Source organism: Paraglaciecola algarum, assembly GCF_021532655.1.
In the GTDB taxonomy this organism is placed as follows: domain Bacteria; phylum Pseudomonadota; class Gammaproteobacteria; order Enterobacterales; family Alteromonadaceae; genus Paraglaciecola; species Paraglaciecola algarum.
The window spans coordinates 1-57,671 of record NZ_JAKGAS010000012.1; the positions used below are offsets into that span (position 1 = coordinate 1).

Sequence of the window (57,671 nt, forward strand, 5' to 3'; positions counted from 1 at the left end):
GGAGTGTGCACATCCATGATGAAGCTCACCCAATCTTGGCATCCATGCCAAGCTGTTAACCTAGCTGGAGCGGTGCTCCAGAAAACCCTAGGTTAACCCCAGATGAAGCTCACCCAAATATGACATCCTTGTCATATTGCAAATGCCTAGCCGAGCAGTGCTCGTCTCAAGACTGCATTTCCCCATGATGAGATGCACCCAGGTCTCGCCATCCTTGGCAAATAGCTCCCGCATTGCTCTACCTTCCACCATCCTTGGTGGTCGCATGCAAGCCATTCAGGCAGACGGCGCATGCGCCTAAAGAAACTGCCTTCATCCTTCACGAAGTGGATTATCCGGACGGTTGCAGAGTGAGTATCACGTAAAGTACGTCAATCACTGTAGTGGACTATAAGATTCCTATTCAAAGAAAGACGTTTCAGTAAGGGGCCTCCATTTGTAGTGTGATTTGTCTGATTCAAAACTTATCGAGTTGTCTCACAAATATTCTTTATTCAATTATCATTAATTTGCTTTAAATCATTTAGTTATATTACTGGTTTCGGTTTTGAGCATAAATTTATTTCGTTGAATATTCACCATAAGGGCAAACTTATAATAAAAACGTTTCATGAGAAATCTTCTATTATTCTAGAAATCATTTAGTCGCTTTAACGGTCTTCATTGTATTGGTAATTTATCGGATCTTTTGTTTTGTATAAAAGGGGGTAAATTTCTTGAGAATTTGTAATCTACAATTTGCATCTTTTACCACTAAGTTTAAAACATGCAAGTTTTAATAGGCTGACAAAATGAATGATCTAATACGCTATATTTGCAATCCAGCAAAAAACCTAATGTCCCAATTTTCTTACTCAGTAAAATTCACGATAGTTAGTATTATAATTATTAGTCCTCTAATTGTAAGTTTGATATTTCTTCAATATGAATATGGCGAGGATATCCGATTTACAAAAAAGGAGCAGAGTGGCCTGAGATTTATTGAAATAGCCCAGAATGATTTACTTGATCTAGCCTCTGAAATAATAAGTGGAAAAGATAAGTCTGTCCTTACTAGTAGGTTGAATGACCAGAAAATTCCTATTTCGCAACAGTTAGCCCCCACTGTTTCTAAAACATTAGGTGTTTACTTGAATGGCGGCTCATCACAAAACCCTGCAGTTAATTACTTGCGATTATCGGAATTGATGCAGACGATAGCTGATTATAGTAATTTGGAATTGGATTTGGCCCTGGATACTAGCTACTTAGTGACTACGTTAGTTAAGCGCCTTCCTGCTTTACAGTTTCAAATAGCAGAGACTATTAACCTCGCGAGGCAAGTGACTAAGGAAGGTAGTTTTACGCCAGAAACCTATATTGCGCTATCTAATGCTAATGAAAAGTTACCACTAATTATAAAACAGACCTCAGCAAGTTTAGCCGTTAGTACGAACGCAAACAAAGTTATCGATAAAAAATTGATGGTGTTGTGGAGCAATCTTGAAAGAGACTTAAATAAGCTTAAACAACTAATAAAAAATAAAATTCTTGAACCCGATGACATTTTGGTGGAGGAGAGTGAAATTTTGTCACAAGGTAATTCGTTAAATAAGGCTATTACAGCTTTTTCATCTGCCGTCACGCCAGTATTAAGTGATTTATTACAGATGAGGATTGACGATGCAAACTTTAAGAATAAAATCATATCAAGTGTTTCAGTTCTGGCTGTTTTAATTGCTATTTATTTGTTTATAGGCATGTACCAATCTGTTATTCAAAATATTCAACGCGTTACCATGGGGGTGCATTGTGTGGCTGATGGCGACTTAACATCAAGAGTTGAGGTCATAGGTAAAGACGAAATGCGCACTATTGCTGACGATATGAATTTTATGACCGCTAATTTGCAAAAATTAGTTGAAAGAATTGATCAAGCAACAGATACATTATCTCATTCAGCTCATAGCTTAAAGAAGGTTACCGAAACAACAATTATTGGCGTAGATGAACAGAAGTCTGGTACTCAAGGTATTGTCTCCTCAATGGGGGAAATGACAACAGCAGCTGCAGCTGTGGATCAAAACTCTGAACTAGCTTCTAACGCCGCTGTCGATGCAGATGAAGAAGCACAGCAAGGCATAGTATTAGTAACAGAGCTACAGTCTGTGATGCGAGAGATGCAAGATGAATCAAGTCGCTCCCAAGAGGCTCTGGAAAGATTAGTTAAAGATAGTAAAGATATTGGTCAGGTTTCTTCAGCAATTAACGATATTGCAGAACAAACGAATTTGCTTGCATTGAATGCTGCGATTGAGGCGGCTCGCGCAGGTGAGCAAGGTAGAGGTTTTGCTGTAGTGGCAGACGAGGTACGAACATTAGCAAAACGAACGCAGGATCAAACCAGCCAAATTCATGAAATTATTACCAATATTCAGCAGGCTACTCAAGATACAAAGAATAGTATGGAGCAAAGTAGAGAGCAAATGAACTTAAGCGTACAAGAAGCGTCAACTGTTGGCGATGCGTTACAAAGAATCTCCCAGGTTATTACCACTATTAACGATATGAGTTCAGAGATTTCGAAATCAGCATCTGAACAGTCGAACGTTACTAATCAAGTTGCTAAAAGAGTGGAAGATATAGCGTTAATATCTGAGTCTACATTAATAGGTGCAAAAAATACCGGTGACTCAGCTGATAGTTTACTTACTGTGGTGCAAACTCTGCGGGCCGAACTAGCTTATCTGCAAAAAGGACGCAGTTAAGCTAGGTACAAAATTGAATTCAACCTTATGTTTTTGATTTAACTATTTGGTTTTTCTAATTCAGATATTCTAGCTTCTAGAGCTTGTAATTTTTCTCGAGTTCGAATTAATACTTGATTTTGAATGTCAAATTCCTCTCTACTTACAAAATCCAAACGACTAAGCTGTGATTGTAAAACCTGTTTAACTTTTGCCTCTGCCCCTTCTGCTAGGTTTTTTACCTCTGGTGGTACTGCGTCTGTTATTTGTTTTGCTATCTCTTCGAGTTTTTTAGGGTCTAACATTAGTTAATACTCTGTTTATTTAGTTGGCTTGACAGGCATAATTTCTTACAATCCATGCCCCTTAACTTTAGGCTGTTAAATTTAACAATCGGTTGGCTTTCTCTGTGCAGCGCTCTGTGAACTCAGTGGTAAATAGCTCTTAGTCTTTCGCTCTATCATTCCGGTAGTGTTTTAAGCCGGAATCGGATTGAAAGTAGGAAGGCAAAAGAAAAAAATTGAACCACAGAGGGCACAGGGAACACAGAGGTAAAGAAAAAATATTGTTAAGAAAGTAACTGGAAATAATGACATTGAGTCACGTTTGGCTCAGACATTGGTCGTTTAGTCAGTCTTAACATTCAATTGCTTTTCTCTGTGCAGCGTAGCGCTCTGTGGCCTCTGTGGTGAAAAGTTTTTTGTTCTTGCGCTCTGTCATTCCGGTAGTGTTTTAAGCCGGAATCGGTTTGGTTTAGATGTTTAACTCAAGTTTTACTAACTTGGGGCTAGAAAAAAAGCCGTTCTCTTGGGTAAACCAAATTTCGCCATTGGGTGTAACACATAACCCTTCGACTTGATCAAAACCAGGTACATAAAAAGATTTAACTAAGTCTAATTGTGCATTTAAAATTGTGATGAAAGGGTAAAAACTGCCTAATCCTTTCAATTCATAACCAACTAAAATGAATCTGTTGTTTTGTTTGTCGTAATCGCCACCGGTAATTATGCCAGGTAAGTCTTCAATAGATGAAATGGGCGCTACATTTTGTTTAGGCTGATCTTTATTTAATTTGTAAATATGTAACACACCTGTTTGCCAGCTTTTTGAAAACAAGAACAAGTTATCACCTTGATTCACTAAAGCCTCAGCATCAAAGTCATGATTAAGGTTTTCGTTTTTCTTTACAGAGTTATGTTGGTAAGAAATCATGGACGTCGTGACTTTACTCGAGCCTTGTTCTTTCGGCAAAGCATGTATTTGTACTGCTTTGCGTTTACCGTTATTGTTGCCCACATCACCTATAAAAAAATGAGTTTGATCGCCTGTTAAAGCCTCCCAGTCTCTCATTTTAGTGTCGACTTTTCTTTGGGAAACAATTTGTCCATTTTGATCTAGGGTATAGATAATAGGTTTGTTACCAGAGTCATTAATGGTAAATGCTTGATTTGTTTGGGGGCAATATAAACCAGAAGTTTCAAGTATCTCTTGAGGTAGAGGAAGTACCTCTAATACTTTATAGTTGGGAGTCGTTTTAACTTTAGCATGGGAGTTAAATGTAATTAGTAAACTTACCGTCAGGCTCCCTAAAACTCTAAAAATCATTGTTCATCCTTTAAAAAATTGCGCCGGAGGATTATGTCATAGTTTAAGTTGCCGTTTCTATTGTTAAAAATGGATTCCTGCTAACAACATGCAGGAATGACGTATTAGATGGTATGCAGGAAAGACGAAATGAGGCTGAACCACAGAGGTCACTGAGAACACGGAGGGAATCGTTGTTAGTAAAAGAAAAAAATGGATTCCTGCTAACAACATGCAGGAAAGACGTATTGGATGGTATGCAGGTATGACTAGATTTTACGGTATTCCGTTAGTGTTTTAAGCTGGAATCGCTTTAGTCTTAACAATCGGTTAGCTTTTCTCTGTGCAGCGCTCTGTGTTCTCTGTGGTAAATAGCTCTTAGTCTTTCGCTCTGTCATTCCGTTAGTGTTTTGAGCCGGAATCGGTTAAAAGCATTTGTAACAAAAATTTAACTTTCGGTACTTAATTTATTCAATTAGTTCATGTGGTTAAAAAAATAAAATGCGATTTTTGACGAATTCAAGGTGTTTTTATGGTTAATGTCACTTTTTTGCATTATGTGGATGTTAGATTGATTTCAATTGAGGTAGTATTTGTTCCAAATACAATATATGTATTAATAAGGGAAGTGACATTGAGAGCCAGAGATATTCGCTATGCCAATTGAAGCTCAACACATTAAAAAAGATCCGGCCATACAAAAGCTGTTAACCAAAATGCCTAGCCATATGGCAGACAGCTTTACTGATGAGCAGCTGGTCCAATTAAAGTCGGCTATTGGCTCTCGTGAATGGGGCAAACACAAAATAGATGTTAGGGGCACTTTTCCTGTGCCCTTCTTTAAAAGTCGAATTTATTACGTGTTTTTAATGGGCCGAAACTACCGAAACTTGTCACGACAAGAAAAGGTGATTTCAGCATTTACCATAGCGGCTTTTACCTTCTTGTTTATTGTGTTCTCTGTGTTGTTCGGTTTACTGGTTTTATACCTAATTAAATCGGCATTAGGTATCGATTTATTTAAAGGGTTTTCCTTAGGAATTTGGAGTTGGTTTAAAACATTATGGACATAAAGAAGATGAAAAAAACACTATTAACCACAGCTATTATCAGCGGTTTGTGGGTCAATGCGGTTACCGCACAAGAAGCAGGTTTTTTAGCTGAAATAAATTCACGCTTAACCTACGACGACAATATTTTACGTACTTCTAAAGCGTTCGAACAAAGTGATACCAGCTTAGTAGTTACACCTAAGTTAGAGTTGGCCGGTATCCTAGGTAAACAACGCTTTGCTGTTACCTATAATGGTGAATACGCCAATTATTTTGATAACAGTGATGTGAATTATGCCGATCATGAATTTCGTATTGGTGCTAATTTCGATCATTCTAATCGTTTAACTTCTGCTTTTAGTGTGCTGTATAGAGATGAACACCAAAGTTTAAGTCAATCGAATGCTATTTCTAATACCTTTACCGAATTTAGCCGCTTGTCAGAAAAACAAATTAATGGGCAGGTAGCTTACGGAAGGCAAGACAGTTTTGGACAATTAGTTTTAAAACTAGGCCATAGCGAACTTGAGTTTGATGAAATTGAAGATGCATTTAGAAATTACGATCGTGATTTAGTTTCTTTAGCCTTTTATTACCGTATCGCCCCTCGCACCCGTTTATTAACCCAAGTTGAATATCAAGATTATAGTTATAGCCCAGGAGCAGGTTTTATCGATTTAGACAATGAATATATTCGTTATTTAGTTGGGGTGGAGTGGGCGCTAACTAATCAGCTTGATGGCACCATTAAAGTGGGTTACCAAGACCGTGATTATAAGTTAGCGGGCTTACAGGATTCTGATGGCTTGTCTTACGAGGCTGATTTAGTGTGGCAACCAAACACCTACACAGCAGTTAGTTTAGCTGCTAATAGAATGAGTACAGAATCAGATATTGCAAATACAGGTGCAGTATTACGTACAGGTTATGCACTTTCACTAACTCATGAATTGACTAAGCTGACCAAACTTGATGCGGCAGTGCGTTATTCAAAAGATGACCTTTCATTCAACTCTACACGCCAAGACAAACGTCACTTTGTTAAATTAGGTGTATTACATGATTTATTAACGTGGGTAGAACTCGGGGCGAACATTAGTTACGAAGACAGAAAGTCTAACGTTGCCTTGGCGGAATATAAGGTCAACAGTGTTAACCTAACGGCTAAAATATCATTTGATTAAGGACTAAGGATGAATATGTTATCACCTAAGTTAAGCCAGCAATATCATATTAACTATCCGACTTGTTGGGTTGTACTAGTCTGTTTGTTGGCATTATTTGCTAGCAGTCAGACTGTGGCACAAGATGGTACAAGCGGCGCAGAAAACCATTACCGCCTAGGAGCCGATGACGAAATATCAGTCAAGGTATTTAACGAGCCAGATTTAAGCCTGCCTAAAACCCGAGTTTCGGCCAATGGCAATATATCCATGCCATTAATTGGTCAGGTACAAGTCAAAGGCTTAACCATAGACGAGGTAGAGCTAAAAATTACTAAGCTGTATTTAGGGGATTATTTAAAAAAACCGGATGTGTCTGTGTCTGTCGTTGAATACCGCCAGTTTTATGTAAATGGCGAAGTCGACAAACCCGGTGGTTATAGTTATCGCGAAGGGATGACCATACAAAGAGCCATATCCTTAGCTGGTGGATTTACCGAACGGGCCGCCCGCAATAAAATACAATTAATGCGCGAGAATGACCCAAACAACATCAGTCGAGTCGACCTAAACTCACCTGTTAAACCAGGTGATGTAATAACAGTAGAAGAAAGCTTTTTTTAGAGAGCAGTGGATAGATGCTAGTAAAAGATAAAAGCAAAAGAAATTGAACCACAGAGGACACAGGGAACACAGAGGTAAAGAAAAAATATTGTTAAGAAAGTAACTGAAAATAATGACATTGAGTCACGTTTGGCTCAGACATTAGTCGTTTAGTCAGTCTTAACATTCAATTGCTTTTCTCTGTGTAGCGAAGCGCTCTGTGAACTCGGTGGTGAATCGCTTTTGCATTGGCCTTTGCTGTGACATTCCGGTAGTGTTTTGAGCCGGAATCGGTTTTTGCTTTTCTCTGTGTTGCGTGGCGTTCTGTGAACTCTGTGGTGAGAAGATTTTAGCTTTATAAAAAATAAAATTTAGTTGGCTACCCCAAGGGGTAAAGGATAAAGGGATAATTCAAACGTGGTAAATCATTCGAACACAGCTCAAGTTTCTAATATCAGTCATACCGATGACGATACAATTGACTTAACTCAGTATTGGCGCATTATTAAAAGGCGCAAATGGAGCATAGTATTAGTCACTTTGTTATTTGCAATTTTAGGTTTATTTATTGCCATTAAGTCAACGCCTATTTACCAAGCCAGTGCCAAAATTCAAGCCGATCCTATTCAGCCCAATGCTACAGGTAGTGACGCTTATATAATGAACTCTATGGTGTTTTTGTTTTACGAAACACAGTACGAAATTATTCAGTCACGTAAAATTGCCGAAACCGTGGTGGACAAACTCGACTTAGTTAACCGTTATAAACAAGAGCAAGCAGAAGCCAAGTTACGAGGCAAAGACAGTAGCTTAGTAAGCGACCTAAAAAAACAAATCAAAGCTTGGTTCGTCAGCGATGAAGAGCTAGCTGACTCTGCCAAACCAGCGCAGCTAAGCGATGAACAAATCCGTATTATGTTATCTTATGGTATAAAAGGCATGTTGTCGGTTGATGGCGGCATGCAAAGCCAAATTATTAATATTAGTTATCAGTCAGACGACCCAGCAGAAGCGGCAGAAATCATTAACGCCGTAGCCGATGCTTATATTGAGTTTGGCCTTGAAGCCCGTTTAAGTACCTTAAAAGATACAGCCCAATGGTTAGGGGAACAATTAGACGAGCTAAAGATTACTCTACAAAAATCAGAGGACAAACTGGCAGCAGTGCGCACTCAATCGGGTTTGATGGACTCTGAACAACAAGCCAGTATTGCGAATACTCAGTTATCTAATTTAAATATTGAATTATTAAGAGCGCAAACAAAGCTATCGCAAGCCCAAGAAATGTACACACAAGTTCAAAAGTTAGACCGTAGTAAGGGGGATTATTTATCTTTAGGCCCAGTATTACAAAACCCTACCATACGTGATTTAGTGCGTGAAGAGTCGAATCAGTCTCGCCAAGTAGAAGAGCTGGCCGAACGTTATGGCGAAAAGCACCCTAAAATGATTGCCGCTAGGTCTGATTTAATGGGCGCACAAAGTAACCTAAACCGCGAAGTGGACAAAATAGTCGAGAACATAGCCAAAGAATATCGTTTAGCCAAAGTACAACTAGAAAACGTTAAAAAACTCACCGAAAAAACCAAAGCAGAATTACAGTCTTATCAAGGTAGCAGCTTTGAAATTACTCGCCTTGAGCGCGAAGTTGAGAACAACCGCCGTATTTATGAGTCATTTTTAGGCCGTTTGATGGAGGCTGATGTGTCGGGCGATTACGATGCCTCGAACGTACGTATTATCGACCGCGCCACTGTGCCTAATTACCCTATAAAACCTAGAGTGTCGTTGATTATAGCGGGCGCAATATTTTTTGGTGTTTTTGTCGGCGTGATTTTAGCTTTTGTACGTGAAATGTTAGGTAACGTATTTAGAACCCCAGATCAAATTGAAGAGCAATTACATATTCCTTCTTTGGGCGTGACACCTTTAATCAAAAAAGGCAAAAAATCGGTGCCCCCAGAAAAACAATATATAGACGATCAAAGGTCAACCTTTGCTGAGGCCATCAATACCATACGCACAGGTTTGTTGTTTAGTGACATAGACAACCCACCACAAACGGTACTCATTACCTCCACTGTGGGCTCTGAGGGTAAAACTACCCTAGCTATTAATTTGGCCACCGCCTTTAGCCAATTAGATAAAACCCTATTAATAGAATTAGATTTACGTAAACCCGCTATTAGTAAAGATTTAGGGTTAACTAATATCACAGGTTTAAGTGACGTATTAGCTGGCCAAGTGAATGTTAAAATTAAAGGTGACGAACTCACTAAAGTAGAAGGTGCGCCTAACTTAAGAATATTAACCTGTGGCACCATCCCTCCGAACCCTATGGAGTTATTGTCGTCTAAACGTTTTGCCGATTTGCTTGAGTCACTTAAAGAACAGTTTACTCATATAGTGATAGACAGCCCGCCTACCCTACCGGTAAGTGACGCCTGTGTATTGTCGAAACTAGCCGACGCCACGGTTGTAGCCGTCAAAGCCGAAGCCACCAAAATTAACATGGCCAAAGAAACCATCACCCGCTTACGTAAAGTTAACGCCAACATCACAGGTGTAGTACTCACCCAAGCCTCACCACAAAAAATGAGCTACTACGGTGAGCATTATTACCAAGAAGGTTATTACGGAGTGGACAAGAGCTAACAGCTATCTATACAACTAAGTTAAAAAAGAACGGGGTATGTCTTAGACATACCCCGTTTTTCTTTTTAAAGACTAAAGCGTGTCACAGAGGCACACAGAGAAAAACAATGAAATGTTAAAATCAAAAGATGATCACAGAGGCTGCGCTACACAGAGATAAACCAATATTAGGTAATATCTGAGTTTTTAACTTTATTTACCTCTGTGCCACTCTGTTACAAGTTTTTTATAAACGTAAGCGTTTTAATCCATGAATTAATTTTTTTACATTAAAATTGATAATTAGTCCTGTATTTATATGACTTAATTTCATATATGTAAGGGTCTGGGCCACATGTACGGGTAGGATTTTATCTATGGCCTTTAGCTCAATAATAAGCTTTTCAGGTAATAAAATATCAATTCGATAGCCAGTATCAATTTTTAAACCTTTATAGGTTAAGGGCAAAATAACTTGCCTCGAAGCCGTGATGTCATGCTTATTTAATTCATACATTAAGCAGGATTCATAAGTCGATTCTAGTAATCCAGGCCCTAATATTTTGTGTACTTCTATAGCGTGACCAATGATTGATTGTGTGAGTAGATCCGTATGCATGGCAAAGTCCATTTATCATCTTGTGGTTTACGTAAGGGTAGTACAATTTAAATGATTGCTCTTATCGGTTTAAAAGCCAAAGCGTATCACAGAAACTAGGCCCACAGAGAAAAGCAAAACTAGGTAATTCTTAACTTTCTTTACCTCTGTGCCACTCTGTGACAATTTTTTAATTTATTGCTTTTAAAAGCCAACGCGTGTCACAGAGGCTGCGCGCCCACAGAGAAAAGCAAAACTAGGTAATTCTTAACTTTCTTTACCTCTGTGCCACTCTGTGACGATTTTTTGATCTTGTCGGCGAAGCCGCCATTTGAAAACTCTGTGTACCTCTGTGATCAGCTTTTGCCCTTGCTTTTAGAATCAACCAACTCTGTGGCCCTCTGTGACTAGCTTTCGCTCTTCTTCTTTAATTCTTAACAAATGTATTGTTTTTCCTTGGTTGTCACTGTGGTAAATTACTCTTGTTATTTTTAATAAGGAAAACCACTGTGGTAAATGCACTTCATCTTTTAGGTACCGGAGAAAAAGCGTGATCGACATTCACAGTCACATACTTCCTGGGGTGGATGACGGCGCTCGGACTTTACCCGAGGCCCTCGACATGCTGCGCATGGCCGTTGACGGTGGTGTCACCGTGCAGGTACTTACTCCCCATATTCACTTTGGCCGTTTTGAAAACCAAAAAGCTGACTTGCAACAGCGCTTTGCTGTTTTTCAAGAACAAGTAGACAACGCCAATATAAAAATTGGCCTACAGCTAGGTAGCGAAGTGCGTATTAGCAGTGAAATAATGCAGCTAGTGGCCCAAGACGCCATACCCACTCTAGGCGTGTATAACGGCAAAAAGACTTTCTTGTTAGAGTTCCCCCGTATTGACGTACCAGTTGGCTACGAAAACCTAGTGAAATGGTTGTTAGCTAAAAACTATTTACCTATCATTGTTCACCCAGAACGTAATCAAACCTTTGTGCGTCAGCCACAAAAATTGCAAACTTTAATCAATATGGGCTGCCCCCTACAAATCACCGCCAGCAGCCTAACAGGCTTATTTGGTGACGAAGCCCAGCAGAATGCCGAAAAATTATTATTAGACGGCAACGTCAGCGCTATCGCTTCTGATTGTCATAACCTCAAAGGTCGTAAACCGAATTTACATGAAGGGATAACCGCCGCTAAAGCCTTAATAGATGAAAGTTTGATTAACCCATTAATCAGTAGTATTCCTGCTCAATTGACTACAGTTAATTATGACCAATGACGTTAAACCACAAACTTTAGATCAAGAAGAAATAGAAACCCTTTTAGCCAAGCTACTATTGTCACCAGACATTGAGTGGATAAATGAAGTAACTAACAAATACTCCGCTGCTGTATTACTAGAGCAAGCTATAAAACACGGTGTGGCAGCAGTACTTTATCAAGCTTGGTTAAAATTTGATGAAAAGTCACAACAGATTAGTTGTATTGATCTTTTTAAAAATATTGATAATAAATTAAAGCTAATGCATGGCTTTTTACAGCCTGTAACTGACCAAGTATTTAATGCCTTTCGGCAACATAATATTGCTTTTGTTATGTTAAAAGGTTACGCCCTTAGTCATAGTGTTTACTCACTTCCACATATTCGCCCCCGTACAGATATTGATATATTAATAGATGAAAAAGACTCAGACAGATTACGAGCCTTATTAGAATCTTTAGGGTTTAACAATCCAAGAGGTTGGCAGCCTAAAGTCATTATTGATCAGTTTTCTTTCAACAAAGAAATCGCTAATGGTATTAAGCTTAGTTTAGATGTGCATTTAAAAATCAGTAACGACAAGTCACTACAAGAGGTGATTACTTTTGACGAATTGATGCACGATGGCAGTCGTCACTTAAAAAACACTGGCCAGCTAATTAGTAAGCCCTATGGTTTAATCCATGCAGTTTTTCATTTGTTACATCACCAGAAACATGGGGACTTTATCAAACTGGTTTGGTATTACGATATTAAATTATTGCTAGAAAATATGACTAAAAGCGAATACCAAACATTAAAAACTCTGATTACAGAAAAAAAATGTGGCGCAGTAGTTAATGCTGTCTTAGCGAAAGTGGATGCTTTATTTACAGTAGAAAAAATTAAGGCATTAAGTACAGATTTAGCAAACGTTGAATCTAGTCCTAAGTTTGACCACCTGTTGACTCGGCCTTCTATATTACTTGTCACTTGGCATAACTTTACATTGGTGAAAGGGGTAGCAGGAAAGTTTTTATTTATTTTAGAAACATTTTTCCCACCCAAAGAAGAGATATATGTAAAATACGGTAGAGCCTCAAAATGGCCTCTGCCATTGTTATATATGCGAAGAATATTCGGTGGAATTAGACGGTTTCTTTTAAAATAGTAGTTATGCCATATTCTGAAGAAAAATTATCATCTTTTTACAATATCATTAAAATTAGTGTTGAAAGTTGTAAGTAAACAGTAGATATCGCTCTTAAATTAGATTTAGTGGATATTTTTGTAAAGAATTAAGGAAAACATAAAGTGGGGAGCGTTACGTGAAAATAGCAGTGTTAACTTACAATTTGGGGTTGAATTATGGTGGAATATTACAGTCTTACGCGTTAATGGAAACATTAAAAAGATTGGAGCATGAACCTGAACTTTTATTCATTAAAACAAGATACCAACCCAGCTGGAAAGGTGTAGTTAAGAAAAATTTACTTTCGATGTTTTCTCGTAAATATAAAAACCTGCATGATGGGCGTATTTACAAAAACACATTTGATTTCGTTGATAAGTATATTCATCCCAAAACCCAGCCACTTGAAAATGCTGATGACTTCTCAAATATTGAAAAAAATAACTATGACGCATATGTTGTAGGTAGTGACCAAGTATGGAGAGCAAGGATGTTTAGGCATATTGACCGTGCCTTTTTTGGGTTTGTCAAAAGTGATAAGCCAATCCTGCTGTCATATGCTCCATCTTTTGGTGTTGAAACTTGGGATTACACAGAAGAAGAAACAAAAAAATATCAAAAGCAAATTCAAAGATTTAGTGGTGTTTCTGTCAGGGAGGATAGTGGAGTAGCGCTATGTAAAACATACTTAAACAAAGATGCAGTGCATGTCCTTGACCCCACCATGTTATTGAGTGCTGATGATTATAGACAGTTGATTATTGCAGAGAATGAGCCTAATCATAGCGGGGGATTGTTAACTTATATACTCGATGAAACAGTCGAAAAATTAGAATCAGTCGATATGATTCTTGAAGAATTGAAAATCTCCTCATTTAAAATAAATGCCAAAGCACATCTTGCTGAAAATATTGACGATATGGTTTACCCAACCGTTACCTCATGGCTTAAAGGGTTTGATGATGCGCAATATGTCATCACTGACTCATTCCATGGTTGCGTGTTTGCTATTTTGTTTAATAAACCATTTATTGCGTACGGTAATAAAAACAGGGGTATGGCAAGGTTTAAATCTTTACTAAAAATGTTTGGATTAGAGAATAGGTTAGTGGTGAATAAATCTGATTTAAATAAGAATGTCATCGGTGAGAAGATTGACTGGAATGTTGTGAATAGTCAGCTAAATGAGCACCGACAGTTCTCTAAGCAGTTTGTTATTGATGTACTGAACACTAAAAAAATTTAACGCACTAGATATATGATTCACAAATACAATGCCCTTTTCACCTAGGGGATGTTTGTAACTAAAATCATAATCTAGTTTGAGTCAAACAAAATCAAATAATTGATATTGCCGAATGAAATCGAATTCTGGTTTATGAATGATTCAATTGTAAATTTCAACTGTACAGAATCGTTGTAGAGATCTATAGCTGAGTCGTGCTGCATTAAGGAGTCTAGCACTTCTCAGCTTTGTGGTTAATTCATTGGTCGTAATCTTATTTTAACTTGATAGTTTGTTCTATTGATTCTTACTGATTCGTTTCTCTAATTCATCAGCTTTTTTGTGTTAACTTAGCCCCTATTTTGATAAATGGCTTTTCAATAGTTTTATATAGTAGCCAAGAAACTGGAACTGTAACTATGCAAGCAATTAAAATTAATAGCCAAGCAACTGGTTGAGTAAGATTGCCATTGTTAATTACTACAAACCCACCAACAAAAATGCTAAATATTTGAATATGGATTAGGTACGTTGAATATGACCACTTGCCTAAGGTTTGAATAACAACATTAAAAAATAATATATTGGTAATAGGAGTAAATACCCGCGGTAATTTTGTTAAATTGGCTTCGTACATTAAGATTGGAACGAAAATAAACCAAATTATTACTGCAAGTTTGTCACCTAAGAAGCAAGGTAGGATAGTAACGAGTACCCAAAATAACCGTTTTGAATTAAAGTTTTCTATCAGAAACCTACTTGCAATTCCAATCAAAAAGTGTGGCATTGAAAGTAGTAAGAATGAATTATATTTCCAACTAAAAGCGCTTACATCATTTATCCAATAAAATAGAGAAAGTGAGACAAAAGTTATTATTAGCGTGAGCTTCAGGCTACGGCTTATCGCAAAGACTAAAAACGGAGCTAGTAAATAAAACTGCCATTCCAGTGATAAACTCCAAGCAGGAGCTAAGAATGACGAGCTAGCATATTTTAGAATTTCTTCAGGGATAATGCCATGTAGCATTGTTAGATGAAGTATCAGATGCTTGAAAAAGTTATCATCTTCTAAGTTGGCTCGCTCAATCCTCATTTCAAATGCGTATACCCATGAGAATTCAGTATAGGCAGCTAAATATAGGGGCTTGAGCAGTATAGCTAGGGTTAGAGAGAACAAAAATATAGGAAATAACCGAAACCAACGCCGCACAATATAGTTTTTATAAGCTTCGTGTTTTGTAATCAATAAGTGCGCGATAACAAAACCGCTTATAATAATAAAAACGTTTACTGCCGTACCGCCCCTTAATAAAAGATGCAGTAAAATATTTACTTGCTCACCGCTATCTGTTGCTTTAGTAGAAAAGCCTGCCAAGTGAAGTGCATGCCCCACAACAACCCACCAAGCCATCCAAGCTCTTAAGCTCTCTATAGAATTAAATCTGATCATGCTATTAAACCCTTAATAAGTTGCGATTAATAAAATAAAGCCCTATCAACTTTCATGTTACTTATTCATACATCGCATAAAAATTTTTTAATGACTTTCTTGGCGACTTTGCAAATGATATTGTTTCAAGTGGTCGACCAAATGCTATGAACATGATTACAGATTCTTTATTTTCTAATATATTAAACTTATAAAGCGCCTTATCATTTTTGATATTTGCAGACCAATTAAGAGGGCATGCGACAAAACCTTTATTTTGCATGGAGTATAAAAGACTCATGGCAAACATGCCGCCGTCAACAAACGCCTGATTTCTTTCTTCTGGTTTTACAAAGAATGAAATGTCACTAGTGACTATCGCTAAAGCAGGGATGTCTTCGGTAAATCCTCTATTACCATTTTGTAATTTTAATAAATCGAGTACAAGATTTTTTTCGGTAATGATTTTTACTCTACAATGCTGTCTGTTGCAGACTGATGGGGTTTTTATGACTGGCTCTATAAGTGCTTCTATTTCTTCTTTTGAAATACTTTTACTTAGATCAAATTGTCTTACACTCGCCCGATCAAAACACAAATCATCGAATTTATAATCACCGAAGTATTCGGTTATATTTTTAGATACATGCTCAGAATTACTACTGGTTGCATTTTTTGTATTTTCTAGCGAGTGGTATGCTTCAACTAATTTAGGATCTATCAAATTTAAAGAGTCTTTGTGATAGTTGAAGTATAAACCTAATGCAAAAATAGCGTAGTCAACAGATTCTGCCATACGGTTACTATCGAAATTTTTAGCCAATTGTAGATTTTTGAAAATACGGACTAACACATCTTTGCCAAATCCCTTTTTGGGATTCTTTAAACTTAACCCTTTTTCTATACGATGAGAGTCCTGCATCAACCAAGTTATAACGGAGTCACTATCGTTTTTAAAAATGGATGAGTATTTGATAAACCTATTAAAATCATAGAGCGCATGATTAATAAAGTTTATATAGTCCTTAATATTCTTAAGAAAAGGGAAAATAGCTTTAGGGATTACCTTTTTTATACTCACTTACAACTCCGTTTTGATTATAAAATCATGATGTTAGAAGAATTTTTTAAAAAATAATATACACGTAAGGGTAAATAGTATGTTCATAAACTGAATTCCCCCGATTTATTATGCACTGTTATGTTTTATGGAAAGGAAATAACACCAGTATAGAAGGCTCTACTCCCAATTTTTTTACAAGCATAAATCTACTGGCTATCGCTATAAAGCACATTGCGAGGAAATTTGCACATGCACAACCAATTGGACCTGCCCACGGTATAAGAACAATGTTAAATAATACCTGTATCAACAGGGAAGATAATACTATACGAGAAGCACTACCTTCATTTTCTGTCATTGCTAACATGGCATTACCTGGCCCAAAAAGTAGTGTGACTAAAACTCCTGCAATATATATACGCATTGCCCATGCACCCGCAACAAATTCAGGTCCGAAGACCATCATTACCTGCTCAGCGAAAATCCAAAACCCTAAAGTTATAGGGATCCCTGAAAGAGTAAATAATTTCACCATTATCTCTGCATGTTGTTGGAGCTTTTTTTTATCTGACTTGCCATAAGCTTCGGCAATTTGAGGCCTATATTGTAATAAAATAATGGCTCGAATAAGGCCTGCCATTTCGGCGACACGAGCTGCAATTCGAACTAATGCTACGTTTTCTGGGGTTGACAGCACTCCCATCATTAGCACGTCAATATGTTGGCCTAATACAAAACCCAATGATACGAGGGAAAAGTGTAAACCGCTTTTTAATAAGGCTTTTTCGCCTGGGCTTTCTAATAAATCTGCATTTTCGGGCGTATGTGTGTCTATTGTTTGTGTTTTAGCGCGTATTTCTCGTACTGTCGCGGTAATTAATAGAATAGACGCTATGAGACTACCCACAGCAGCAAAAGCATAAGTAACTGAGACTGAGGTCGCATCTGGTTTTATCCCCATGTACCACACGTAAAAACCAGCTAGGATCATTAATACAGGATAAACAATCTGGCTACCGGTAATAGAGCGCACGACTTGTTTGGTCCCTAAACAAATAGACTCAAGGTACTTACGACAAAGTATTACCGGTAATAATAAAAATGTAGCCAATAAAGTTAATTGATAAGGCCCCACAAAGGGAGTGACTGTGACCACAATCCCCCCAACAGCTGTCACTGCAAGTGTGATGGGTAATACCCTTTTTATAATGAGTCGCCATAGGTCTTGCCATCGATTTGAAAATACCACTCGGGATTTACCTATACGGGCAATATCTCGCATTAGCACTTGATCTAGGCCTGCTGATAAAAGTAGTACCGCTAATGCTGATATAGATAGGGCAATTGATAACAAGCCAAACACTTCGCTACCAAATACACGGGTCATAACGATTGTTTGCACAAAGGTTAAGCCTATTGCGAGCATACGCACACTCATTAATTTACCTAGTTTTAGTAAAATTGATTTCATTTTTTATTTTGCTCTTTTAGCTAAAACTTCTTGGTAAAATTGAATACTCTGCTGTGCAATTAGATCCCATTCGAATAGTGCTAAGTCTGGTGTGGCACCTGTATTTTTAAGAGACTGGGCATGTTTCACTGCTAAAGATAATTGTGAAGCATCAAGCTCGTTATTAATAAGTAGGATCCAATCTTTACCCACTTGTTGTTGTAACTCACGGAATAGCGGAGTGTCACTGGCTAAAATGGGCCTACCTACCGACAAAGCAAACAAAGCCGCGCCAGAATTTAAAACATCTGAATAAGGGAATACCACTAAATCAGTTTGTTGAATCGCGGCAATCAATTCATCGTCATCTAAAAATCTATTATCGAATTGGATATCTTGATGTCTATCTTCAGGCAAATTAGCTAAAAGTTGCTGAAGCTTTTTATCAGGCTCAGTTAAGCTCATTTTACCCTTAAAGCTAAGTTTTATTTTGTTAGCGGGAAGTTGTAAAAATGCCTGCAGTAATTTATAGGCATTTTTATAGGGGGTTATTGAGCCAAAAAATAATATTTCTGGTTGCTCGCTGCTTAAGGTATTAGACAGTTTAACGGGGTTAGTTAGTTCTTTGTAATGGCCATGAGGAATAACCGCATAAGCTTTGTGTTGTAACTGTGACTCTGCTGCTAAAGCACTATTTTTTGATGCTTCAGTCATAAATATGATGCCGTCGATGCTTTTAAGAAACCAAGGCCAAAAATAACGAGCTAAACGTTCGGAGTTGCGTTGTCCGTCTCTACGGAAATTATGTGCTGTCCAAATAATTGGTACATTTTTTATTGAGGCCATAGCAAACACTATTCGTAATAGAAAATAGCGTGGCCAGAACCTAAACCCTTTACCTGCAGCTAAAAACGCATCAGGCCAGTGAATATGAATCACGTCTGGGTTGCCAGCTAATAAAATATTTTGAGGTGAAAATTCTGTCACTCTAGCTGTTGATACTTTTGCAATTGCTTTGTATAAAAAATATTGAAAAGGATTTCGCGCGCGGTTTTTTTGTTTTGGCCAAGCAAATACTTGCTGTAATGTCTTTGATTTTTTGCGCATTATTTTAGCCAATTAAATTCTGTTGTTGTGACAATTGAGGATAAAAGCTTTGCATCTTCTGAATACAGTGCTTCAAGATTATTTTTTATGTCATCTGACATAACTTCTCGATTTTGGCCTTTTTTCTTTGCTCTCTTTTCAGCATATTTACTCATCAATACCCCAATTATTCTTAACAAAATAAATCGAGGAATACGCCTTTCAGTGTTAGGGATAGGACGCGTTTTTATTTTGCTGGCTAAATGTGCAATTTTGAGCATTTGTGGGTCGTATAACCCTATATTGCTTTCTCCTTTAGCAATAGGAATTTCACCTTGCTTATCTTTAGATACACCAAGGTGTGTTAAACATTTTTGTAATGCTCCATTCAGATCTTTTGCTACTTCATCTTGAGACAGAATTAAAAAATTTTCAGGATCATATATTTTCATCCACTTGGTGATATGTAGTCCGTAAAGTCCATAGGTAATGACAGAAGAAGCGCGATTGTTTTTCCCATTTTTAAAGTCTTCTATACAGTTCGCAAGCCCAATGTTAAGTGGCAGAGGGGGGAGGTGAGCATGGCGTACCATATAACAATAACTCGATATAGTTCGACTGATAGGCTCTCTTAAAACGATGATAAATTTACAGTTAGGTAAAGCTACTTTAATTCTGTCACGTGCTTGATCTGAACATAAATAGTCAGGTCGTTTAATTCCCTTTATGGTTTGTTTGGCTGCAGTGCTTGCAAAACTTTTCCAAGGGGCGCTTTGATAATCTGGATCTTCAAAAAAAGGACTTTCACCCACAGGCATAAAAATAGATGGATGTTGACGTAAACTTGCTTGTAAAGCTGAAGTGGCCGCTTTTTGTGCACCAAGAATAATAAAATCGATCATCTTTTGGGCCTCTTTTTAGAAACAAACTTTTGGTTTTTAATAAATTGCATCACAAAAAAAGCTAAAAAAGCTGTTGCAAATTGTGGTGCGACGCCATTTAGTGCGCCACGCATTATGATTACAATAAACCCCATAAATATGGCGTAGATAAAAAATGAAGAGGCGACGGGGATCGCATTTTTATGAGGTTTTACTTGCCATTCTATTTTTGAAATATAAAAAGCTAGTAAGAAAAAAATAATTACAGGGCCAATAATACCAAAACCCATTAATGCTTCTGCTGGTAAGGGGCTGGATACATTCGTGTATTGGTAACCTAAACCAGTAGAAACTATCTCTCCTGTATCTATGGGTTTGCCTGCCCAAATACCACGGGGTATAAAAAATAAAGCCACTCCAATAAAATTTTGTCCGTAACGTATGGGATCTACATTTTGTACAAAATACTGCACCGTTGACACTATTTGCATAAACGCATCAAAGTCGACGCGTAATAAATAACTCGTAATTGAAGATGTATCTGTACGTTGCATCGCACCAGTTAGGTTTAGTTCTCCTCTCCCAAGTGATTTAATGGTAGGAAAAACAACAAATAAAATAGCAATAGAAGCAAATGCAACCATTGCTTTGTTTTTTGGCCTGAAATAATTTACGAATGAAGTACTGAGTGCTAGAAAAATACCGAATAGTATAAATCTCGGTAATGCAGGTAAATAGTTAATTGCCATGAAGGGTAATAAAAATAGAAAAACGGCATAAAAATTTTGTTTTCGTAATTTAGGGTTATGGGTAAATTTAATAAGAAATAACAGCATTACCATAGCCAGTAGGCTTAATGAACGGCACATAAACATGAACTGCAGAGTTAGCCCTTCAAATGATTTCCCCACCGTTTCAATTCGTGCAACTAGTAGATTTGAAGGGCCCGCAATAATAGCAAATAGTATTGCTACAATAGCTAGTGACCAAGCCCATTTAGAATAAAATAGGGAATCTTTAGGGCTTAGCTGTAAGCTTGAAGCTCTGCTGATTGTGTTGCTATTTTTAAATTCTTGGAATGCAGCCCCCATTTGATATGCCATTTGTGAAAGGGCTAATAAGCTAAAAGCCCAACAAATGTAGGTTGGTTGTAATACTGCAAACCAAGGAAAAGTATTATTTGATATTTGCATGGTTGCCGGCAGAGCAATAAAAAACAGCATAAAAAATTCGAACATATATGAGATGCCGCCGCGGCGATTGTCGAGAATCATTGCTATAAATAATAATATAGAAGCAAGCAAAAAAGACTGAGCAAGTATCAATGCTAATTTCCAAGTATAGGAAAACGGCGCTATAACAAAAATCCCAATTAGGATAATAAAAGCAAAACATCGTATTAAAAATGCAAATTTATTCATGGTTGTTCAATTGCCTTTTGCCACATAGTTTTTAACGTCAACATTGAAAATTGAGAAGCAACATTTTGTGCTTCTCTCAGCTCTTGAATTTTTGTTCTATCCTGCTGCATATTGTTTAATGCAGCATATACCTCTGAATGAGCTGATTGGTTATATAACCCTGTATTTGTTTTTTTATTAAAGATCTCTCGGGGGCCTATATGGTCAGATGCTATAACGGCACAACCTGCAGCAATAGCTTCTACAATGACTATTCCAAAAAGCTCTTCCCAATTTTTTGTCTTTTGTGACAAAAGCATTAATACATCATGTTGGGCCATTATTTTAGCAAGTTTTTCTCGATCGAATATTGGCCCTAGGTAATGAATATTTGTAGGCCCGTTTTCAACTAAATTGGCTAATGGGCCATTACCAACCACTGTTAGATTTACGTCCTTGTCGGTAAGTTGTGTCATTAGCTCTATTAGTACTTTAATGCCTTTTTTCTCAGAAATTTCACCTACGTAAAGTAACTTTAAAGTACCGTTTGGCCGGTGGTTACGATTTTTACCCGCAGTAAAAAACACATCGGGTACAGCATGAGGTATGACTGTGGCTATAACACCAGTCTCTTGTTGTACTGTTTTGGCAACAACAGGTGTTACAGCAACTACTCTGACATTTGGATGATTGACAAACCTATGCCACTGTTTTTGCATATAAGATTTAACCCCATTGAGTTTAGGTTGGCGTGGGGTCTTATCTAAGCGCCAGTCATGCCATGAGGTGTGGTATACAATTTTATTATGTTTGGCTAGATGGCGATAAATCAATAATCGCCAATCCCATGGCGCAAACCCAAGCACAATGGTTTCATTTTTGACAAAAGGTATACGTAAACGAAATAAAAAATCTTTAAGTGCGTTTTGGTTACGTTGTTTAAACGAAGTGCGATCACGTAACCAAGCTCGCAGCCATTCTTTACATACACTATAGCGATGAGAGCCAGTTAACTCGACTTGCCCCGTTTTTGCCAGTTCATATAAAACTGGGAAATATTTTTGGGGGTTAGTTTCGTGAATGATCCTGAGTTTAGTTTTTTTCATGAATCAAACTTACTCAGTTTCAGTAATGTTTCGGTTTGTCTGCACCACGAATATTCAGCCGCTTTTTTTCGTCCTGCTGTTGATAATTTATCCCACAGTTCGTTTGAATTCATTAACGTGTCGATACTGTTATTGATACTTGCAAAATCATGGGGGTCGCAATATAGGGCTGCATCTGCACAACGTTCTGTCAAACTTGGTATGTTTGAAACAATAACTGGGCATCCAAATGTCATGGCTTCTATAGGTGGTAACGGGCTTGCTTCATAAAATGATGGGAACAATAAAAAACGAGCATGAGAAAAGGCGTCATAGATTTTTTGCGGATCGTTTATTTGGCCTCGCATTTCTAATCTTGGTTTGATTTCGTTTGGTATTTCTATATCAAATGAATCAAATACTCCTGAACTGGCACCAATGACTACAAAATTCATATCAGGATAAGTTTTCAAAAATTCGATAGCGGCTTTTAATACACCCTCTGCATTTTTACGCTTACTTAGCGAGCCAACATAGATACCGTATTTTCTATCTATAAGTGAAGGCAGTTGCTCTTTTTGTGCTTTATGCGCTGCATCATCTGGAATTCCGCCGTTTTGTGCCATATGGAAACGTGAGGAGTTTGCTAATTTAGGATAATGCTGTGACATGGCTCGTTTCTCTGCATCAGAAACGGTTACTATTGCATCACTTTTAGCTATTTCAATTGGGATCAGGCTTGAATATACAGCCTTGAACTTCCAACTGTATGCTGAAGGAAAATACTTGTAGGAAAGATCATGGATCATAGTGATCACACGAGTGCTTGAGGATAATAAACTCAATATAGGTGAGGTATTTCCTAGGCACCATAAGGTTTTATTTTTGCAGTATTTAGGGAGTTCAAGCTGTTCCCATAAATGTCCTGTTAATTTACCTTTTCGCGTTAACTTTATTGCCTGTAATTCAGGCATGGCAACTATATCGCCTTTTTCTGGGAGCAATACCTCTGGTGCTTTTATGATTCCTTTTAGCGCTAGTTGATCGAGTGCCACAAGAATTTCTCGTTCAACCCTTTGAACGCCGGTTATGTTTTGCAGAAGAAAACGTCCATTTAGCACTAAATTAAAACTAGTCACCGCTATTTACTCCGATAATAATATTGTTAACACTAAGCGTAAGTTAACTTTGAATTGATTTTGAGTGGCTGTTTGTAAAATACCTTTTATTTTCAAAATTCAATCCAATCTTTAAATTTTTAGTTTTCTTTAATAGTTCAAAGTACAGGGCTACCTGAGTCGAAACCATTCTCCATTCCATTGCCAATAAAGTCTGTAATTTCATTACGAAACCTTTCATTACTAAAATACTCAGCATTTTTTCGGCATTCAGTTTCCGAAAATTTATCTATATTCTGCTCAAATTTTTCAACGGCTTCTAAGATATGTTCTGGATCTTGTTTTAAGAACCATACTCCAGTGGGATTTTCTGATTGACCTAATGGTTTTACTGTCTCTGATGTACCGCCAAATCCATAACAAATAACTGGAGTACCGCAAGCTTGCGCTTCTACTGGTAAAATTCCAAAATCTTCAAATGCGGCAAATACAAATGCTTTAGCTAGTTGTATGATTTTTATCATGTCGTCTAGTTCTTGATAACCGACAAACTCGATATTGGGGGTAGCAATTCTTTTTAAATTAGCTAACTCTGGACCGTCTCCTATCACTACAAGTTTTTGATCCGTTTTTTTTGTGAAAGCTTTTACTATTAAGTCTATTTTTTTGTAGGCAACTAATCGGGAAGCCGTTACATAATAGTTTTCTCTGGTGTCTGTATTTAAACTAAATTTATCAATATTAACTGGGGGATAGATAACTTTTGATTTACGTTTATATACTTTATAAATACGACGTTGGATAAAGTTAGAGTTAGCTAAAATTGTATCTACGGTATTGATACTGCGGGCATCCCAAGCTCTAAATCTGTATATAAGTTCTTTCGCAATTTCTCTTTTTAAAAATGTAAACCGGCCTTGTATATCATTTATATATTCATGACTCAGATCCCACGCATAACGAGCAGGACTATGTATATAAGATATATGAGGCTGATCGACACTTGTTAAGACCCCTTTAGCTAAGGCGGCAGATGAGCTTAAAACGATATCATGTTTGGAAACGTCAAATTGTTCTATATGACGGGTGCACATAAGCAACATGTTTCTATAATAACGTTCAACAAAGGGCAGTTTATTTAATTTGCTAACATTGATTTTTTTAGCGTTTAAAAAGGCCGTGTCTTCCTCACTCAAAAAGTTAAATAAAGTATAAATTTCACTTTCTGGAAAAGCGCTTACAAACTGTTGAACGACTTTCTCAGCTCCACCTAAAAGAGGAAGCCAATCATGTACAATACCTACATCAAGTTCGCTTATGTCATAGCTCATTTTCAATCCAAATCATTGTTATTTTGTTTATTTAGAACACATAAGATCATCACTATCTTATTAATCTCCAAAGGCATTTTTTTGTACTTATAAAAGAAACGAGATAGTGCCTGAATTAATTTACAAAGGTATTTACATTAATAAACATGCTTACCCACAAAACCTTTGAAAATAGTGAAAATCACTATTTTAAAATCGAACCAAAGTGACCAGTTACGTATGTAATGTAAGTCGTATTTAATACGCATTTCCATTTTTTCGTCGGTATCGGTTTCGCCACGCCAGCCGCTTACTTGGGCCCAGCCGGTTATACCCGGCTTCATTTTGTGGCGTAACATGTAGTAGGTGATTTTTTTACGATATAACTCGTTGTGAGATACCGCATGGGGCCTAGGCCCCACTACTGACATATTGCCCTGTAATACGTTAAAAAATTGCGGCAGTTCGTCTAAGGATGTACGACGTAAGAACGCACCGAGTGGGGTGATGCGGGCGTCTCCTTGGGTGGCTTGTTTGACTACATCACCATTGTCCATTGTGGTCATGGAGCGGAACTTCCAAATTTTAATTTTTTTGCCGTCCATACCGTATCTGTCTTGTTTAAATATTACTGGCCCTTTAGACGTGAATTTTATGGCTAAGGCGATAAGTAGCATGGGGATGGCAATAATGCTGAGTATGATAGATGCCAGTACTATGTCTTCAATGCGTTTAAGTGCTGAGCTGCCGCCTTTCATGGGGCTGTCGTATACGCTTATGGTTTGCATTTCGCCTACGTGGCCCATTCGGGCGTGTAACAAATTAAAGGTAAACATGTCTGGAATTAGGTGTACGTCTACTGTGGTGTCGCCAAGTATTTTTAATACTTTGTCGATTCGCACATTGGCTGACATAGGCAGGGCAATAAATAGAATTTCTATTTTGTTTTCTTGGGCCATTTGCACCGCTTCTGCCATGGCACCTTGATAATAACTTTGGTATTTGGGGTCGAGCCTGTCGCAGCTACGTTCGTCAAAAACAGCTGTGAGTTTGTAACCTGTTTCTGGGTGGTGCTCAATTTCTTTGGCTAAGGCTAAACCCCGTTCGGTTAAGCCTATAATACCTATTGAGCGAGTGTTGAAGCCCTTTTTGCGCATTGAAAACAATACGGCACGAAATATGGTTCGCCATAGGCATAACAGGAAAAAGGTTGAGACTACCCATAAGCCAAGTACTACCCGAGAAAAGTATTCTGATTCTTTGGTAAAGAATAAAAACAAAAATACTGGGAATAGGGTAAGGGCCCAGCTGGTTAACACATAAAACAACATTTCTTTTAGGGTGCCAGCTCGCCATGAGCGATATAAAGCGAATAGCTCGGCAAAAAATAAATAACTGAGGTTGGCTATAAGGGCTAGGACAAAATACTTGGAGTCGTATTTACCTATGTACAATAAGCTAGTAACTGCTAAGCATATTTGAATCAATAGAATATCAATCATGCGATAAACAAAGGCAAATTGATTTATGTTGTTGCGGACAAAGCCACCTTGCTCGCTCATCTCTACTTCCTGTTAAGCGTTTGGATTTGCATTGTATACAATATTTGAAGTTGTTGAAATTATTATGACAACTCTTGTATATGTTTTTTTAGTTCGGTATTTATTTGTGCTAAATTTTTTAATCCAGTTTGGTACTCCATCTTGTATACGGGTAATATGTTAACCATTTCTGCTAGTTTTTTAAGCCTTTCTGTCTCTAACCCAAGGCCTGTGTATGCATTGGCCAATATACTGTTTTGCAATAACATCATTAAGCTAGTGCTTGCTGTTAGTTTGTTAATCTTGACTAACTGGTTTGGTTGCTCTTGTCGCTCTAAAAAATAAATCGCTTTTAACTTTTTGGGCGATTGCTCCCATATATCCTGTGTGTCTATTTTTATTTCAGATTTTGCAAACTTTTGGTGCACTGGTGCGCGTTCAGAGGTAGCGAGTTTATTTTTTAAAGCGGGTGAAGGCTTGTTTGGCGCTACTTCTGTGGAACGTGCCAAGTTAGATTGCTGTGTTAATCTTTTTTCAGACTTTGTTGAGTTTTCTGATTCAAGATCTGGGCCAAGTAATGCGTCGACGCTGTCTGGCCATAAACGTATTTTTGGCCAGCTTGGATAAACTATGTATTGTTTGGAGTCTTGTGGATAAATTGCCACCATGTCGTCTGTCATTAATTTAAACCCATGGTTTAATAATGCTGTGGTTAGGGTTGATTTACCGGTGCGGCTTGGGGCAATAATTAAATAAGCTTCATCGCCTAGGGTGACTGTGTTGGCATGAATACACGGAATATGTTGTAACTCTAACCAGCAGGCAATACCAACACTTTGAAAATAATGTTCGAATTGGGTGCCTTGTTGTTGCCAATTGACGTCAATGTGGTTGGGCGTAAAAGTGAATGTGCCTCTGCCTTCACATTCAATATTTAATACTATGCCTTTGTCGGTTTTGTATAGCTCCATGAGTGTGGTGTAGCGTTCGCCTTGATCTTTTAGGGTCCAGATGGCTTGGCTGTTAGGCTTGGGCGCTTGAGTTTGATGAATGCTTATATCAAGTTGAAACTGGGTATGACTCTGGGTTTGGCTAATAGCTAGGTTAGGGTTTTGTAGCTGGACGCCATGCAAAGGTGTATTGAGTAAAGTTTGAGTGTTTTTCTGGCTGTCCATGAACTGCTTTTAGCCTTGAGTTTGTGCTGTTAAATATGATCCTTAATGTGTGTATTAGACCATTTATTTGGGGTTGAGGAAAGCCACAAGTGGCAAGGTTAGGTAAAAGAGCTAAAAGACTAAGAGCTATTCACCACAGAGAACACAGAGGCTGCGCTACACAGAGAAAAGCAATGGATTGTTAAGATTAAAAGCTACAGGGTATTTAGGGCAACAAATTTTTTCATTACCGCATGTTGTTAGCAGGAATCACAGGAATGACAGAGCACAAAAGCTATTTACCACTGAGTTCACAGAGGCTGCGCTGCACAGAGAAAAGCAGTGGATTGTTAAGATTAAAAGCTACAGGGTATTTAGGGCAGCAAATTTTTTCATTACCGCATGTTGTTAATAGGAAACACCGGAATGACAGAGCAAAGGCCAATGCAAAAGCTATTTACCACAGAGAACACAGAGGCTGCGCTGCACAGAGAAAAGCAATGGGTGGTTAAGATTAAAAAACTCATCATCACTAATTTTTTAAGTTTTACCTCAGTGTTCTCAGTGTCCTCCGTGGTTAAATTTCTTTTGCTTTTATCTTTTACTAGAAACTGTTTTTACTTCGTGGACTCTGTGGTGCAATATATTTTTGCTGTAAAAAATTTTGACACATAAAAAAGCCCGCTGATGCGGGCTTTAATTATTATTGATATTTTATTGCTTAACCTTGGAAAGGGTTACGCTTAGTATGTCCGCCGTTTTCGTCAGGTACGCTACCTGCAAAACCTTGAGTCAACTCAGCTAAACTACCTACTTTGGTTAGTTCAGGCTTTTGATATTCACGTTTTTCGCTGGTTTGTTTATTAAAATCAGTCATTGCTATATCTCCTTAAGCCTTTAAACGACGTGCTACTAACCCACCAAGAGCTAGTAACATGATTGATAATGTTGTTGGTGCTGGTACTTCGTCTGTGTCGATCATGAATTGAAAACCATCAACTAAACCTGGGCCAGATATGGTTAAACCTGTGTAAAGCTCGTCCATATATAAACCAGAAAACAAAGCTGTTACTGGATCATGAGCTTTATCGTCATAAGTAAATTCACGACCTGCGCCAGAACCATTGGCTGACACATCAAAAAACTCAGTATCAAAAACAATGTTAGTTGTAGAGGTGTCTATAAATAATGAGGCAATATTTTTGATAGCGTTTGTAGAACGAGTGAAAGTCCAAACACCATACAGAAACTGACCATTGTCGCCACCTATTGTGTCGCCTTGCTCATATAATCCCCAATCTGCACCGTTGGCTGCACCTTCTTCTGGGAATGTTGCTCCCCAAATAGCGCTGTCTGTAGTGGCATCATCATATGTGACTGTTACTTCAATGCCTGCCATATCTGCACCAGTAACTGATTTGATAAACCCAGCCTGTGCTTGGCCACCTATAAACAAGGAAAGAAGTCCAATCGCTAATAGTTTTTTCATATCCATTCTCCGAAAGTTTAAAATGAGCTAGCTAGTTATTTAGCATAGTTCTTTGTTTAATATTTACTTACCAAAAATAAAGCAAGTACTATTCCATTATTTTATTATTGTTATATAACAACCACTTAAATTTTAAAATTTAGTGCATATTTATTTTTGAGATAAATATGGGTTGTTTATCACTAAAACTGTAAAAAGTTCTGACATACAAGTTAGTTATTAACCACACAGGTAATTGTGCGTACATCTTGTTGTCATTTTACAAAACTTATATGATTGATCTGGAACAGATTTTATATCAAAAAATTGAGAAAAGTAATGTTTATATACATTTCACGCGAATGTTCACAAAAATGTAACATTTACGATACAAATGAAGACACGCGTAAGACCTTGGACTTTGTTAGTCAATGTGCGCTTAAACATTACGCTAAACTCGATAGCTTGGTTGTTGCCCAGACCCAACAAGTTATTTTGTTTTCAAACTGTCACTTAGATAAATTACAAGCTGCAATTTCTGAGCCGGTTAATATTTCACCTTTGGCTGAATTAAAAAAATCTAGTAAAAACATTCTGTTAGGTGAGTATTCAAATCAAACTGTTACACCTTCGAAAAGTGGTGCGGGTAAAATATGCACCGATGTGGCGCTTGTTGCTCACAAAGTTGGTGCTGATTTTGATGAGTTTGCTGGAGATTGCTTTGCAAAGTTTGAACAACACTTTTATTTATATGGTTGGCATTCTGCCAGCCAATCACTGCATGTTGCTAAAAGCCCACTAAATCCGACACCTATTTATTGGGCTGAGTTGCCTCATGGTTTGGTGATTTCATATGACATCAGTTTAATCCGTGACATTTTGGCTACACCTATTACCGTTAGCCAAGCGGGTTTGGCCTCTTGGTTAAGCGGTTTTCCTAATCCTGCGGTATCTTTGTTTAATAAAATTCAGGTGTTACCCATTGGGTACAGAGTCGAAATCGACCTATCTTTGCAGGTCAATCTTATTAAGTTTTGGGATATTGATCCCGAAAATAAAGTCAGATGTAATTCTCAAGATGATTATGCCGCTTGTTTTTTCGAGACCTTGAGCGCTAGTGTGCAAAATGCGATGCAAACTGAGAATAACCAGCTTGTGTCACAAATGAGCGGTGGCATGGATTCTACTAGTATTACTGCTTTAGCAAATAAACATGCTAAAAACATTAATAAGCAAGTATTGCCTTTATCTCATATTTACAGTCAATCAACAGATTGTGATGAACAACAATTAGTTGATGATATGTTAGGTTTTTTAAAGATTGAAAACAGTATCAAAATGACAGTGGATAAGGGGCAGGATAGGGATTTTTTAAGTTTGTATCCAACTGATATTCAAAGCCCTGGTACTGTTTTATCTCCAAGGTATGTGCGTGAATTGGCTTTGGTTAAACAAGCTGGGGCTAATGTGCTTTTGTCTGGCAATGGTGGCGATGAAATGTGCTGGGGGCACAGTTTGGCTTATACCCAAAGGTTTAAGCAAGGTGACTTGAGTGTGGTGCCTGAAGTACTCAAAGCTTGTCCTAAATTAGGTATGCCTAGGTTAAGGACATCGATAAATTTGTTTGTGAAACCCTTATTGCCTGATGTGTTATTTACTTTATTGGGCAGGGCGAGTCAATTAAAGCAGAGTTTTGCTACTCCTGACTGGCTAACTGATAAAGGCAAAGAGCTAGCTGAAACCGCTAGCGCAATTGATAATCCATTTAACCTAGACCAAGATCCTGTTGGTTATAATCGCTATATCAGCCTAAAAACAACTTCTACCTATAATGCTTTGCATTCTTACGATAAATTATCTCGAAATCAGCGAATTAGAGTTAGACATCCATTTTTTGATACTAAAGTGGCTGAGTTGTCTTTTGCTTTGCCGGTAAAACAGTTGATCCAAGGTGCCTATCCTAAGTGGTTACTGCGCTATAGTATGCAAAATGAATTACCTAAAAGTGTGTGTTGGAACGTAAAGAAAACAACCTTTGATCAGCATTTTGGTAATTTGGTGCGTGAAAATGCTAGTGAGATCCGCGATATTCTTCAAGATGAAAGACTCGCGGATATGGGGTTGGTGAATCCGTCTATTTTGTTAGCTGAATTTGATACTGTGGTTGCAAGTCCTGAGCGACCTGTGCATGTGGATTTGTTGTACGCGATTTTGACTTACAGTTGGTTGCAGGCTCATTTCCCTGAATAAAAGTAGAGCAGCGCAGATAGGCGCAGACACAGCAAAGGCCAAAGCAAAAGCGATTCACCACAGAGTTCACAGAGGCTGAGCTACACAGAGAAAAACAAGGGATGGTTAAGGCAGTAGCTGAAAATAAACCGATTCCGGCTAAAAAGCACACCGGAATGACAGAGCACAAAAGCTTTTCACCACAGAGTACACAGAGGCTGCGCTGCACAGAGAAAAACCAAGGGATGGTTAAGGCAGTAGCTAGAAACTAGCATCTAGAATCTAGAAACTAGAAACTAGCATCTAGTCTATCCACTGCTATTTTAAAAGCGATTCACCACAGAGTTCACAGAGCGCTGCGCTACACAGAGAAAAACCAAGGGATGGTTAAGGCAGTAGCTGAAAATAAACCGATTCCGGCTAAAAAGCACACCGGAATGACAGAGCACAAAAGCTTTTCACCACAGAGTACACAGAGGCTGCGCTACACAGAGAAAAACAATGGGTGGTTAAGATTCAAAGCTACAGGTTTTTTTAGGACATTAAATTTTGTTATTACCGCATGTTGTTAATAGGAAACACCGGAATGACAGAGCACAAAAGCTTTTCACCACAGAGTACACAGAGGCTGCGCTGCACAGAGAAAAGCAGCAGATTGTTAAGATTCAAAAACTTATCATCACTAATTTTTTAAGTTTTACCTCAGTGTTCTCAGTGTCCTCCGTGGTTCAGTATCTTTTGGTTGTTAAAGACTAAGAGCTTTTCACCACAGAGAACACAGAGCGCTGCGCTGCACAGAGAAAAGCCAAAGGATTGTTAAGATTCAAAACTCATCATCACTAATTTTTTAAGTTTTACCTCAGTGTTCTCAGTGTCCTCCGTGGTTCAATATCTTTTGGTTGTTAAAGACTAAAAGATATTCACCACAGAGGTCACAGAACGCTGCGCTACACAGAGAAAAACCAAGGGATGGTTAAGACTAAAAGCTACAGGTTTTTTTAGGACATTAAATTTTGTCATTACTGCATGTTGTTAGTAGAAATCCAGCAGAATGATGAAGTGATTGTGTAAATCCTATAATCATCTTTTCTATATCTTTCCTCCGTGACCTTTGTGTTCTCTATGGTTCAAAATTCTTTATATTAAACTTTCTAACACTATCGTTTGTTGTTAGTAATGATATCTGCATTGTGCAATTATTAAGGCTGTGTCGGTGACTTTATAAACAAGTCTATGTTCTCTATCAATTCGACGTGACCAATATCCAGACCAATTATGTTTTAGTGGTTCTGGGTCACCAATACCTTGAAACGGTTGTCGTTTAATTTCCTTAATTAAACGATTGATTCGTTTGCTTATTTTTTTGTCCGTTTGTTGCCAGTACAAATAATCTTCCCACGCCATTTCGGCCCAAGATAGGATCATTCTTCTATCAACTCTCTTTCGACGGCTTTCCCTGTCTCGATTTGGGTGATCGCTAAGTTAAGTCTTTCAGCATTTTTAGGGCTTGCCATTAAATATGCGGTTTCTTCATAAGCTTGAAAGTCTTCCAAACTCATAACAACGGCTGGACGTCCATTTTGTCGCGTAATAATCATAGGTTTATGATCATCATTGACTTTGTCTAGCGTGCCCGCCAAGTTTGTTCTAAAAGCTGAATAACTCATGGTATCCATTTCAATAACCTCTCTATTTAGTACTTAATTATTATACTTGTACAAAAATAGGTACGCAAGTTGGTGTGATATACCTATTGGATATGCAGATAGGGGCAGAGAAGAGCAGGGCAGTACATAGAAAAAGCCAATGCAAAAGCGATTCACCACAGAGAACACAGAGGCTGCGCTACACAGAGGAAAGCAGCAGATTGTTAAGACAGTAGCTAGAAACTAGCATCTATCTACTATCCACTGTTTGTTTTAAAGGCTTTTCACCACAGAGAACACAGAGGCTGCGCTGCACAGAGAAAAACAATCGGTGGTGTAGGCAGAAGCTAGAAACTAGAGTCTAGCAACTAGTCTCTATCTACTATCCACTGTTTGTTTAAAAGGCTTTTTACCACTGAGAAATAACTAGTTAAGATATCTATTCTTAACCATAATTATCTTTGTTTTTCCTCCGTGACCTTTGTGTTCTCTGTGCCCTCTGTGGTTAAATTTCTTTTGCTTTTATCTTTTACTAGCAACTAGAATCTATCTACTATCGACTGCTATTTAAAAAAACTTTTCACCACAGAAAAATAACTAGTTAAGATATCTATTCTTAACCAAAATTATCTTTGTTTTTCCTCCGTGAACTCTGTGTCCTCCGTGGTTCAGTATCTTTTGGTTATTAAAGACTAAGAGCTATTTACCATAGAGTTTAAAAATCGTTATGCTACACACAGAAAATAATTTTAGAGGTTAGCAATAGAAGTTAATTTCCGCTAATCGCTTTTGTCTATACAGTTTTAGTTGGGTCGGGTAAAATATGCGGTAGGCATTTAAAAAATATTTTGATTACATGGGTATCTTATGAAATACGTGAAACTGATACCATTGGCAATTACAATAGCCATGTTAAGTACTTTGATTTATATGACTTTTGTGCCGTCCTATTATTTATCTGCTTCGTTGAATAACAGTGCTGTTTCTCTGCCAGATAAACAAGATGATTTTTATTTGGTGCTAAACGACAATCTTTTTCAAAAAGAAATAGAATCCTTAAATTTGAAAAAAGTTGATTTAGCCTTATCCCTTACATCAACCGAAAAAGAAATGGTAGAAATTGATAAATTAGCTCTACAGGATAAGCGTAAGGAATTACTCGTAAAGTTAACACAGCGACTAACTATCCACCAAGTAAACGATACACTTCAATTTAAGCTACATGTTATAAAACATAATATTTGGAAACAAATTTTACGATCAGCCCTTTTAAAAAATAAGGACCTTAACAAGGTATTTGATGGCCAGAAAATTGAGCCCCTTATAAGCTGGGCGACTGACTACCGTCGAGTGAGTCTAGTTTTTGTGCTAACCATGCTTTTGAGTTTTGCCCTTGCCATAATATTGTTATCATTCAAGGAAAAGCAGGGCGCATAATATGAAGTTTTTTTGGTTTATACCTGTATTTATTCTGCTTTTTCTTGTGAAAGTCTCGTTGGAACAATTGGATAATGCAAAGCGAGAAATAGACGCCAGAGCCTTTTGGGCACAGTCACAAGAAAGTGATGGTGAAAACACTGATACATTCATTTCACTCGCTATTGAAAAACTGACTTATAGCCAATTGTTTGATAAAAAAACTATATTTCATCCTGCATTATTGGGTCATCTCTATCGAGAGTTAGCTGATAATCAGAGTGACGTGGGTAAAGCTCAGGAATATTATCGACAAGCTAAGCTCAATTATTTGAATGAGTTAAAAATTAATCCCACCGAATCTATTATCTGGGCCTCGCTGGCAAGGGTTAAGAGGGATTTACAAGAAGTAGATGAGGAATATGTGAGTTACTTAGTAAACGCTAATCATTATGGTCAACATGATCCAATTACTCATATTGAGCTGGTGCAACTAGGCGCTGAAGTAATTATTAAGGATTACCCTCTATCTTCAACGTTAAAATCAATTTTTTTGCATCATTTGATTTTTGGGATAACACATCCAAAGAGTATGCAGACTATTATGCAAGATATAAACAAGGATGACAGTGCACGCAATGAATTTTGCTCATGGATTAAAGACAATAAATCCGCCAGCAAAAAATTAAAATGTACCTAGTTAGCGCATTTAACTGTTTTTAAAGCAGGTTCGTAAGCTACAAATGATTGCTAAAAATAGTACAAAATAACTTGCGTTTGCCGGGGGTAATAATGGAAAACTAACGCTCATGTGGATTAACATTCCAGATGTTGCCATTAACGCTGCTGCCGCCCCGCCTACAACCAGTTTATCACTGGCAGCATATATAAGTTTTATTGACAAAGTAATCATATATAGCATCAATATACCCAAGAGTAAGGTAATGGGAATTCCATATTCAATGGTAAATTGCAAATAATCGTTGTGTGCATGATCATAAAAACCACCGACCCTCTCGGATTTGTAGCTTGCAAATATAGTTTGAAAACTACCGGCGCCACTACCGGTAAAAGGGTAGTCCATTACTATCGGTAGTGCATCTAGTACTACTTCATCTCTACTTTCAGCCTCAAGGCTGGTGCTTGTTAATCTAGTTGTTAGTTTTTCAAGCCCAAACCAAGCACTCACTATAAACGTATCGATAATTAACATACTAATCACCAGTACTTTTAAACCTTTGGGCACTTGTTTGCCAATAAACATATATAACAGTGACACACCTAAGAAGCTTGAAAAAAAGGCAGTGTTACCCATTCTAGAGTGGGACATGACTAAGGCTATTACCATAATCACCAGACACAGCCTAACCACTGTTTTGGTTTCGAGTAACGAATAAACCCAAGATTGCCAATAGGCTTTTTTTGAAGAAAATGTACGCTGAGTCAGGGTGGTAATGAAATACCCCACACCGGCACTCAAACATAATGTAAGAAAGTTGGCAAAATGATTATGAGAAACAAAGGTGCCATCGGCCCTTAAATCGTTTTTCATAGCATAAACAAAGCTAACATCTTGTCCTGATAATATTTCAAATACCCCATAAAAAGCATTGAATGTGCCTGCGAATACCATAAACAATAACGTTAGCTGGACACGCTTTGGCGTGTTTAACAAACACAGACCAAGCAAAAATACACATAAGTACCCGCTCAATTTAAGCAGTGAGTTTATCGTCTCGTCTTTGTCTAACGTGATGCTGCCCGATTCTAGGCCTAATTTTTGGTATGCTGCAGCTGAATGTGGCGATAATATTTTTAACCAATCTAGCGGAATAGCGATATATTGAAATGCCATCCAACCAATGACGATTACAAAAATACCTATTGGAAACCAATTTTGAATAATTGTTTTTTTAGCTTGATGCCAATTAAATCCCACATAAAATAATAACAGACAATAAACAAAAATTTGGCCAATACTCCAAGCCGAAGGCCGATTACTTCCCAGAGGCAAAGGCAAAATAAATAACAGATAGAAGAAAAAAAACAAAAATAAAGTGTAGTGAGATTTTTGTGGAGATAAATCTTGTTTAGTTAGAGTCATCTATTTTATTGACCTTAATGCAGTTCTTGGATAAGTGGACTCTTAATATAGGTGTGAAAATATACAAGTAATAAAAATGCGCTATTCCAAACAACGAATAACGCATTTTTTAGTGCATTATAATATTCTAGTCAATTAGCTACCTGTGGCACATGCCTCAAACGCACTACTCCCAGGAGCTGCATTCAAATTACATTTCGCAGCACCAAGTGCGCTAAAACTGAAGATTAGCGCTGCTGTAACAGCTGTAACAGCTGCAACCGGTAGTGCTTTATTTAATATATTTTTTATCATGGTATATATCCTTTATTTCGTTTATGCAGCCTTTAACAATCATGCATATTCTATAATTGACGTTTTCTTTTTTATTATTTAACAAACGCTTGCAAAACATAAAAGAAGTATTCCTTCTTAATGTTAAAGAAAAACTTAAAAATGGTTTTGGCAAGTGTAAATTTGACTCAAATATGCGTTATTAGAACTTGGCATACTTGACTGCAACTTAAGAAAAAGCAATAAATGAGCCAAACAAGTAAGTTGCTGTTTTATAATTGAAATATCTTATTTGTAATTGTTTTAATTCTAGTTGTTGTAAAAAAAACAGACAATAGCTAAACCGGACTTACCCCTTAGTTGATTTACTTTATGCCATATCGATTTACAGTTGGTTGCAGGCTCATTTCCCTGAATAAAAATAGAAGAAGCTGAGTGGGGCAGAGAAGAGCAGTACATAAAAAAAAGCCAATGCAAAAGCGATTCACCACAGAGTTCACAGAGCGCTGCACAGAGAAAAACAATGAATGGTGTAGGCAGTAGCTAGAAACTAGAATCTAGTCTCTATCCACTGCTATTTTAAAAGCTATTTACCACAGAGAACACAGAGGCTGCGCTGCACAGAGAAAAGCCAAAGGATTGTTAAGATTCAAAACTCATCATCACTAATTTTTTAAGTTTTACCTCAGTGTTCTCTGTGCCCTCTGTGGTTAAATTTCTTTTGCTTTTATCTTTTACTAGAATCTAGAATCTATCTACTATCGACTGCTATTTAAAAAACTTTTTACCACTGAGAAATAACTAGTTAAGATATCTGTTCTTAAGCAAAATTATCTTTGTTTTTCCTCTGTGTTCTCTGTGCCCTCTGTGGTGAAATTTCTTTATCTTTTACTAGAATCTAGAATCTAGAATCTAGCCGCTATCTTCTGTTTTTTAAATTTTTCAGTACGTTTTTATGTTCAGAATCTTTGTTTACAAGTGGTACGTAGGTACTAGTTTCTTCTAGTGAGTCATTGATGATCTGGTTTTTAAAGGTTAGCCAACAGTGGGCTTCTAGATTGTCTTGTTGTTTTTTTACGCCAAAGACTAATTGAGTGGGATACCCTAAACTATCTAATATATGTTTTTGTACTGTGCATCTGCGTAAACAGTTGATGCTAACAAAATGGTTACGGGCGACTTTTTCAATTAGCCTAGTAATGATTAACACATCAGTTAGCGCTACATCTGAGAATGTATGCTTGCTTTTAAACAGTTTGTTTTTCCAGAGTTTATATGGAACATAGGAAATGAGTAGGTCCCAATAAATAAAAAGATACCAGGCTCTGAATAGTATTTTTTTATTTTTTGCTGGCATGTCCCATATCTGTTTAAGGATATTAAGCATCTTGGTTATGAGCTAAGCCATTTTTCTCTAGTTCAGTTAATAATTGATATAGATCTTGTTTAATTTCTTGGTTATCAACACTAAACTTTCGGCTGAGGTCTTGGGCGATTTCTGTTATATCTTTACCTTGTTGCAAGCCTTCTAACATTAAAGCCCCTGTTTCGTTAAGAGTATAATAGTCACCGGTTTCAGGTTCTAGAATTACTACTTCGTCTACCACTTTTTGAATTAATAATCCGTCGTTTAATTTGATATTCATGTATTTAGTCCTTTATTTTTCGCGTATGAGTTTTTTGTTTTCTAACTTATATACCAGATCGGCTACGTCATATAGTGTAGGGTCATGTGAAATAATTATGACAGTATATTGGCTAAATAAGTCTGTAAATTTGTCTTTAATGTTTTGTTTTGATACTTCGTCTAACATTGACGTGGGTTCGTCGAGCAACAAGATTTTCGGCTCGAGTAATAAAGCTCTGGCCAATGATATCCGTTGTTTTTGCCCACCCGAGAGTAACACGCCGCCTTCACCCACTTGAGTCTCGTATCCTAAGGGAAGTTCTTGGATAAACTGGTCGGCTCCTGAGGCTTGGCAGGCTTGGAGCATTTTTTGGCTACTGGGGTTTACTACACCATAAGTAATGTTTTGGGTGATGCTGCCATTGACTAATAATACGTCTTGAGAAACCAAGCCTATTTTATCTCTTACCGATGAGTTGTTTACATTGGCGATGTCTACGCCACCTATTGTGATTCGCCCTGAGGTGGGCTGATTAAACTTCATCAGTAATTGCATTAGGGTGGTTTTACCTCCGCCATTCTCGCCATATAACAGCATGATTTTTTTGTTGGCTAGGGTAAAAGATAACGATTCAAATACGGGCGGTTTATCTTTGTAGGCAAAACATACTTGCTCAAATTTTATATCTGCGGTGGTAATATCTAGGCGTTTTTTAGAGCTTGAATCGGTCTCGGATTCTAAGTGATAAAATTTCAATAATCTGTCTGAAGCACCTATTACATGTTGAACTTGACCGTATAATCCTGCCAACGATGACAGGGGCCTAGTAAATACTAATCCATATAACATCAGGCTAACTAAGTCTGGGATCAGTAGGCGACCTTCTTGAAAACGCGTAAAACAAAATAGCACAATAACCAACACCCCTAGGGATGATAAAAATTGCACCAATGGTGACATAATTGCTTGGAGTTTTAGCTGTTTGCGCCTGAGTTCTAAAATTTCGGAGGTGTGATGCTTAAATTTATCTGATTGTGCATTTTCTTGGTTGAAGGCTTTGATTAAAGAAATTGCGCCAATGTTTTCACTGGCTAAGGCTATTGAGTCGGCCTGTCGTTGCATCAGTGCTCTGGATATGGGTTGTACTCCCTTGCCGACAATTTTAAGTACTATAAATATTAATGGGATAATAAATACTACAAGCAGGGCAATGGTTGGTTCAATCTTGAACATCATAAACGATGCGCCTAACAAGACTAATATATTAGGAATTAAGTTTGTTAGCACGCTAGACGCAAAAAAGCTGATCACAGCTAAGTCGGTGCTTAACATGGATAACACGTCTCCTCGTTTGTTTTCTTTAAAAAACTGTACGGGTAACGCCTGAATATGGTCATATAAACGGCAACTTAACTCAGCCATTAAACGTGCGCCTATTAGCGACACATTGTAGGTAGATAAAAATCTGAGTAAGGAATGAAAAGCAAACAGTGCACACCACAATACTAAAATCGTGATATGTGAGTCATTAATGATAGTTGGGTTTGCAATGAAATATTCTGAGTATTTTCCAGCAAAGTAAGGGATGCTCAAACTTACGCCGGTTTCGCATAACATTAAAAATACTACATAACTAAAGGTAAACTTGTGTTCGTTAAATACCTTTATGCCATATTCAAATCTGAGCCTGTCAAACATCTACTTTATAAATCCGTTTGTTACACGATTGGCTAAGTTTCCAGTAGTGGCAGTTTAACTGATATGTAAACGCTAATAAAGTTGGTTAGCTTGTTACTAGGGGCTGTTTTTAAGCTAAATATAATTAGCTCATAGATTGTTGTACGAGTTGTGGAGTATATTTCTGTTATTATGCAGCGATTAAGTAAGTAACAAGTTGGAATGCTATGAAAATATTGATTAGAAATTTAGATAGAGAAACTACTGAGCAAGAGTTAACTGAAGCGTTTGAAAAATTTGGTAAGGTTCAATCTTGCGACATAGTTAAAGAGAAACATAACGGTTTGTCTAAAGGGTTTGGTTTTGTGGAAATGCCTAAGCCAGGTGATGCTAAAGCGGCGGTTAAGTCTTTGAATGACACTATGTTAGGGGCTAACAAGATTAGAGTGAAATATGCGGTAGACAAGGCCGTTGATGCTTCTCAAGACAATTCTAAATAAAAAGTGGCATAGTGAATATTTGATCGAGATTTTTAGCCATTAAAGCACCACTATCAAAATCAGATGTGATCAATATTCTGGCACAGCAGTTATCGGCTTTAACTAGACAGACGTTAACTAAACTGCCAGAACAAAAGCTTAAGTTAATTCTGCACGTTGGCACACCAAAAACAGGCACAACAAGTTTACAAACGTATCTTGACAAGAAACAACGTAAGCTCAGAGCTAAAGGTGTGCTATATCCCCACAATTTAGAAACCTTACCCAATCCTGATACCCCTAAACATCAGTGGTTTGAGAAAAACCTAGTTAATATTCATTTAGAAAACTTTGCGGCTAACTTTCAAAATATCATTGCTCAGGTAAAGCCAGAAACTCACACGATTATTTTGTCATCAGAAGGCATTTATAATTATTGGTGGGATTTTTCAGAGTCTTCAAAAGATTTGTTATCTCAGATGACTAGCCTGTTTGATATTCAGGTATGGGTATGGTTTAGAGAGCCTTTGGCGTTTATTGAAAGTTATTACAAGCAGTGTATTCGTAACCCTCAAGTAGCCAGCAATCCTTGTTATGGTAAAGATTTAAGTCTTGCTCAAATGCTCGATATAGAGTGGTTTGCTCAGCATTTGGATTATCAGAGGTTTGTGGACGAATGTCAGAATGTGTTTGGTACTGGCAATATTAGGGTGTTTGACTATAGAGGCGATGTAGTCCAGCAGGTTAGTGAATTTTTTGGCTTGTCTACTCCTCACGATAATCCAACACCAAGAAAAAATATTAGTTTAAACGCTGCCACAGCTGACATGATCAGAGTGATTAATCGAACTCAGGTTAAGCCTAAAGATAAAGAGTTATTAATTGCTCATTTAAAACAGATTAATCGGGTTTTAGATAATTATAATAATGTGAGTTTATTTGATGAAGAGGTGAGGTCTAAGGTATTAAGGTTGGCAAAACCAGTGGATTCAAAGCTGTTTTACTAACTTGAGTCTATGGCGTTAAGTCGCTGTATTAGCCTGTTAGCAAATAAAACAGGCCGTTATTTTTCAAACGACCTGCTAAGTACCTATCAAGATGGATTGGTATAACTATCCTTTATAACCGAAGAATTTCTTTTCGATTATGGTTTCAGACACAGCTTCAGGTAGACAAGCTTCCCAATCACCACGGCCTTTTGATAGTTTTTTCAATATTTCACGAGAGTAAATATGGAATAACTCTTTGTCACTACATTCGATACCAGAGATAAATCCGTTTTCTAAAAGGTGGCGGTATAAAAACCTAAGGTGGTCTTGTACTTTCACATTCGTAAACTCACTAATTTCACCTTCTTCATCTAGTTCTGGGTAGACAAACAAGCGGGTATTATCAGGGAATAGTTTACCAAATCCTTCTAATATTCCGCCTTCTACTCCTCGGTAAGAGTCTTCATTAAAGATTTGTTTGACGTTGATCATACCTACCACTATACCTATTTGTAGTTTGGTATATTGACGGAAGTAAGCTCTTAAAGAGAAATAACGCGTGTAATCCGAAATCATTACGTTATAACCAAGCTGGTTAAGCAGTTCAATACGTTGTACTAAGTCTGATTCGGGGACGTTGTTATCATGGCCATGGACATCGTTAAGAGATATCTCGGCAATAGCAATGGTATTGTCTTTATCTACACCATCTAATTGACTGAAGGCTTTTTTACCTTGCTCAATCATATCGACATTGAGGTTGGTGACCGGCCTGAAGGAGCCACGAATAGTCAGGACATTCTTTTTGTATAACATTTCAGCTGGAACGGCTACGCTGCCATCAGGGTTAAACATGATGCCGCGAGTTTTCCAACTACGGATTAAATGTAGATTGATGGCACGGTTATCAATATCTTCAAAATAAGGTCCTTGAAAATCAATCGAGTCAATTTCAATTCGGTTGGCTTTCATGTTGTCAGTTAACGAGGAAATAATTTGTTTTGGATTTTCGTAATAGAAGTAGGCGGCATAAATCAAATTCACACCAAGCACGCCTAAAGCTTGCTGTTGAGCTTCAGCGTTATCGTCTAACATGCGCACATGCACAACAATGTTTGAAGGTTCAGCGCCAGGATACATTTGAACACGAATACCGCACCAAGCATGGCACTCATTGGCTCGGTTAAAACTTTTGGCCGCTACCGTGGCAGCATAGGCAAAATAGCGTGAAGATTTAGAGCGGATATCACCAACACGGTCCACCACTAAATCAAATTCTTGTTCCATCATGGCACGAACGCGATTTTTACTTACGTAACGTCTATCTTCTTGTACACCGTAAATGGCGTCAGAAAACTTCATATCATAAGCTGACATGGTTTTCGCTATGGTGCCAGCAGCAGCGCCTGCTAAGAAAAACTGACGAGCCACTTCTTGACCTGCACCAATTTCAACTATGGTGCCGTATTTTTTTTCATCTAAATTTATTCGAAGGGCTTTTTGGCTGGTACTGCGATCGCTAACGTTGTTCTCTTGTTCGATTTTTCTGTCCATGATTTCTCCGACGAAATTGACAATGAAAAGATAGATAAATAGTGTAGCGTTTTTGATCCAAGCAATAAATCTAAATTTGCCGCTTATTATAAGTAATTCATTGAATACATTAGGAACATAACATTGGCTTGTCACTTTTTTCGACAGTTAATATCAACCCGTCAATATTAAAAGCTACGCTCACTACATCACCACTAGTTAGTTTTTCATCAAGTTGATTAATTCTGCCTAATTCGGTCACTAGTTCTTTAGATATTAACATCACTTCGTCATCGCAAGTTTTTAATTGCCAACCATTCGCCATCAACTCTAAAGCTGCTAGTTTTTTGTGATGTAAAGCAAACGTATTTTGTTGCTGTAAATAGGCTTGATAATGCTTTGCATGGCGGCTATTAATTTTTTCTCTATCGCTTGTCATAGGATGATGATCTAAAGAGTGAATATAAACCAAGTTATTAGAGGCTACCTGAAGAGGTGTATTTTCAACTGAATTATTGGCTTTTTGCAGACTAAACAAAGCAAATAATAAAAGTGTGCAAGCGGCAGTGGTGACATAAACAATGCGTTGAAATATAGGTTTATACTCTTTACGTTCTTTTTGTTTTAAGCGTACATTTTTCTCAATAGAAGCAGGTGCCATATGTGCAGATTTACGTTTTCTATATAGTTGCTCTAGAGAATATTCTTGATGTTCATTTTGATCAGCCATGATTAACCTCTTGGTACCTTTTTAGCTGTTTTCGTAAGTAGTCTTTGGCGTAGCGTAAACGGCTTTTTACCGTTTCTTTATTTGCATGAGTAATACGCGAAATTTCGTCTAAGCTAAAACCTTCTTGCTGCAGACAAAATGCTTCTTTTTGTTCAAATGTTAAGGCTAATAAAGCTTGGTTAAAGCGAGTATGTATATCTTGATTAGGCTCGTTAAGAATTCCATCTGGTTTGCCTTCAATATCTGCTTGGATATTGGTAATTAATTTGTTTGATCGAAATTCATCTATTAGTTGATTACGAGCTAAGGTAAACAACCAAGCTTTAAACTGCCCGGTATTTTGGTACAGATGCTTTTTTTCTATGACTTTAAGCCATGTTTTTTGGCATATGTCTTTGGCCAAGGTTGGATCTGACAAGGTAAGTGCAAAGTGATACAAGTCATTGCCATTTTCTTTATACAATTTAATCAGTAGTGTTTGGTCTCCCGTTTTAGCGTACTCCTGCATAACGCTTTCGTTACTAAATTTTTCAATAAAGTATGATTTTAAGGTAAACGCAAGACTCATAAACGCTCCTTATAATGAAAAACTTAAGCCAACATAAAACATACTTTCTGTTGGCAGTCCTTTTTCACTATAGCTGCTAATCAAGCTAAAGGTTTGGTTTAACTAGCTAATTTAAAATCTAACATGACCATCATGCCATCTTGTGGCTGAGGTTTGCCAGCGACAATATTCGGTTTGTATTTCCATTTAGATAACGCTCGTTTGGCGGCCTTATCAAATATGCGTTTGGGTTGTGCATCGATCACCTGGATATTTTCAACTGTGCCCATTGGTGTAATCGAAAATGCCAACCTAACCCAACCTTCGATGCCTTCACGTGCTGCAGGGGCTGGGTACTTAGGTTCAATTCTAACAATGGGTCTGGCTTCACCACCTGCCAATGTGAAAGTAGGTGTATCCGCTATTTTGATTGAGGGACCAGTGAAGGTATTGCCCAATAAGCCTGGATCCCAGTTGTCTTGAGTATTTGGTTCTTCTATCTGTGGAATAGCCTTGGGCATAGGTTTTGGTTTAGGCATAGGTTTAATGGGTGTTTTAGTAATAACGGGTGTGTCTGTAAAGTCATAAAATAGGTCTATAATTGGCCCTTGTTTGACTTGGGTTCGCGGTATTTGATTATTAGCTATAAGCTTTTGCATTCCCCAAAACAGCGCCAAGGTAATTGCTGCTGCGGGTATAATTATACTGACTAAGCTTTTTAGATTTAGATGAGATTGTGGAATATAAACTTGTGTTTGCATTATATATTTCTCCATTGGGTTCGTATAAGTAACGAACCACAAAGGAGAAAGGGGTTAAATTATTTTATCTAATTTAAAATTGATACTTCAAGCCAATGTGTGGTGCCTGACCAGATGTGTTAAACGCTGGCACATCCTGATAGTCAGTGTCAAAAGCATTTTCAATTCTAGCGTATATTGACAATTCTGGAAGAGCTTGATAGCGAGCACTTACATCAAATGTTTTGTAATTGTCTAAGCTAATACTTCCTTCGGTAAAGTTTCTAACAAAGCGCACAGACCCGGTAAAAGTCAGTTTGTTGAAGGCATAATCTACACTGAAATTTGTTAGGTTTTTGGGGCGGCGAATTCGTTGATCCCCAGCTGTATCTTGTGTTTTGTTATAGGTGTGATTAGCATAAACTCGCCAGTTATCAGCTATAGGGTAATCAAGTATAATTTCTATTCCTTTGGAAAATGACTTACCTGTATCTTGTAAATATCCAGAGAAAGTGGCTAAGTCAAAATAAATGCTGTTGTGGATGGTTTGATCAAAATAAACGAGTTCAAAGGAGCCACTTTTTTCGGTAGTTAACCCCAATGCTACTTCATACCCTTTTGACTCTTCTTGAATTAAATTGGTTTCTGAGGCCGGTGCGTAAGACCAAGGGCCTCGGTTATATTCAATTTCGTACAAACTGGGTGCTCTAAATCCAGTACCGTAAGCGCCACGCAATTTAACTTCATTGCCTGCTATGCTCCAAATATAGGCGCTGCTTAGGCGGTAAGTGGTGTGTTGACCAAAGTCGTCATTATCGTCATGACGAACTCCTAAGGTTGAAAACCAATTTTTTATGAGTTCGCTTTGGTATTCAATAAAGTATCCTTTGTTGTATCGATATTGTTGGGCAGAACTAATGCTTTCTTTTTCCCAATCGATCCCATATACCACGGCATGCTGCGAATTAAGTTCAGTATGACCTAAATATTCAAAACGCTCAGTAAAGCCTTTGGTTAGATAGCTAGATGATTGTTGATTGAAATTCTCTCGTTCAACTAAAGTTTTGGCAATCGATATCTCATGAGCTGAATGATTATTGTCATAGTTAAGTGCTGCGCGAAAGTTAGTTTGAGTAAACTCAGTTTGGCAATCATTGGTAGCTGATTCTCCAAAGCCACAGTTGTCAAAATCGCCTTTCCCTTGATTACTTCTTACGACTATTTGAGCCGATAACTCTGGGTTTAATTGATAGGCCAAGCGTGTATGGAGTGTATTGTTTGCATATCCATCTAAGTCTTGTGAAGTATCGTCTAAGCGAGAGTTGAAGCCCTGAGTATCAAAACTAGCGCCAGATAGGTAATAGTCAATAGACTCATAACGCCCACCAATATCACCTTTTACATTGGATGTATTATAACGGCCGGCTTCAGCGGCTAAACTTCCAGCTAACGGCGTTGAGTATTCAGGGCTAAATATGTTGATTACGCCTCCTGCATCCGCCCCGTAAGCCAGACCTTGTGAGCCGCGTAATATTTCAACTCGCTGAATATTGGCAGCTTGTAAGTGTCCAAGTTGGGGTTGCACTTGGGTGCCAGTGGGATCGGATATGTCTACACCGTCTATCCGAACTAAGGTGCGATATCCTTCTTCACCGCGCACACGCAAGGAGGTAGTGGTTCCGACTCCACCACTGTTTGTCACGCCAATAGCTGCTTGGTTTTTTAAAACATCAGTGAGGTTTGCATATCCTCTAGCTTCAATCTGCTGCTGGTTGATCACAGAAACTGATGTGGCTATTTCTCTAAGCGGCATGGCCACTTTGCTTGAAACCACGGCAATTTTTTCGATGGATTGTTCTTCATTTTGCTGACTGTTAGCAAAAATGGAAGGGGTTATAAGCGCTAATGTAATACCAATAGCTAATGGTTTGTGTTGCATAAAATCCTCAATCTATAAAAGGTAAAACGATTGAGAGAGGGGGTAAAGAAGATGTAATACCTGAATAGTTCAGCATATAGCCTGTAAGGCTAGAGAGATTTTTTATCACAAAAAAACGTATTAACATGCTAATGAAGCCCGCCGCTCCATACGTATATAATAACTATCATTAGGCCGGTGTCGGGCTAGGCTAAATATTCATCACAAATGCTTAACTTACCGTTGCGGGGGCAGCGGTGGAATAATACCAATTGCTAAAACAACTGATAACCACACTTCCCGTTTACCCTATCCAGATAACAATTAAGCTACCGATAGGCACCTAGAATAGCGGCGCTGAAGATACGTTCTGCACAATTGAAAGTCAAATTATTAAAACAGTTCTGAGTTAAATTAAGTGCAAGTCGACAATCAAAAAAGCACTTTGTATATGTGATAGAGGCTAATTTGATGCAGCTGAATAACCTATTCCAAAATAGCTGTTTAATAAGCTTGTTTTTACTTTTTAATTATAAATAAAAACTGTTATTTTACGTCAGCAATTTTGCCTTTGATTATGAGTGATAAGACAGTGAGTAATGTAGATTTAACTAGCCTGAATGTGGCTAAATTTGGTGGTACAAGTGTTGCTAATTTTGCATCCATGCAGAACTGCGCCAATATTATTAAAAACAACTCAAATACCCGAGTAGTAGTGGTTAGCGCTTCAGCAGGTGTAACCAACTTATTAGTAGATATTGCTCATACCGCTATGTCTAAAGATCAAATCAAACAAAAATTAACAGAAATTAAAGCTATTCAGTATGCCATTTTAAATGATTTAGAAACGCCAGAAAACGTAGCTGATAAACTTGAACAGTTGTTAACATCATTGGCTGACCTAGCACTGCATGAAGAAATTAACCATAGAGCTGATTTAAAAGATGCCTTGTTGTCGCACGGTGAAAGAATGTCATCTTTATTGTTTAGCCAAGTATTACAACAAATAGGTGTAAGTGCTGAAAATTTTGATGTACGTAATGTATTGAAAACAGACAGCCAATTTGGCAAAGCTACGCCTGATTTAGAGGCGATCAAACAAAATGCTGAGCAATTAATGCTTCCTTCATTAACCAGCACAGTGTTTGTTACCCAGGGATTTATTGGTTCGGATGCTCAAGGTGTCACCACTACTTTAGGTCGAGGTGGGTCTGATTTTACTGCGGCCTTGATTGCTGAAGCCTTAGGTGCTAGCACCTGTGAAATTTGGACTGATGTGATTGGGGTGTATACAACCGATCCTCGTATTACCTCTGCTGCACGTCCATTGCCAGAATTAAGTTTTGAAGAAGCCGCTGAAATGGCCACTTTTGGCGCTAAGGTATTGCACCCTGCGACTATGGAGCCGGCACTAAGACAAGATATAAAAGTGTTTGTAGGCTCAAGTCGCGAACCAGAAAAAGGCGGTACTTGGATTGTTAGAGACTGTGAAACAGAGCCTGCTTACCGTGCCATCACACGTCGTAAAGAGCAAGTCATGGTAACGGTAAAAACACCTAAAATGATGTACGCTCAAGGCTTTTTGCAAAAAGTATTTACTATCATAGCTAAACATAAGCTTAGTGTTGATTTGGTGACGACTTCTGAGATATCAGTAGCTTTCACTTTAGACAACCCAGCAAACTCTGTGGTAGAACAATTAAATCGTGCAACACTTGATGAATTAAGAGAGTTTTGTGAGGTGTTGGTTGAAGATAACTATGATCTTGTCACTGTTGTTGGCAATAATATGCACAGTGAAGCGGGCGTGTCTAATCGTATATTTAATGCGGTTGCAGAGTACAACTTACGCATGATTTGTTACGGTGCTAATCCGCATAATCTATCATTATTGGTAAGCGCCCAAGCGAGTTCAGATGTAGTTTGCTCGTTACATAAAGCTTTATTCGAATAAGAGATGAAAAATGAATGATAAACCCCAGTCAACAAAAGGCGTTTATCATTCACCTTTATCAAAATTGTTTGCTCGCCAACAGCCTAAAGTAAAGGCTAAAAAGGGCGTGGCTCGTTTGTTGATGGCTTATGCTGAAGGTGATACACAACGCATTGCCAGTTTGATTAAAACTTGGTTAGAAGCTGATGATTGAGCATTATTCATTTGCCTCTTATTCATTTTCCTCTTATTCGTCGAACTAAAAACATACACCAAAGATAAACAGCCCCTAGGCTTTAGAGCTAGATTGTCCCATAGATTAGAAAATATAGGGGATAACCTGAGTGACTAACAATTTAGCTATAATTGTATAAAAACCATACTGGCATAGAGCACACTAAAGTATAATTGTAATTTATTGGCAAATATTTATTATTTAGATACCCGAATTTAAGCTAGACTGCTTAATAATAACCTAGTTACAAGTATTAATAATATGAAGTTAACTCAGAACTTAAACCTTATAGATCGCTCAGCAAGAGGAATAATTGGTGTTTTAGTGACACTATTTGCCTTATTTAATGGATCGTATATTGAAGAGCCCATTATCGAAATACTGTTAGGGATATTCGGGGTGTTAAATTTGATTTCACTATTTAGTGGTTGGTGTCCTGTGTATCAAATTGCTGGATTAAGCACTCGATCAGAGCGATAAATGAGGTACGTCAAATACACAACTCAATATCAGAAAATATAAGAGATAAATCATTAAAAACGCGCCTTATTCTCGCTTGTTTAGGTGTATCGTTTTTTGCTTCAGTCGTTTATATTTTAGTGTCTTACAGGTTAACGTCTGATCTTATCATTCAAACTGAATTGTCGGCAATGGAAAAGCAATTAAGCTTTATACATAGTGAACTTGTTCATGATCAAAACAACGATATAAACCAACCTTTCCAAGAATCTGTTAAATGGCTAATCGATAAAAGCGAAAACACTGGCCTATATGTAAACATCATACCGCTAAAAACTGTCACTGATAAACACTGGCAACTCGCAAAAAAAATCAGTAATACTAATTTACAAGAATTGCTAGCAAAACTGCCGGACGTATCCCCTAATGATTTTGGTGAGATAAAATCTGGTGATAATAATTATCTTTGGTACAGGTTTTCTGGTAGCGATTTTAAAATTCTATTAATTACCGAAACAACAGCCTTAGATAAAGCAATGGTTTATGTCTCAAAACGTTTGTTGTTGGTGTCTGCAATAGTGTTGTGGTTAGTTATATGGTTAGCGCTGGCTATGTCTACACAGATAATAAAGCGAGTCGAATCCAAGAATAAACAATTGGCTAAAATGGCCACTCATGATTCTCTAACGGGCCTGCCCAATCGGTTGTATTTGGAAGAACAATTAAACCAAGATTTATTAAATGTTTCCAATCAAGACATTCCAATGGAAGGCTGCCTTTTCATGATTGATTTGGATAAATTTAAAGAAGTGAATGATTCTTTTGGTCATTCAGCTGGAGATTTCTTGTTAAAAGAGGTGGCTAAACGATTAACTGATTTATTAACGTCAAACCAATTGTTAGTGAGAGTAGGGGGAGATGAATTTATAATTTGGGCACCACAACTCACTATTGAAGATGCACAAATTGTGGCGAAGCAACTAGTTAAAGAATGTGATGAACCGATTATGATCAATAAACTAGCTGTGAATACAGGGGCAAGTATTGGTATTGCTCATTATCCGTCGCAAGCCAACACAATAGAAATGTTAATAGTGTGTGCGGATACTGCTATGTATAAAGCGAAACAAATGCATATTGGTTGGCATTTATTTGATGAGCTTAATATTCAAGATTATAAAAATCGCTTGAGTTTACGTTCTGAACTCAATGATGCCTTACTCGAACGCCAAATTAAATTGCATTATCAACCTAAACTCGCACTTCAAACATCTGATATTGTTGGCGTTGAAGCATTGGCTCGCTGGCATCACCCCCAAAAAGGCATTCTTTCGCCATTTCACTTTATTGAATTAATCGAACAAAGTGGTCGTGTTCAAGAGTTTGGCCGTTACATCATAAGATTAGCAATTGAACAATTAGCCCAGTGGAAGGAATTAGGTATTACTATGCCTATTGCAGTTAACCTTTCACCCTATAATTTATTAGATTTGGAACTTGTTGATTTCATTCAACAGCTACTTAACAAATATGATGTTAGTGCTAACCAATTGGAGATAGAGCTAACAGAAAATGAAACGAGTCTTAATATTGATATAATTAGTGTTCAATTGGAAAAGCTAAGTAAGATAGGGGTTATACTAGCAATTGACGATTTTGGTACAGGCATGAGCTCGTTAGCTTATATCGCAAATTTAAATGTGAATGTGATAAAAATAGACCGTGCTTTTATTATCGATATTTTAACCAATAGAAAACATAAAGCCATTGTTGCAGCTACAATTCGCTTGTCTCAGGCACTAAATTGCAAAATGGTTGCGGAAGGAATAGAAGATGAAGAACAATTATTGTTGTTGATGAAAATGGGCTGCGAGTTTGGACAAGGTTACTATTTTTCAAAGCCAATACCCATACAAGAAATGACGGAGCAATTAAATAACACTATTCAGGCCTAAGCTCATTATTCAAATCTAGGTCGCCTTCGTTTTGATACAAAGATCAACACCCTCAAATAAAGTAGTATTCCAGATGTATCCCTACAAATAGAAAATACATTCAACAGCCCGTATAGTATTCAGCGGATTTGTTATTATTTTTGTCTAAAACAAAAAGTCAGATAGCTTGTTAATTCTACCTGTATCTGATTCTTTTCTTGGAGGTATCTGTTCTATCCGGTTTCACTCTGCTTTTCACTGCCTTATACTGCTTGCAATTAGATTAATACTAAAAAGGTTTACGAATTAACATGGCCAAACATCCAATTACTGATGTCCCTACTAGCGTGTATACGCTTGATGATTTAGCTAAGTTAACTGATTACTCCTTATTGGATAACCTTAACTGCGACCCTGATGCTACTGAAACTGGTGATGATTATCAGCCAAGGCAAGTTTTTTCTGGGCATTATGTGCCGGTTAAACCTACGCCAATTGCTAGTCCTTTATATGTTGCTCATAGTCATACCTTCTTCGCTGAGCTAGGTTTTGACCACAACCTAGCTCAAACTCATGACTTTGCTCGACTATTTTCTGGAGATATATCTGATATCCCTGCGCCAATGCGACCTTACGGCTGGGCTACAGGGTATGCACTGTCGATATACGGTACTGAATATATTCATCAATGCCCTTTTCGAACAGGCAATGGATATGGTGACGGGCGAGCCGTATCTGTGCTTGAAACTGTGATTAATGGTAATCGCTGGGAGATGCAGTTAAAAGGCGGTGGGCCTACTCCTTACTGTCGTGGCGGCGATGGTAGGGCAGTATTACGTTCCAGTGTTAGGGAATTTTTAGTCCAAGAACATATGTATGCTTTGGGTGTGCCCACGTCTCGTTCTTTATGTTTGTTTGTTTCCCAAACAGAACAAGTAAATCGTCCTTGGTACTCAGAAGGTTCATATTCCACTAACCCAGATATAACTGTATCGAACCCAGTGGCGATTTCTACCCGAGTTGCGCCATCGTTTTTACGAGTAGGCCAACTTGAACTTTTTGCTCGTCGCGCTCGTTTTAATTCCCACCCCGAAGCATTACAAGAGTTGGAGAAGATTGTTTTACACCTGATTGAGCGCGAATACCAAAATGAGGTCAATCATGAGCTGGCCTTAGCAGAGCAAATATTACAACTAGCCAGCGCATTTCGTGAACGATTAACCACTTTAATAAGCCACTGGATGCGGGTGGGTTACTGCCAAGGTAATTTTAACAGCGATAACTGCGCGGCTGGTGGTTATACCCTTGACTACGGTCCATTTGGTTTTGTTGAGCGTTTTGAACCTTATTTCCAACCCTGGACGGGTGGTGGACAACATTTTTCGTTTTTCAATCAAGGAGCCGCTGCCAAGACAAATTTTGATATGTTTTGTAAATCTCTTCAACCATTACTTACGTCAACTCCCGAAGCGCTTGAAGAATTAAACCAAATAAACCTTGGGTTTGATTCAATCATGCAACAGAAAATGGATAAGATGTGGGCGGCCAAACTTGGGCTAGAAACGTTTAATTCAGAACTATTTAAACAGTTGATTAGGCTAATGGCGCAAAGCTCTGTAGATTTCACCATTTTCTTTCGTGAGCTTTCGAATATCCCTGAAGATATTTCAGAATTGAGCAAAAGCTTCTACGAAACGCCAAACGATGTTTTAAATGAGCAATGGTTATTGTGGTTACAGAATTGGCGAAGCTTGATAAATGCAGATGAAGACATCAATAAAATATCGCAAAAAATGCAGCAAGTTAATCCTAAGTACACATGGCGAGAATGGTTAGTGGTACCAGCTTATCAACAAGCAAGTGTGGGGGATTTTGCACTTATACATGAATTACAACAAGTGTTAACTCAGCCTTTTGAACTGCAGTCACCAGAGGTTGAAAGTAAATATGACCGTTTAAAACCTAAGGAGTTCTTTGCCGCTGGTGGCGTGTCACAATACAGTTGCTCTTCTTGATTAGGCTAAAGTATTTTAGTTATTTAAAAAGTACACATTTTGTGTGGTGCAGTTGTCAGCATATTTTACAGTATTACTAAGCGTTATTGTTTTTCATGAAATAAATTCAATTAAATCAATCAACTGTATTTTCGGTACTTTTTTTGCGTGTAACCAATTAGCATTGAACCTTACTGAGTACAAGAGTGGTATTTAAATGAAAAAATTAAAGGTTTTGATTTCAGCACTGTTCTTATTATTGCCATTTACGTCCAATGCAACGCTTATCGGTACACAAGTAGGCTGCTCAATCTCGCCAAGCCCAAATTGGGTTTGTAGCCAGTCTTCAAATACTATTGGAGCAGGAGTTGAGTTCGAATTAGATCTTCCACAAAGTACTGATTCCTTTGGGTTTTCTGTTGATATCTATGATACGTCTATTTTGATATCAAATATTGAGGATAATGTATTTGGACTAGGGGCAGGTGAATTATTTACGCTAACCTTTGATGTTGATATTCTTGGAATATCAAGCTTCTTAGCGTCTGATGTAACGGTAATTTCGAGTTCATCGATTTCATATCTTAATAATATCTTATCAATCGATTTAAATAACGATTCAGTATGGCAAGTTGGGTCTTTTGTCTCATTTAATTTGGATGTAAACACAGTGACTGGACCTGGCGCAACTCCTGCTCCAGAACCTACTCCTTTAGTTTTATTAGGACTGGGTTTAGTTGGGATAGGTTATGCAAGAAAAAAGAGAGCTGTTTAGTCAAAATTGCTATTTTATTGTCCTAGAATAATTTGATGATATACAAGCCAGTATTTTTGCTGGCTTTTTTATTTGTATATTTAAATTTGGTTTCGTGTTTACTAATCTTTCATTTAAATTGACTACGTCAGAAGGGAATAAAGCTAATTTTCCAGCACAATACCCAGTGTATCACTGCTATGCATTCGTATGCACTTTTACCTTTTTTTAACAAAAAGGTAGCATAATGCTCAGTAGAGGATTTGCTTGAAATTCTCGTGTTTACAATTAGGTAAATTAGATCATGTATAAAATGAATGGTAGAAAAATTAACGGACTATTATCCGTCATTATCGCTTTTACCTTTTTCACTCCCTCACTAAACGCTCAAGAAACGCTTTACAACTCAAGCCATTCAGCTGCCAGAAACTGGAATGAAGCTTTATTGTTTGCTATTCGTCATGATTTTGCTCGCCCCACTGTGCATGCTAGAAACCTTTATCATTCTTCGGCTTTAATGTACGACCTTTGGTCTATTTTTGATGATGTCGCAGCCCCTGTTTTCTTGGGAAAGAATACTGAATTGGATGCATGTGCTTTTAATACTGCAGATAAACAGCAACTGTTAGATAATGAAATAGATAAACCTAAAGCGGTTGAAACTGCTATTAGTTATGGCATGTATCGGTTGTTAACCCACAGGTTCGCAAACTCCCCAGGAGCTGTACAAAGCCAAACTGAATTTGTTGAGATGGCTAATTTTTATGGAGTAGATAGAAACAATCAGTCTGTTGATTTTACCAGCGGTGCAGCTAGCGCCTTAGGTAATTATGTGGCTAATTGTTTGATTGAATATGGTAAACAGGATGGGGCAAATGAAGCAAACGACTATGCTAATACTGTGTATCAGCCAAAGAATTTTCCATTAGATCCAAGCCAACCGGGTAACCTGATGTTGGCTGATACTAATAGGTGGCAACCTCTTAAATTAGATGTGTTTATCGATCAAGCGGGTAATGAAACCGACACTCCACCTTTTTTAGGTGCCGAATGGGGCCAAGTTAAACCATTTGCCTTAATGGATGAAGATCTCGACATTTTGCAACGAGATGGTGTCGATTTTTGGGTTTATCATGATCCCGGTGCACCAGCGTATTTGGATCAACAAGGAACGACTAGTGCCGAATATCAATGGGGCCATGCCTTAGTGGCTATATGGTCTTCTCATTTAGATCACACCGATGGTGTGACTATTGATATATCACCTAATTCAATCGGCAACACCACAGAGCTACCGCAAAGTATTGCAGGATTGCGAGAGTTTTATTCAACTAATGACGGCGGTTCCACTGATGCGGGACACTCTGTTAATCCAGCTACTAACGCACCTTACGAAACCCAATTGGTACCAAGGGGGGATTATACCCGAGTATTAGCCGAGTTCTGGGCTGATGGTCCTGATTCTGAAACGCCACCTGGCCATTGGTTTACTATTTTAAATGACTTGGTGTCGGATCATGCTGATTTCTCTAAACAGTATAAAGGAGCAGGTGAGCCACTTAGTGATCTTGAGTGGGATATCAAAGCGTATTTGACTTTAGGTGGTGCGGTGCATGACTCGGCAATTAGTGCTTGGGGTATCAAAGGTTGGTATGACTATATCCGTCCTATTTCGGCGATTCGACATATGGCGCAGTGGGGACAAAGTTCAAATCCTGAACTTGCTAATTATCATGAAAATGGCTTGCCATTGGTTGACGGATTTATTGAACTTGTTACCACGAATGATCCTTTGGCCGGTGATACCGCTCAACACGTGGGTAAAGTGAAATTATTAGCCTGGAAAGGGCCATCGGCAATTATTGACCCACAGACGGATACAGCTGGGGTGGATTGGATCTTGGCTGAAAACTGGTGGCCTTATCAACGACCTAGTTTTGTCACTCCTCCTTTTGCAGGGTATGTCTCGGGTCACTCAACCTTCTCAAGAGCCGCTGCCGAAGTGTTAACGCTACTCACGGGGAACGAATTTTTTCCAGGGGGCATGGGCGAGTTTGTGGCTAAGAAAAACGAATTTTTAGTGTTTGAACAAGGCCCAAGTACAGATATTAAATTGCAATGGGCCACCTATACAGATGCGTCTGATCAAACTAGCCTGTCCAGAATCTGGGGAGGAATTCATCCCCCAGTAGATGATGTGGCGGGACGCAGAGTAGGTATAAAAGTTGGCCAAGCAGCCTTTGCCTTAGCTGAGCAATACTTTACTGGAGAGATACAGTCACTTGCTGATCCAGTTGTGGTTGAGCCTCCGCCAGTTGTTACGCCTCCTGTTGTTACGCCTCCTGTTGTCACGCCACCTGGAGGGGCAGATTCAAGTGGGGGCGGATCATTACTTTGGTTAATAGCTATATTATTCGGGGCTTTGAGTTATCGTTGTTATGCTCGCACCGGCTCTAACATTCAGTGCTATGGATAATTAGCGCCAATCTTTGGCGTTTCGTGAAGACCTACTACCTCGCCCATTGTGTTTGCCTTTGGGCGCAGGGTCGGCTTCAAAATTACCGTATAGTTCGTCATCTTGTGACCTTGCCGGTTTTTTATTATTTGAATTTTTGAGTGTCTTATTACTGGCTTTTTTTATGGGGGGAGGCTTCTTGTTAATCGTTATAGGAGCAAAACCTTGAATGACTTCTTGGTTTAACTTACGTCCTATTAGCCGTTCAATTGCATCGAGCTGTTTGGTTTCGTCTGCACTAAATAACGAAAGGGCTAATCCTGAACTACCTGCCCGTCCAGTGCGTCCAATACGATGTACGTAATCTTCTGGGACATAGGGCATGTCAAAGTTTATTACACAAGGTAGTTGGCTAATATCAATGCCTCTGGCGGCGATATCAGTAGCGACTAAAACACTTATTTCACCCGATTTAAATCCCTCTAAGACTAGTGTGCGAGCATGTTGAGTTCGGTTTGCATGAATTGATTCAGCGTTAATACCCGTATTATTTAGCTGTGCAGCCAAACTATCAGCCCCTTTTTTAGTACGGCTAAACACTAGTACTTGAGGCCATTTATGCTTTGTAATTAAGAACGTTAATAATTCGCTCTTGCGGGTTTTGTCGACAGGGTGGAGTGTTTGTTTAATTGTATCTAAAGTGCTATTGGCAGTGCTAGCTTCGATTAATACCGGATGGTTTAACATGCTCTTGGCTAAAGATTTGATGTCTTTTGAAAATGTGGCAGAGAACAACAAACTTTGGCGTGTGTTTGGCAATAGAGTTTGGATACGATTTATCTCGTTACTAAAACCTAGATCTAACATGCGATCAGCTTCGTCTAACACCAGAATTTCTAACTGTTCAAAATGAATGGCTTGTTGGTTATACAAGTCAAGTAATCGGCCTGGAGTGGCAACCAGTATATCTAAACCACTTTGCAATTGTGCTATTTG

The 57,671-nt window shown here is 38.0% G+C and carries 49 protein-coding genes and 1 riboswitch (1 of these 50 running past the window's edge); of the genes, 20 read left to right on the top strand and 29 right to left on the bottom strand.

Features of this window, described 5'->3' with window-relative positions; translation table 11 throughout:
* The first annotated feature begins 908 nt into the window (after positions 1-908).
* Positions 909-2,747 carry a methyl-accepting chemotaxis protein gene (locus L0668_RS17280; protein ID WP_235313979.1) on the top strand — a complete coding sequence of 613 codons (1,839 nt, stop codon included), beginning with the start codon at positions 909-911 and terminating at the stop codon, positions 2,745-2,747.
* Between the two features lie 38 nt (positions 2,748-2,785).
* Here the strand turns inward: L0668_RS17280 and ubiK are convergent, their stop codons facing one another.
* Together ubiK and L0668_RS17290 are read right to left on the bottom strand one after the other, a co-directional pair.
* Positions 2,786-3,031: a ubiquinone biosynthesis accessory factor UbiK gene (gene ubiK / locus L0668_RS17285; protein ID WP_235313980.1), complete on the bottom strand. Its 246-nt coding sequence runs from the start codon at positions 3,029-3,031 to the stop codon at positions 2,786-2,788.
* Between the two features lie 448 nt (positions 3,032-3,479).
* Positions 3,480-4,331: a hypothetical protein gene (locus L0668_RS17290; protein WP_235313981.1), complete on the bottom strand. Its 852-nt coding sequence runs from the start codon at positions 4,329-4,331 to the stop codon at positions 3,480-3,482.
* A 635-nt stretch (positions 4,332-4,966) separates the two neighbouring features.
* On the opposite strand from L0668_RS17290, the gene L0668_RS17295 reads away from it, so the two are divergent.
* From L0668_RS17295 to L0668_RS20945, 4 genes are all read left to right on the top strand, one after another.
* Complete coding sequence (locus L0668_RS17295; RefSeq protein ID WP_235313982.1) at positions 4,967-5,383, top strand: hypothetical protein; 417 nt, start codon at positions 4,967-4,969, stop codon at positions 5,381-5,383.
* Between the two features lie 5 nt (positions 5,384-5,388).
* Positions 5,389-6,546, top strand: coding sequence for an outer membrane beta-barrel protein (locus L0668_RS17300; RefSeq protein ID WP_235313983.1), 1,158 nt, complete (start codon positions 5,389-5,391; stop codon positions 6,544-6,546).
* A 9-nt stretch (positions 6,547-6,555) separates the two neighbouring features.
* Positions 6,556-7,149 carry a polysaccharide biosynthesis/export family protein gene (locus L0668_RS17305; RefSeq protein WP_235313984.1) on the top strand — a complete coding sequence of 198 codons (594 nt, stop codon included), beginning with the start codon at positions 6,556-6,558 and terminating at the stop codon, positions 7,147-7,149.
* Positions 7,150-7,545: 396 nt separating this feature from the next.
* Positions 7,546-9,783, top strand: coding sequence for a GumC family protein (locus L0668_RS20945; protein ID WP_235313985.1), 2,238 nt, complete (start codon positions 7,546-7,548; stop codon positions 9,781-9,783).
* 226 nt (positions 9,784-10,009) lie between these two features.
* Here L0668_RS20945 and L0668_RS17315 read toward each other — a convergent pair whose 3' ends face one another.
* Positions 10,010-10,381 (bottom strand): GxxExxY protein, encoded by a 372-nt coding sequence (locus tag L0668_RS17315; RefSeq protein ID WP_235313986.1) that lies wholly within the window; start codon positions 10,379-10,381, stop codon positions 10,010-10,012.
* A gap of 529 nt (positions 10,382-10,910) precedes the next feature.
* Here L0668_RS17315 and L0668_RS17320 point away from each other — a divergent pair.
* The 3 genes from L0668_RS17320 (at position 10,911) to L0668_RS17330 (ending at position 14,038) form a co-directional block, all read left to right on the top strand.
* Complete coding sequence (locus L0668_RS17320) at positions 10,911-11,639, top strand: tyrosine-protein phosphatase (RefSeq protein ID WP_235313987.1); 729 nt, start codon at positions 10,911-10,913, stop codon at positions 11,637-11,639.
* Complete coding sequence (locus L0668_RS17325) at positions 11,629-12,771, top strand: nucleotidyltransferase family protein (RefSeq protein WP_235313988.1); 1,143 nt, start codon at positions 11,629-11,631, stop codon at positions 12,769-12,771. Before L0668_RS17320 ends, L0668_RS17325 begins: the two co-directional genes overlap by 11 nt.
* A 157-nt stretch (positions 12,772-12,928) precedes the next feature.
* Positions 12,929-14,038 carry a polysaccharide pyruvyl transferase family protein gene (locus L0668_RS17330; protein WP_235313989.1) on the top strand — a complete coding sequence of 370 codons (1,110 nt, stop codon included), beginning with the start codon at positions 12,929-12,931 and terminating at the stop codon, positions 14,036-14,038.
* Between the two features lie 310 nt (positions 14,039-14,348).
* On the opposite strand, the gene L0668_RS17335 is transcribed toward L0668_RS17330, so the two are convergent.
* The 13 genes from L0668_RS17335 to L0668_RS17395 all read right to left on the bottom strand — a co-directional run bounded on the left by L0668_RS17335 (position 14,349) and on the right by L0668_RS17395 (position 29,023).
* Entirely contained in the window at positions 14,349-15,467 is a 1,119-nt protein-coding gene (locus L0668_RS17335) for an acyltransferase family protein (protein ID WP_235313990.1), read from the bottom strand.
* Positions 15,468-15,528: 61 nt separating this feature from the next.
* Entirely contained in the window at positions 15,529-16,527 is a 999-nt protein-coding gene (locus tag L0668_RS17340) for a nitroreductase family protein (protein ID WP_235313991.1), read from the bottom strand.
* A 118-nt stretch (positions 16,528-16,645) separates the two neighbouring features.
* On the bottom strand, positions 16,646-17,980 hold the full coding sequence (locus L0668_RS17345; protein ID WP_235313992.1) for an oligosaccharide flippase family protein: 1,335 nt from the start codon (positions 17,978-17,980) through the stop codon (positions 16,646-16,648).
* Between the two features lie 3 nt (positions 17,981-17,983).
* Positions 17,984-19,066: a glycosyltransferase family 4 protein gene (locus L0668_RS17350; RefSeq protein WP_235313993.1), complete on the bottom strand. Its 1,083-nt coding sequence runs from the start codon at positions 19,064-19,066 to the stop codon at positions 17,984-17,986.
* Entirely contained in the window at positions 19,066-19,947 is an 882-nt protein-coding gene (locus L0668_RS17355) for a sulfotransferase family protein (RefSeq protein ID WP_235313994.1), read from the bottom strand. The genes L0668_RS17350 and L0668_RS17355 overlap by 1 nt, the downstream gene beginning before the upstream one ends.
* Positions 19,944-21,347 carry a hypothetical protein gene (locus L0668_RS17360; protein WP_235313995.1) on the bottom strand — a complete coding sequence of 468 codons (1,404 nt, stop codon included), beginning with the start codon at positions 21,345-21,347 and terminating at the stop codon, positions 19,944-19,946. The genes L0668_RS17355 and L0668_RS17360 overlap by 4 nt, the downstream gene beginning before the upstream one ends.
* A complete protein-coding gene (locus L0668_RS17365; protein WP_235313996.1) occupies positions 21,344-22,432 on the bottom strand; it encodes a glycosyltransferase family 4 protein in 1,089 nt (362 codons plus the stop codon). Before L0668_RS17365 ends, L0668_RS17360 begins: the two co-directional genes overlap by 4 nt.
* Positions 22,429-23,550, bottom strand: coding sequence for a glycosyltransferase family 4 protein (locus L0668_RS20950; protein WP_235313997.1), 1,122 nt, complete (start codon positions 23,548-23,550; stop codon positions 22,429-22,431). Before L0668_RS20950 ends, L0668_RS17365 begins: the two co-directional genes overlap by 4 nt.
* A 137-nt stretch (positions 23,551-23,687) precedes the next feature.
* Positions 23,688-24,860 carry a glycosyltransferase gene (locus L0668_RS17375; RefSeq protein ID WP_235313998.1) on the bottom strand — a complete coding sequence of 391 codons (1,173 nt, stop codon included), beginning with the start codon at positions 24,858-24,860 and terminating at the stop codon, positions 23,688-23,690.
* Between the two features lie 137 nt (positions 24,861-24,997).
* Entirely contained in the window at positions 24,998-26,401 is a 1,404-nt protein-coding gene (locus tag L0668_RS17380) for an undecaprenyl-phosphate glucose phosphotransferase (RefSeq protein WP_235313999.1), read from the bottom strand.
* Positions 26,402-26,463: 62 nt separating this feature from the next.
* The gene (locus L0668_RS17385; protein WP_235314000.1) at positions 26,464-27,555 is read right to left on the bottom strand and encodes a phosphoenolpyruvate carboxykinase (ATP); all 1,092 of its coding nucleotides are present in this window, start codon (positions 27,553-27,555) and stop codon (positions 26,464-26,466) included.
* 700 nt (positions 27,556-28,255) lie between these two features.
* Positions 28,256-28,411, bottom strand: coding sequence for a lasso RiPP family leader peptide-containing protein (locus L0668_RS17390; protein WP_235314001.1), 156 nt, complete (start codon positions 28,409-28,411; stop codon positions 28,256-28,258).
* Positions 28,412-28,423: 12 nt separating this feature from the next.
* Positions 28,424-29,023 carry a PEP-CTERM sorting domain-containing protein gene (locus L0668_RS17395; RefSeq protein ID WP_235314002.1) on the bottom strand — a complete coding sequence of 200 codons (600 nt, stop codon included), beginning with the start codon at positions 29,021-29,023 and terminating at the stop codon, positions 28,424-28,426.
* Positions 29,024-29,341: 318 nt separating this feature from the next.
* Here L0668_RS17395 and L0668_RS17400 point away from each other — a divergent pair, with 318 nt between their 5' ends.
* Positions 29,342-31,252 (top strand): asparagine synthase-related protein, encoded by a 1,911-nt coding sequence (locus L0668_RS17400; protein ID WP_235314003.1) that lies wholly within the window; start codon positions 29,342-29,344, stop codon positions 31,250-31,252.
* A gap of 1,149 nt (positions 31,253-32,401) precedes the next feature.
* Here the strand turns inward: L0668_RS17400 and L0668_RS17405 are convergent.
* Positions 32,402-32,656: a Txe/YoeB family addiction module toxin gene (locus L0668_RS17405; RefSeq protein ID WP_235314004.1), complete on the bottom strand. Its 255-nt coding sequence runs from the start codon at positions 32,654-32,656 to the stop codon at positions 32,402-32,404.
* Entirely contained in the window at positions 32,653-32,907 is a 255-nt protein-coding gene (locus tag L0668_RS17410; protein WP_235314005.1) for a type II toxin-antitoxin system Phd/YefM family antitoxin, read from the bottom strand. Before L0668_RS17410 ends, L0668_RS17405 begins: the two co-directional genes overlap by 4 nt.
* 879 nt (positions 32,908-33,786) lie before the next feature.
* Here L0668_RS17410 and L0668_RS17415 point away from each other — a divergent pair.
* Positions 33,787-34,314: a hypothetical protein gene (locus L0668_RS17415; RefSeq protein WP_235314006.1), complete on the top strand. Its 528-nt coding sequence runs from the start codon at positions 33,787-33,789 to the stop codon at positions 34,312-34,314.
* A gap of 1 nt (position 34,315) precedes the next feature.
* Positions 34,316-34,993 (top strand): hypothetical protein, encoded by a 678-nt coding sequence (locus L0668_RS17420; protein ID WP_235314007.1) that lies wholly within the window; start codon positions 34,316-34,318, stop codon positions 34,991-34,993.
* Between the two features lie 9 nt (positions 34,994-35,002).
* On the opposite strand, the gene L0668_RS17425 is transcribed toward L0668_RS17420, so the two are convergent.
* The 5 genes from L0668_RS17425 to L0668_RS17445 form a co-directional block, all read right to left on the bottom strand.
* Positions 35,003-36,397, bottom strand: a complete 1,395-nt coding sequence (locus L0668_RS17425; RefSeq protein WP_235314008.1) for an O-antigen ligase family protein — start codon at positions 36,395-36,397, stop codon at positions 35,003-35,005.
* A gap of 135 nt (positions 36,398-36,532) precedes the next feature.
* Positions 36,533-36,691, bottom strand: a complete 159-nt coding sequence (locus L0668_RS17430) for a hypothetical protein (protein WP_235314009.1) — start codon at positions 36,689-36,691, stop codon at positions 36,533-36,535.
* An 898-nt stretch (positions 36,692-37,589) separates the two neighbouring features.
* On the bottom strand, positions 37,590-38,027 hold the full coding sequence (locus L0668_RS17435; RefSeq protein WP_235314010.1) for a lasso peptide biosynthesis B2 protein: 438 nt from the start codon (positions 38,025-38,027) through the stop codon (positions 37,590-37,592).
* A 22-nt stretch (positions 38,028-38,049) separates the two neighbouring features.
* On the bottom strand, positions 38,050-38,316 hold the full coding sequence (locus L0668_RS17440; protein WP_235314011.1) for an HPr-rel-A system PqqD family peptide chaperone: 267 nt from the start codon (positions 38,314-38,316) through the stop codon (positions 38,050-38,052).
* Between the two features lie 12 nt (positions 38,317-38,328).
* Positions 38,329-39,996, bottom strand: a complete 1,668-nt coding sequence (locus tag L0668_RS17445; RefSeq protein WP_235314012.1) for an ABC transporter ATP-binding protein — start codon at positions 39,994-39,996, stop codon at positions 38,329-38,331.
* Positions 39,997-40,202: 206 nt separating this feature from the next.
* On the opposite strand from L0668_RS17445, the gene L0668_RS17450 reads away from it, so the two are divergent.
* Positions 40,203-40,475 carry an RNA recognition motif domain-containing protein gene (locus L0668_RS17450; RefSeq protein ID WP_235314013.1) on the top strand — a complete coding sequence of 91 codons (273 nt, stop codon included), beginning with the start codon at positions 40,203-40,205 and terminating at the stop codon, positions 40,473-40,475.
* Positions 40,476-40,549: 74 nt separating this feature from the next.
* Positions 40,550-41,461 carry a sulfotransferase family protein gene (locus tag L0668_RS17455; RefSeq protein ID WP_235314068.1) on the top strand — a complete coding sequence of 304 codons (912 nt, stop codon included), beginning with the start codon at positions 40,550-40,552 and terminating at the stop codon, positions 41,459-41,461.
* A 105-nt stretch (positions 41,462-41,566) separates the two neighbouring features.
* Here the strand turns inward: L0668_RS17455 and L0668_RS17460 are convergent, their stop codons facing one another.
* The 5 genes from L0668_RS17460 to L0668_RS17480 form a co-directional block, all read right to left on the bottom strand.
* On the bottom strand, positions 41,567-42,997 hold the full coding sequence (locus L0668_RS17460; RefSeq protein WP_235314014.1) for a TonB-dependent receptor: 1,431 nt from the start codon (positions 42,995-42,997) through the stop codon (positions 41,567-41,569).
* 109 nt (positions 42,998-43,106) lie between these two features.
* Complete coding sequence (locus L0668_RS17465) at positions 43,107-43,706, bottom strand: hypothetical protein (protein WP_235314015.1); 600 nt, start codon at positions 43,704-43,706, stop codon at positions 43,107-43,109.
* Entirely contained in the window at positions 43,699-44,274 is a 576-nt protein-coding gene (locus L0668_RS17470; protein WP_235314016.1) for an RNA polymerase sigma factor, read from the bottom strand. The genes L0668_RS17465 and L0668_RS17470 overlap by 8 nt, the downstream gene beginning before the upstream one ends.
* 98 nt (positions 44,275-44,372) lie before the next feature.
* Positions 44,373-45,014, bottom strand: a complete 642-nt coding sequence (locus L0668_RS17475; protein ID WP_235314017.1) for an energy transducer TonB — start codon at positions 45,012-45,014, stop codon at positions 44,373-44,375.
* Positions 45,015-45,087: 73 nt separating this feature from the next.
* Positions 45,088-46,932: a TonB-dependent receptor plug domain-containing protein gene (locus tag L0668_RS17480; protein WP_235314018.1), complete on the bottom strand. Its 1,845-nt coding sequence runs from the start codon at positions 46,930-46,932 to the stop codon at positions 45,088-45,090.
* 155 nt (positions 46,933-47,087) lie between these two features.
* Positions 47,088-47,272, bottom strand: a riboswitch (cobalamin riboswitch).
* Between the two features lie 216 nt (positions 47,273-47,488).
* Here L0668_RS17480 and lysC point away from each other — a divergent pair.
* The 7 genes from lysC (at position 47,489) to L0668_RS17515 (ending at position 56,696) form a co-directional block, all read left to right on the top strand.
* A complete protein-coding gene (gene lysC / locus L0668_RS17485) occupies positions 47,489-48,865 on the top strand; it encodes a lysine-sensitive aspartokinase 3 (protein WP_235314019.1) in 1,377 nt (458 codons plus the stop codon).
* Positions 48,866-48,875: 10 nt separating this feature from the next.
* A complete protein-coding gene (locus L0668_RS17490) occupies positions 48,876-49,058 on the top strand; it encodes a hypothetical protein (RefSeq protein ID WP_235314020.1) in 183 nt (60 codons plus the stop codon).
* A gap of 282 nt (positions 49,059-49,340) precedes the next feature.
* Positions 49,341-49,559, top strand: coding sequence for a YgaP family membrane protein (locus L0668_RS17495; protein ID WP_235314021.1), 219 nt, complete (start codon positions 49,341-49,343; stop codon positions 49,557-49,559).
* A gap of 170 nt (positions 49,560-49,729) precedes the next feature.
* Positions 49,730-51,493 (top strand): putative bifunctional diguanylate cyclase/phosphodiesterase, encoded by a 1,764-nt coding sequence (locus L0668_RS17500; protein ID WP_235314022.1) that lies wholly within the window; start codon positions 49,730-49,732, stop codon positions 51,491-51,493.
* 290 nt (positions 51,494-51,783) lie between these two features.
* Complete coding sequence (locus L0668_RS17505; RefSeq protein WP_235314023.1) at positions 51,784-53,487, top strand: protein adenylyltransferase SelO; 1,704 nt, start codon at positions 51,784-51,786, stop codon at positions 53,485-53,487.
* Positions 53,488-53,683: 196 nt separating this feature from the next.
* A complete protein-coding gene (locus L0668_RS17510; RefSeq protein ID WP_235314024.1) occupies positions 53,684-54,241 on the top strand; it encodes a PEP-CTERM sorting domain-containing protein in 558 nt (185 codons plus the stop codon).
* Between the two features lie 283 nt (positions 54,242-54,524).
* Positions 54,525-56,696 carry a vanadium-dependent haloperoxidase gene (locus tag L0668_RS17515; RefSeq protein WP_235314025.1) on the top strand — a complete coding sequence of 724 codons (2,172 nt, stop codon included), beginning with the start codon at positions 54,525-54,527 and terminating at the stop codon, positions 56,694-56,696.
* On the opposite strand, the gene L0668_RS17520 is transcribed toward L0668_RS17515, so the two are convergent.
* Positions 56,697-57,671, bottom strand: partial view of a DEAD/DEAH box helicase gene (locus tag L0668_RS17520; RefSeq protein ID WP_235314026.1) — the 3' portion only. 342 nt of this gene lie beyond the right edge of the window; 975 of the gene's 1,317 nt are visible here — the last part of the coding sequence; its start codon lies beyond the right edge, outside the window; the stop codon is at positions 56,697-56,699.

Coding starts and splice junctions, on each gene's coding strand:
- ubiK (WP_235313980.1), bottom strand. CDS start 3,031: ATGTTAGACCCTAAAAAACTCGAAGAGATAGCAAAACAAATAACAGAC.
- L0668_RS17290 (WP_235313981.1), bottom strand. CDS start 4,331: ATGATTTTTAGAGTTTTAGGGAGCCTGACGGTAAGTTTACTAATTACA.
- L0668_RS17295 (WP_235313982.1), top strand. CDS start 4,967: ATGCCAATTGAAGCTCAACACATTAAAAAAGATCCGGCCATACAAAAG.
- L0668_RS17300 (WP_235313983.1), top strand. CDS start 5,389: ATGAAAAAAACACTATTAACCACAGCTATTATCAGCGGTTTGTGGGTC.
- L0668_RS17305 (WP_235313984.1), top strand. CDS start 6,556: ATGAATATGTTATCACCTAAGTTAAGCCAGCAATATCATATTAACTAT.
- L0668_RS17315 (WP_235313986.1), bottom strand. CDS start 10,381: ATGCATACGGATCTACTCACACAATCAATCATTGGTCACGCTATAGAA.
- L0668_RS17325 (WP_235313988.1), top strand. CDS start 11,629: ATGACCAATGACGTTAAACCACAAACTTTAGATCAAGAAGAAATAGAA.
- L0668_RS17335 (WP_235313990.1), bottom strand. CDS start 15,467: ATGATCAGATTTAATTCTATAGAGAGCTTAAGAGCTTGGATGGCTTGG.
- L0668_RS17345 (WP_235313992.1), bottom strand. CDS start 17,980: ATGAAATCAATTTTACTAAAACTAGGTAAATTAATGAGTGTGCGTATG.
- L0668_RS17350 (WP_235313993.1), bottom strand. CDS start 19,066: ATGCGCAAAAAATCAAAGACATTACAGCAAGTATTTGCTTGGCCAAAA.
- L0668_RS17355 (WP_235313994.1), bottom strand. CDS start 19,947: ATGATCGATTTTATTATTCTTGGTGCACAAAAAGCGGCCACTTCAGCT.
- L0668_RS17360 (WP_235313995.1), bottom strand. CDS start 21,347: ATGAATAAATTTGCATTTTTAATACGATGTTTTGCTTTTATTATCCTA.
- L0668_RS17365 (WP_235313996.1), bottom strand. CDS start 22,432: ATGAAAAAAACTAAACTCAGGATCATTCACGAAACTAACCCCCAAAAA.
- L0668_RS17375 (WP_235313998.1), bottom strand. CDS start 24,860: ATGAGCTATGACATAAGCGAACTTGATGTAGGTATTGTACATGATTGG.
- L0668_RS17380 (WP_235313999.1), bottom strand. CDS start 26,401: ATGAGCGAGCAAGGTGGCTTTGTCCGCAACAACATAAATCAATTTGCC.
- L0668_RS17385 (WP_235314000.1), bottom strand. CDS start 27,555: ATGGACAGCCAGAAAAACACTCAAACTTTACTCAATACACCTTTGCAT.
- L0668_RS17390 (WP_235314001.1), bottom strand. CDS start 28,411: ATGACTGATTTTAATAAACAAACCAGCGAAAAACGTGAATATCAAAAG.
- L0668_RS17395 (WP_235314002.1), bottom strand. CDS start 29,023: ATGAAAAAACTATTAGCGATTGGACTTCTTTCCTTGTTTATAGGTGGC.
- L0668_RS17400 (WP_235314003.1), top strand. CDS start 29,342: ATGTTTATATACATTTCACGCGAATGTTCACAAAAATGTAACATTTAC.
- L0668_RS17405 (WP_235314004.1), bottom strand. CDS start 32,656: ATGATCCTATCTTGGGCCGAAATGGCGTGGGAAGATTATTTGTACTGG.
- L0668_RS17410 (WP_235314005.1), bottom strand. CDS start 32,907: ATGGATACCATGAGTTATTCAGCTTTTAGAACAAACTTGGCGGGCACG.
- L0668_RS17415 (WP_235314006.1), top strand. CDS start 33,787: ATGTTAAGTACTTTGATTTATATGACTTTTGTGCCGTCCTATTATTTA.
- L0668_RS17420 (WP_235314007.1), top strand. CDS start 34,316: ATGAAGTTTTTTTGGTTTATACCTGTATTTATTCTGCTTTTTCTTGTG.
- L0668_RS17425 (WP_235314008.1), bottom strand. CDS start 36,397: ATGACTCTAACTAAACAAGATTTATCTCCACAAAAATCTCACTACACT.
- L0668_RS17430 (WP_235314009.1), bottom strand. CDS start 36,691: ATGATAAAAAATATATTAAATAAAGCACTACCGGTTGCAGCTGTTACA.
- L0668_RS17435 (WP_235314010.1), bottom strand. CDS start 38,027: ATGCCAGCAAAAAATAAAAAAATACTATTCAGAGCCTGGTATCTTTTT.
- L0668_RS17440 (WP_235314011.1), bottom strand. CDS start 38,316: ATGAATATCAAATTAAACGACGGATTATTAATTCAAAAAGTGGTAGAC.
- L0668_RS17445 (WP_235314012.1), bottom strand. CDS start 39,996: ATGTTTGACAGGCTCAGATTTGAATATGGCATAAAGGTATTTAACGAA.
- L0668_RS17450 (WP_235314013.1), top strand. CDS start 40,203: ATGAAAATATTGATTAGAAATTTAGATAGAGAAACTACTGAGCAAGAG.
- L0668_RS17460 (WP_235314014.1), bottom strand. CDS start 42,997: ATGGACAGAAAAATCGAACAAGAGAACAACGTTAGCGATCGCAGTACC.
- L0668_RS17465 (WP_235314015.1), bottom strand. CDS start 43,706: ATGGCTGATCAAAATGAACATCAAGAATATTCTCTAGAGCAACTATAT.
- L0668_RS17470 (WP_235314016.1), bottom strand. CDS start 44,274: ATGAGTCTTGCGTTTACCTTAAAATCATACTTTATTGAAAAATTTAGT.
- L0668_RS17475 (WP_235314017.1), bottom strand. CDS start 45,014: ATGCAAACACAAGTTTATATTCCACAATCTCATCTAAATCTAAAAAGC.
- L0668_RS17480 (WP_235314018.1), bottom strand. CDS start 46,932: ATGCAACACAAACCATTAGCTATTGGTATTACATTAGCGCTTATAACC.
- lysC (WP_235314019.1), top strand. CDS start 47,489: ATGAGTGATAAGACAGTGAGTAATGTAGATTTAACTAGCCTGAATGTG.
- L0668_RS17490 (WP_235314020.1), top strand. CDS start 48,876: ATGAATGATAAACCCCAGTCAACAAAAGGCGTTTATCATTCACCTTTA.
- L0668_RS17495 (WP_235314021.1), top strand. CDS start 49,341: ATGAAGTTAACTCAGAACTTAAACCTTATAGATCGCTCAGCAAGAGGA.
- L0668_RS17500 (WP_235314022.1), top strand. CDS start 49,730: ATGGAAAAGCAATTAAGCTTTATACATAGTGAACTTGTTCATGATCAA.
- L0668_RS17505 (WP_235314023.1), top strand. CDS start 51,784: ATGGCCAAACATCCAATTACTGATGTCCCTACTAGCGTGTATACGCTT.
- L0668_RS17510 (WP_235314024.1), top strand. CDS start 53,684: ATGAAAAAATTAAAGGTTTTGATTTCAGCACTGTTCTTATTATTGCCA.
- L0668_RS17515 (WP_235314025.1), top strand. CDS start 54,525: ATGTATAAAATGAATGGTAGAAAAATTAACGGACTATTATCCGTCATT.